The sequence below is a fragment of the Acinetobacter sp. genome (assembly GCF_041911495.1).
In the GTDB taxonomy this organism is placed as follows: domain Bacteria; phylum Pseudomonadota; class Gammaproteobacteria; order Pseudomonadales; family Moraxellaceae; genus Acinetobacter.
The window spans coordinates 1-46,422 of sequence record NZ_JAYROT010000029.1 but is presented as its reverse complement, the minus strand read 5'-3'; the positions used below and the strand labels follow the sequence as shown (position 1 = coordinate 46,422).

The following is a 46,422-nucleotide window of genomic DNA, read 5'->3' as shown; positions in this document are numbered from 1 at the left end:
GATTTTTTTATTTCAGCTTTTCAAGATTTTGAAATCCTAGCGCACCCAACGAATCACATATTCATCAACATGATCCTCATCAACTTCCGCTTCAGAGATACAACGATGCGCAACTGATTTCTTCGCTCGAATCACACTCTGACGATCACCTGTAAGCAAATAATGCCAACGTGGCAAATCCTTACCCTCATAAACACGGCGATATGCACAAGTAGATGGAAGCCATTTGATTTGCTGTAATAATTCAGGGGTAAGCTGAATACAATCAGGTACAAAATCACGTCGATTTGGATAATCGCTACACGCCCCTGTCGAACAGTTCAAAAGTTTGCACGATACCGACGTATAGGCAACCTCTCCTGTATCTTCATCTTCCAGTTTAATTAGACAACACTGTCCGCAACCATCACACAATGCCTCCCACTCTGTACGATTAAGCTGATCAATCGCATAGTGACGCCAAAACTCTGGACGGAGTACGACCGCGCTGTTTGATGAGCCTTGAGGAGTAATCGACATACGGGAGAATCATTTTAAGATTTGACGGCTAATTGTAACAGCTTGAAGCCTGAATTGATGAATATTGCGCAAGTGAAAACGATGTAAATGTCTTGTCTATTGTACATTTCTATACTTTTCATATCATTAAAAATCATAAAATATCAGAGAACACTTTTTATACGGTTTGTTTTCAGATGAACTACATTAGCCACCAAAGTTCAACAGATACAACCACATAATGACATTATAATGAACCTACAAAAGTTTTTATATAGGGAGTATTATTATGTTTCGCTGGGCAATTATTTTTGCAGTAGTCGCTTTGATTGCAAGTGTTTTAGGATTCGGTGGTGTTGCGGGTCTATCTAAAGATTTTGCAGTAATTTTCTTAGTGGTTGCAGTGATCTTGTTTATCGTTGGCTTTATCTCACGTGGTAAAGTTTAAAAAACGAAAACTTTAAACTATCCAACTTTAAGAATCAAACAATGAAAAGCAATCTTCGGATTGCTTTTTCTATGTTATATTCATAATAGACTTTCATGTTTTATCAACCTAAAAATTCAATACTCTAAACTGAATAAACTTCGATTTTAACTGTACTGCCGAAATGGATTGTGCAACAGTTGGAATTTTATGTCATTTGTTGTCCGTCCCTGTTCTTTACTACGAGCAATCATATACTCAAATACATTGCTTTGATTCTGTGCATAAGGTGCTAAATAGATTTTTTTCAAGTACTTCACCATATGTTGACCATAGTTGATATACAGACGTTTAGTAATTTCCGCTTCATATAAGATATTTTCATCATCCCACTGCGTCACATAGACAATACGACATTCTTGTTCTTCCTTAGTTTTGTTTCCCTTATCCTACAATAAAAAAGAGCCCCGAAGGACTCTTTTTTTTTAATGCATTATTTCAGAATAGCGCTTAGAACTGCTCTTCATTGAATGCTTGGCTTAAGGCTTGATCCACTTCAGAGAAGTCATTTACGAGCTCTTGTTCAGCGTCTTCAGCTTTTTGACGACGACGCTCCAAGTGATGCGCAAGACCTGTACCCGATGGAATCAAACGACCCACCACGACATTCTCTTTCAGACCACGTAGATCATCTTCTTTGCCTGTTACCGCAGCTTCAGTCAAGACACGAGTAGTTTCTTGGAACGATGCCGCAGAGATGAATGAGTCAGTAGACAACGATGCTTTGGTGATACCCATCAATTGACGTTCAAATTTCGCAGGGAATTTGTTTTGCGCCAATAGTGCTTGGTTTTCACCCACCACACGGATGTAATCGACTTGTTCGCCTTTGATAAAGCTCGAATCACCACCATCGGTAATTTCTACTTTACGGAGCATCTGACGGACGATCACTTCGATGTGCTTATCGTTGATTTTTACACCTTGTAAGCGGTAAACGTCTTGCACTTCATTCACGATGTAGTTGGTCAATGCCACTTCACCTTTCAGACGCAAGATGTCATGCGGGTTTTGTGGGCCATCAGACACCACTTCACCACGTTCTACACGCTCACCTTCGAACATGTTGATTTGACGCCATTTTGGAATCAATTCTTCATAAATCTCAGCACCATCATCAGGCGTGATCACCAAACGGTTTTTACCTTTGGTTTCTTTACCAAAGCTCACCACACCAGAGATTTCTGCAAGGATTGCATGCTCTTTTGGCTTACGTGCTTCGAACAAGTCAGCTACACGTGGTAGACCACCGGTAATATCACGTGTACGTGACGATTCTTGTGGTACACGACCAATTACATCACCGACACCGATGGTTTCGCCATCACGTACGGTCAAGATGGTATTTTGTGGCAAGAAGTAGAATTGCTCTTCGCCATCTACAGTATCCAAGACCACTGCAGGACGTAAGTCTTTGCCAGATGCAGGACGTGAAGTCACAGGTAGAATCTCTACTGTGCTCATACCTGTTGCATCATCAGTCTTAGAGGTTGCTGTAACACCATCAGCGATTTGGCTGAAACGTGCTTTACCCGCAACTTCGGTCACGAGTGGATGCGTATGCGGATCCCATGTTGCCACGATACCGCCAGCTTCTACTGCTTCACCATCTTTGATCAAGATCGACGCACCATAAGGCACTTTATAACGCTCACGCTCACGACCGATCTCATCAGCAATACCAATCTCACCAGAACGAGAAGTCGTGACCAAGTGACCTTTGGCATGTTGTACAGTCTTGATGTTGTGGAAACGTACCGTACCTTTGTTACGTACTTGCACGCTGTTGGCTGCCGAAGTTCGGCTCGCTGCACCACCGACGTGGAATGTACGCATTGTCAACTGTGTACCTGGCTCACCAATCGATTGCGCTGCCATAACACCGACAGACTCACCCGGATTGACGATATGACCACGTGCAAGATCACGACCATAACATTTCGCACAAACACCGAAGTCTGCTTCACAGGCAATCACTGAACGCACTTTCATTTCATCGACACCCGCTTCTTCTAAGCGTGCTGCCATTTGCTCATCAATGAATGTGTTACGTGGGAATTGCACTTCACCATCAACGATCACGTCTTCTGCAATCACACGACCAAGAACTCGGTCACGTAACGGCTCGATGACATCACCACCTTGAATCAGCGGAGTCATGACTAAGCCATCTAAAGTGCCACAATCTGGCTCAGTGATCACCAAGTCTTGCGCCACGTCAACCAAACGACGAGTCAAGTAACCTGAGTTCGCAGTTTTCAGTGCGGTATCCGCCAAACCTTTACGTGCACCGTGAGTTGAGATGAAGTACTGAAGTACCGTCAAACCTTCACGGAAGTTCGCTTTAATCGGCGTTTCAATGATCGAACCATCTGGTTTCGCCATCAAACCACGCATACCTGCAAGCTGACGTATCTGCGCCGCACTACCACGGGCACCTGAGTCAGACATCATGTAGATCGAGTTAAATGATTTTTGCTTCTCGTCTTCACCCTGTTTGTTTTTCACAGTGGTAAATGACAAGTTGTCCATCATCGCTTTAGCAACTTGATCGTTGGTACGTGCCCAAATATCGACCACTTTGTTATAGCGCTCACCCGCCGTTACAAAACCTTGTTCGAACTGTTGTTCGATTTCACGGACTTCTGCTTCTGCTTTGTCAATGATTTGGTCTTTAGTCGGTGGAATTACCATGTCTTCCATACCAACAGATACACCTGAGCGAGTCGCTTGACGGAAGCCCAAATACATCAATTGATCGGCGAAGATCACGGTATCTTTCAAACCGAGTTTACGGTAGCAAGAGTTAACCAGCTTGGATAAGTTTTTCTTGGTCATTTCCACGTTGATTTCAGCAAAGCTCAGACCCGCAGGTACGACTTCCCAAAGCAAGCAACGACCTGGTGTGGTATCGACAACCAAAGTTTCTTGATGACGTTCGCCTGATTCGCTGATCACCGTTTGATGCACACGAGCTTTGACACGAGCGTGCATAGCCACTTGACCAGTTGCAAGCGCACGGTTGACTTCGTGAGTATCTGCAAACACCATGCCTTCGCCTTTGGCATTCACTGCATCACGAGTGATGTAGTACAGACCTAAGACCACGTCCTGAGAAGGTACGATGATCGGCTCACCATTAGCTGGTGACAAGATGTTGTTGGTCGACATCATCAAAGCACGTGCTTCAAGCTGCGCTTCAAGTGTCAATGGAACGTGTACCGCCATTTGGTCACCGTCAAAGTCGGCGTTAAATGCGGTACAGACCAATGGATGTAGACGAATCGCTTTACCTTCGATCAATACAGGCTCGAACGCTTGTAGACCCAAACGGTGAAGTGTTGGCGCACGGTTCAGCATCACAGGATGCTGACGAATCACGTGTGCAAGTACATCCCAAACTTCTGGGGTTTCACGCTCAACCATTTTCTTCGCAGCTTTAATGGTTGTTGCTTGACCAGTAGACTGTAGTTTGGCAAAGATAAATGGTTTGAATAGCTCAAGTGCCATTTTCTTCGGTAGACCACATTGGTGCAAACGTAGTGTAGGACCGACAGTAATTACCGAACGACCAGAATAGTCAACACGCTTACCCAGCAAGTTTTGACGGAAACGACCTTGCTTACCTTTGATCATATCAGCCAAAGATTTCAATGGACGTTTGTTCGAACCAGTGATTGCACGACCACGACGACCGTTGTCGAGCAAGGCATCTACAGATTCTTGCAACATACGTTTTTCGTTACGCACAATGATGTCAGGTGCAGACAAATCAAGAAGCCGTTTCAAACGGTTGTTACGGTTGATCACACGACGATAAAGATCGTTCAAATCCGAAGTCGCAAAACGACCACCTTCAAGTGGAACCAACGGACGCAAATCTGGTGGCAGTACTGGTAATACATTCATTACCATCCACTCAGGCTTATTGTTTGAATCTTTGAACGCTTCCATCAATTTCAAGCGTTTAGACATTTTCTTAAGTTTAGTTTCAGAAGATGTCTGTGGAATTTCTTCACGTAAACGAGCAATTTCTGCTTCAAGATCAATATCTTTCAATAGATCTTGAATCGCTTCTGCACCCATTTTCGCCGCGAATTCATCACCACACTCTTCCAAAGCATTGTAATAATCTTCGTCAGTTAATAATTGGTACTTCTCAAGCGTAGTCATGCCTGGATCAGTCACGACATAAGATTCGAAATACAATACACGTTCGATATCACGTAGCGTCATATCAAGTAATAGACCGATACGGGACGGTAATGATTTTAAGAACCAAATATGTGCAACTGGTGATGCAAGGTCGATGTGACCCATACGCTCACGACGTACTTTTGCAGTGGTAACTTCAACACCACATTTTTCACAAATGACGCCTTTGTATTTCATCCGCTTATATTTACCACACAAGCATTCGTAATCTTTGACTGGTCCAAAGATTTTGGCACAGAACAAGCCGTCACGTTCAGGCTTAAACGTACGGTAGTTGATGGTTTCTGGCTTTTTCACTTCGCCATGCGACCATGATTTAATCACTTCAGGTGATGCTAAGCCAATACGGATACGATCAAACTCAAATGGTGTTTGACCATCGTTATCCGTTTTTTTACGCATGATATCGAGCAAGTCTTTCAATTTTTTTCTCCGTGTGTTGTGGAGATTTACACTTCACAACTGGGTCACAAATATTGTTTCTTAACTGAAAATCCTCCCTCAGTCCCTCCTTTAATAAAGGAGGGAAGCCCCAACAACTTATTTTCACGCTAGGGCTCCCCCTTTTTCAAAGGGGGTTGGGGGATTAATGGTTAATTAGTCACCATTTTTCAGTTCAATGTTGATACCTAAAGAACGGATCTCTTTGGTCAATACGTTGAATGACTCAGGCATACCTGGTTCCATATAATGGTTACCATCAACGATGTTCTTATAGATACGGGTACGACCTTCGACGTCATCTGACTTGACTGTCAACATCTCTTGAAGGGTATACGCAGCGCCATAAGCCTCAAGTGCCCAGACCTCCATCTCACCGAAACGCTGACCACCGAATTGTGCTTTACCACCAAGCGGTTGTTGCGTCACTAATGAGTAAGAACCAGTCGAACGTGCATGCATCTTGTCATCAACCAAGTGGTTAAGTTTGAGCATGTACATATAACCCACAGTCACTGGACGGTCAAACTTGTCACCTGTACGACCATCGAACAACTCAACCTGACCTGTACGTGAGTAGTTTGCAAGCTCAAGTAACTCTTTGATCTGACCTTCTTCTGCACCGTCAAATACAGGGGTTGCAAGTGGTACACCACCACGCAAGTTGCTTGCAAGTTTTAGCACTTCTTCATCAGTCAAGCTGTTGAGATCTTCTTGCGTACCGCCAACTTTGTTGTAAATCTTGTCTAAGAAGTCACGTAGATCAGCCATCGCACGTTGTTGCTTGATCATCTTGTCGATTTGTTCGCCCAAGCCTTTTGCAGCTAGACCCAAATGCGTTTCAAGAATCTGACCCACGTTCATACGTGATGGTACACCCAGTGGGTTTAACACCACATCTACAGGTACACCATTGGCATCGTGTGGCATGTCTTCTACTGGCAAGATGTTCGAAACAACACCTTTGTTACCATGACGACCCGCCATCTTATCACCCGGTTGGATACGACGTTTCACAGCCAAGTAGACTTTAACGACTTTGAGTACGCCATGCGTCAACTCATCACCTTGTGCGATTTTGCGTTTTTTCTCAGCGAATTTCTCATCAATCTCTTGGCTCTTCTCTTGTAAGAATGCCAAAATTTGATTCATACGCTCAGCAACATCTTCGTCATTGGCTTGAACTTCTTTCAAATCAACGAACTCAAGACCAGACAACACGTCCGCAGTCAGCTTATCGCCACGCTTCGTCGTACCACCACCGTTTGAAGTCTGACCATCAAGTAGACGGATCATACGCTCACGAGCAGCTTCTTCGAAGATTTTGAATTCTTCTTTCAAATCTTTGCGATAGGCATCAAGCTGTGCTTTTTCAATTGCGAGTGCACGTTCGTCTTTTTCTACGCCATCACGAGTAAAGACTTGTACATCAATAATTGTACCTTTAGTGCCTGACGGTACACGTAAAGAAGAATCTTTCACGTCTGCCGCTTTTTCACCAAAGATCGCACGAAGCAGTTTTTCTTCAGGAGTCAGCTGTGTTTCACCTTTTGGTGTCACTTTACCAACAAGAATATCACCCGCTGTCACTTCCGCACCGATGTAGACAATACCTGACTCATCTAGTTTAGAAAGTGCCGCTTCACCGACGTTTGGAATATCGGCAGTGATTTCCTCTGAACCCAACTTGGTATCACGTGCAACACATGACAATTCTTGGATGTGAATCGAAGTCAAACGGTCTTCTTGCACTACACGTTCTGATAATAAGATCGAGTCCTCGAAGTTATATCCATTCCACGTCATGAATGCGACACGCATGTTTTGACCAAGTGCCAACTCACCCATATCGGTTGATGGACCATCAGCTAAGATGTCGCCACGTGCAACTTCATCACCCAAATTCACAATAATGTTTTGGTTGATACAGGTGTTTTGGTTAGAACGGGTGTATTTAATCAAGTTGTAGATATCTACACCTGCTTCACCAGCAACCATTTCATCTTCGTTAACACGGATTACAATACGAGAAGCATCAACATAATCGATCTTACCGCCACGATTTGCGATCACACACACACCTGAGTCACGTGCAACGTGACGTTCCATGCCTGTACCCACAAGTGGTTTATCTGCACGAAGTGTCGGTACAGCCTGACGTTGCATGTTTGAACCCATCAATGCACGGTTGGCATCATCGTGTTCAAGGAATGGAATCAATGATGCCGCCACAGAAACAACCTGCTGTGGTGAAACGTCCATATGTGTCACTTTTTCAGGTGGCATACGCACGAATTCACCTTGATGACGGACAGATACCACTTCATCAGTAAATGCACCTTTAGCATCTACCGCAGAGTCCGCTTGTGCAATCACGGTACCAACTTCTTCGATCGCAGAAAGGTATTCGATCTCATCTGTCACTGCGCCATCAATGACTTTACGATATGGGGTTTCTAAGAAACCGAAATCATTCGTTTTGGCATATACAGACAGCGAGTTGATCAAACCAATGTTTGGACCTTCAGGCGTTTCAATTGGACATACCCGACCATAATGGGTTTGATGTACGTCACGTACCTCAAAGCCTGCACGTTCACGTGTCAAACCACCAGGTCCAAGTGCTGAAACACGACGTTTGTGCGTGATCTCAGACAATGGATTGTTTTGATCCATAAACTGTGACAATTGGCTTGAACCAAAGAATTCTTTGATCGCCGCAGCAACTGGCTTGGCATTGATCAAATCTTGTGGTGACAAGTTGTCTGTTTCAGCTTGAGAAAGACGCTCTTTCACTGCACGTTCAACACGTACCAAACCAACACGGAATTGGTTTTCTGTCATTTCACCCACAGAACGCACACGACGGTTACCCAAGTGGTCGATATCATCGACTTCACCTCTACCGTTACGAATCTCAACCAAAGTACGCAATACATCAATAATGTCATCATTTGACAACACACCTTCAACTTGGCGTGTTTTATGATCTGTACCAACTTCGTAAGGGCGACCCAAACGACGGTTGAATTTCATACGACCAACTGGTGACAAATCATAACGCTCTGGACTAAAGAACAAATTGCCAAATAAGTTTTCAGCAGCTTCTTTGGTCGGTGGCTCGCCTGGGCGCATTACCTTGTAAATTTCGACCAACGCTTCGTCACGACCACGTGTAATGTCAGCACGCAATGTATCAGCGATGTAAGAACCACGATCAATATCGTTGGTAAATAGGATGTTAAACTGCTTCACACCCGCTTCAGCGATTTTTATTAAGATATCGTGAGAAATCACTGTATTTGCAGGAAGCACTTCACCATCTTTTAAGCTAATGTCTTCCGCTGTAATGCGTTCGTACAGATATTCATCAGGCACAGCAAGCTTAGACAAGTTTGCAGCTTCCATCTGACGCACGTGACGTGCATTGATACGTTTGCCTTGCTCAACAATGACTTTGCCATCTTCGCCAGCGATATCAAACTGTGCCATCTCACCACGTAAGCGGTCTGGAACAAGATCAATTTGATAGCTCGAGGCATCAACATAAACAGGAACTTTTTCAAAGAACAAACCAAGAATTTGCTCAGTTGAATATTCTAAAGCACGTAGAATCACAGACGCCAACAACTTACGGCGACGGTCGATACGTACATAAACTAAATCTTTTGCATCAAACTCAAAGTCCAACCATGAACCACGGTAAGGAATAATACGTGCTGAGTAGAGCACTTTACCGCTAGAGTGGGTTTTACCCTTATCATGATCAAAGAATACGCCTGGTGAACGATGCAACTGAGATACGATCACACGCTCAGTACCATTAATGACGAATGTACCGTTATCTGTCATTAGAGGCATTTCACCCATATAGACTTCTTGTTCACGTACATCTTTGATCGCTTTGGTATCACGATCACGCAAAATCAAACGAATTTTGACGCGCATCGGTGCAGCATAAGTCGAACCACGCAAAATACATTCACGTACGTCAAACTCAGGCTTACCCAAACTATATTCGACAAACTCTAAAGCCGCATTCCCTGAATAACTTTCAATAGGGAACACGGAACGAAATGCGGCTTGCAAGCCAATATCATCACGGTTCTTCGGTGTTTTGCCATCTTGCAAGAACGTTCGATACGAGTCCACCTGAATAGCGAGCAAGTAAGGAACATCCATGATGTTCGGCAAATTACCAAAGTTTTTGCGGATCCGTTTCTTTTCGGTATAAGAGTATGCCATCTGGATTCCTCGGACATTAAACTCATCTCGTCTGCAGTACGAGATGGAGCAGAAGTTATCAACAGGTCAAGGCTGACCGTCGCTTTTCAACGCTGCAAAAAAACCAAAAGCGACAATAAAATGTTTAGCAATATCCTCTACGATCTTTCAAACTACTGAAAAATAAATAGAAAAACATTGCTAAACATTCAATCACATCACATTATCGACGCAAAAATGAGACTTCATCAAAAAGCGAGCCGATTATTGTAACGCAAAAAGGCTGATGACCCAAGAGTCATCAGCCGTTTTTTGGAGCTGATTTAAAAAAAACCAACTCCCCAAGCCATTACTTAAGTTTAACTTCAGCACCAGCTTCTTCAAGTTTCTTCTTAAGCTCTTCAGCTTCTTCTTTAGAAACGCCTTCTTTAACTGCTGAAGGAGCGCCTTCAACAAGATCTTTCGCTTCTTTAAGACCAAGACCAGTCGCTTCACGAACTGCTTTAATTACAGCTACTTTGTTCGCGCCAAAGCTAGCCAATTCAACAGTGAATTCTGTTTGCTCTTCAGCAGCAGCAGCGCCACCAGCACCAGGTGCAGCAGCAACAGCAACAGCTGCAGCAGATACATTGAATTTCTCTTCGAAAGCAGAGATCAATTCAACAAGTTCAAGTACAGTTTTTTCAGCAACTGCATTCAAGATTTCTTCGTTTGTTAAAGCCATGAGAATAACTCCAAATGGATATTAAATGGTGTAAATGATTGATTAAATTTAAGCTTATGCAGCTTCTTGCTCGTTTTTCTCTTTGAGCGCCGTCATTAGGCGACCCAATTTCGAAATTGGAGCTTGAAGAACAGATGCAAGCATAGTAAGCGCTTTCTCTTGGTTCGGAAGATTTGCGATTACGCTTACTTCAGCACCTTGATAAACCTTGCCATCAAATGCAGCAGCTTTGAGTTCAAATGCCTTGTTTGATTTTGCAAATTCTTCGAACAAGCGCGCAGCTGCACCCATGTCGTCTTCAGAAGTTGAAAAACCAAGAATTGTTGGACCAACTAGGTTGTCATTCAAAATATCGAATGGCGTACCTTCGAATGAACGCTTTGCCAAAGTGTTACGAACAATTCGAGTCGTTACACCAAGCTTACGAGCTTCAACACGCAACTGTGTCAATTGCTCTACATTCAAACCTTGATAGTCTGCAACAACGGCAGAGAACGCTTTAGAAGCAACTTCGTTCACTTCTGCTACGATCTGTTTTTTGTCTTCGATAAGAAGAGCCATTGTAAAACCTCCTAAGGTGACTTATGCACTTATACAAGTGCACTCCCAATTTGTAAGTCTTGCGACCTACACGCGGAGGAGGACATCAATCACACCACCGCGTCTACTCAGGCTGGAAGATTAAGAAGCAAAGTGTGAGCACTTCACCTCGCCCGAGGTCTTTGACGCTGACAGGCTTACACCCATCAATTCAAAGTTTGCCTGCTAACTCCCCCTACATCCCCCTTTAACAAGGGGGACTTACGCCCCTCTTTATCAAAGAGGAGCTGGGGGAGGTTTCAGGGCTTTAAAATTCTTTTATCTAAAGTAACTTAGCTTAAAACTTAGTTAGAAACGTTGTTTACATCAATGATCAAACCAGGGCCCATAGTTGAGCTCAAAGTGATCTTTTTGATGTATACGCCTTTAGAAGTCGCAGGTTTCGCTTTCTTCAAGTCAGCAACCAATGCTTCAAGGTTTTGGCGTACAGCAGTTTCTTCGAAACCAACTTGACCAATCGCAGCGTGGATAATACCCGCTTTGTCTACACGGTAACGTGCTTGACCAGCTTTAGCATTTTTCACAGCACCAGCAACGTCAGGGGTTACAGTACCGACTTTCGGGTTTGGCATTAAGCCACGTGGACCTAAGATCGTACCCAATTTACCAACAACACGCATTGCGTCAGGTGCAGCAATCACCACATCAAAGTCAAGGTTGCCCGCTTGGATTGATTCTGCAAGATCATCAAAACCAACGATATCAGCACCTTCAGCTTTTGCAGCTTCAGCAGCAGCACCTTGTGCAAACACTGCAACACGTACAGTTTTACCAGTACCTGCAGGAAGAGTTGTTGCACCACGAACCACTTGATCCGATTTACGTGGATCAACACCAAGGTTTACCGCAACATCCAAAGACTCTTTGAATTTTGCAGCAGGAAGACTGTTAAGTACTTTTACTGCTTCTTCCAAAGTGTAGACTTTGTTTGCTTCAACAGCTGCAGCAATGGCTTTTTGACGTTTAGTTAACTTTGCCATGTCTTATAGCTCCACTTCCAAGCCCATAGAACGTGCAGAACCAGCAATGGTACGCACACGGGCGTCTAAATCAGCACCAGTTAAATCTGGCTCTTTAGTCGTAGCGATCTCTTCTAACTGAGCACGAGTCAACTTACCAACTTTAGTTTTGTTTGGTACAGATGAACCCTTTTGGATACCCGCAGCTTTCTTCAAAAGAATAGAAGCTGGTGGTGTTTTCATGATGAATGTGAACGACTTATCGTTGTACACAGTGATCACAACAGGAATCGGAAGACCTGGTTCAACTTTTTGTGTCGCAGCATTGAATTCTTTACAGAATGCCATGATGTTCACACCACGTTGACCAAGTGCAGGACCGATCGGTGGAGATGGATTTGCTTTACCAGCTGGAACTTGCAGCTTGATATAGCCGTCAATCTTCTTAGCCATGTTCAATTACCTCTTGGGTACAAACGCCGCCAGGCTCCCCAAATTGCATGTATCTGCCACAAAAAAAACACGACAAATACAAAATAACAAAGCCCGAATCATTCAAAAGAACTTATCGGGCAACGATACAGCAGAAAAAACTAGTTGGCTTTTTCTACTTGACGAAACTCTAATTCAACTTGAGTTGGGCGATTAAAGACATTAATCGTCAAGGTCAAGCGAGATTTTTCGTATTGAATTTCCTCAACCACACCTTTGAAGTCTGTAAATGGACCATCGGTCACCAACAATTCTTCACCTGGTTCAAACATGGTCTTCGGACGAGGTGCCTCACCTGTATTATTAATTCGAGCCAAAATCGCATCCGCTTCTTTTTGCGTGATCGGCGCTGGCTTCTCAGGTGTACCACCAATAAAACCCAAAACTTTTGGACATTCTTTGACGATATGCCAAGTATCGTCATTCATATCCATTTCAACTAATACGTAACCCGGGAAAAATTTACGCTCCGATTTGCGTTTTTTCCCATCCTTCATTTCCACTACTTCTTCAGTAGGAACAAGGACTTCACCAAAGCTATCGGCAACTGTGCTACGTGCAATACGTTCATTCAACGAACGCATGACTTGTTTTTCATAGCCAGAATAGGCATGAACGATATACCAACGTTTCATAGCAACTTATCCGATAAATAACTTAATCAACATACCCAATACATAGTCGAAACACCACAATACGATCGAAGTTACAATAACAACAACTAACACTTGCCATGAAGTGGTGATGGTTTCTTGCTTTGTTGGCCATGTCACACGTCGAAGCTCGATGCGTGAATCTTTTAATAGGCGAACAAAACCCTTGCCTTGGTGGGTGGCGTATATTAAACCGATTGCCGCAATAATACAAGCAGCAATCACACCAATGCGAACCCACACATCACTTGCAGTTGCCCAATATTGTGGCAAGTATTGATTTGCCAAACTCGCACCAATCAATAAAGCCAAAGCAATGATCCACAAAATCACATCAAAAGGTGAACCATTCTTGACTAATTCCGCAGGGTTATTACGCTGAGGGATCGGCGCACCGTTAGACGCGTCATTCGATTTATCATTCGACATTTTTTTACTCGTCGTAAATTTCGCGACTAATTATATAGAACAATTCCTCCTGCATAAAGCAGGAATTCCAATTTCATAGACTTAATCTAATCGTCGCTAGTGTAGCGCTATTCAATATTAACCCGCAACTGTCTTAATAATTTTGAATGTGACCATCACATCTTCAGAATTATTTTTTTGAGAAAATCACATGCCCGATCAACCACTACTCAGCTGTTTTCATGGAGATATGCTGAGCCTGACGTGGTGACAGCTCCACATCTTCAACACCTTCCGTTTGTAAAATCTTCACAGGGATGAAGCGGATTTGAAGCTTCGTTGGCAATCCTCGATTATCTTTACTCATTTCTTGATTCAGCATTGCCAATTGTTTTTGTGTCGGCTCATGATCGCCACGAATCACCACTCGTACTAAGGTATAGTCTTCTTTCTGATCAAAAACCACCGCATTGATAATATTGTTGTCGTCATTCAGATTATTTTTGACAATTTGGCTAATCGACGTTTCATAGAGCTGTAGACGAACACGTTGCGTCAAATTAAAACTTAAATACACCGCAAGTATGACTAAAACCAATAAACTCCAGATATTCCGTTTAATGAATTCCAAGACATTGCTTTGAAGCTCCTCTTCCGAACCACGACGAAACCCTGCAATCCACAATACTAATGACGAGCTAATCTGAATCGCCACCATGTTGGTCACTGCCAATAAAAACGCATTACCTGAATTTGCCCATTGAAAATGCGCAAATAAAATCCCACTGGCAACAAGTGGCGGTACTAAAGCAGTCGCCACAGCCACGCCAACCACCGCAACAGAAAGTCGAGGTGATACCGATGCAAACGCACCTGCCGCACCGCCTGCAAGCGCAATCATCAAGTCGATCATCGTCGGTTGTGTTCGAGAGAGAATCTCCGAAGTCATCGGCATATCATGATGAATAAAACCAATCACCACACCAATCGCAAAGATCATCGCAACGCCTATGAGTAGTGTACCCATCGCAGTGCGAAACAATATCCATCGACTATCAATAAATGACAATGCCACACCTGAAATCGGTCCGAGCATCATTGCCACCAACATCGCACCAATCACTACCGCTGCCGAATCTGCAAGCAGACCATACGCAGCTATCACTGCGGCGAGTGCATTCATAATGAAAAAAGTTTTGGTCGGCAGAGCATCTGCTTGGATATTTAGACGGACTTGTTTGTGGTCAATCTTTTTGGCATTTTCACGTTTGGCTTGTTTGTAGCGCAGTTTTTCTTTGAGGACTTCGTATTTTTCCTGCTCGGGATGATCTTCATCAACGACGATGGTTGGGGAGTCTTTTTCGTTTTCTGTTGCCATGCGGAATACCAAAAAAATTTCATTTATCTAGGCTATTTATACATCATTTACTCAAGATTTGAATAATAGAGTGTTGTTAATCACCGCTTAGAATTGATCGCCCCTATCACCCCACATTTTCGCTATAATATCTCATCTTTTGATCCACCTACTTTTGGATACGCATGAAAATCATTTTTGCAGGCACACCTGATTTTGCTGCCGCAGCCCTAGCCGCTTTACTCAAGACTGATCATGAGATCGTTGCGGTCTATACTCAGCCCGACCGCCCTGCGGGACGTGGGCAAAAGCTCACCGCTTCTCCTGTGAAAATTTTGGCACTTGAGCACAACTTGCCAGTACGTCAGCCTTTGCATTTTAAAAGTAGCGAAGACGCAGGGATTGAAGCACAACAAGAACTTGCCGAATTAAATGCCGATGTGATGGTGGTGGCTGCGTATGGTTTGATTTTACCGCAAGTGGTTTTAGATACGCCGAGATATGGATGTTTAAATATTCACGCATCATTACTCCCACGTTGGCGTGGTGCTGCACCGATTCAGCGTGCAATTTTGGCAGGTGATGCGTCGACGGGTGTGACCATTATGCAGATGGCAAAAGGCTTGGATACAGGTGATATGCTGTATAAAGTCAGCACAGAGATTACCGCAAAGAATACCTCGGCAAATTTGCATGATCGCTTGGCGATACTCGGTGCTGAGGCGATTTGTGAAGTATTATCCGATATTTCGACCTTAGAGAGCTATCAAGCCAAACGTGAAGTGCAAGATGAAGCCTTGACCAACTATGCGCACAAGATCGTCAAAAGCGAAGCAAAAATCGACTGGGCGCAAGCCGCACAAATTATCGACCGTCAAATTCGTGCCTTTAATCCGTGGCCAGTGTGCTTCTGTCAAACAGATGCCAATAATCCGCCTTTAAGAGTATGGTCGGCTGCACTGACGAATCAATCGCACAGCAAGACCTATGGTGAAATTCTCAGCATGGATAAACACGGCATCGACGTGGCTTGTGGTGCAGGTACAGTGTTGCGTTTAACCAGTCTACAATGGGCAGGTGGCAAGGCGTTAAATAGCGTGCAAATCCTGCAAACTCAAAAACTTAACATTGGACAAGTCCTCTCATGAATCAGCGTCCAAGACCAAATTTTTATGAAACCTATGCAAAACCGCAAACCCAAACGAAACAGCAAGATAAGCCTCAAGATGTCGTAAAAAATAGCAGTGTAAAAACTGGCAGTCGCTTAAATCTACGTGCACAACTGATTCGACTTTTATCCCAAGTACAGCAAGGTCGTTCACTATCCGAGATTCAAGAAAAATATTTTGAATTGGTCGATGAGAAAGATCGTGGCTTGATGCATGAGCTGAGCTTTGGGGTGCTTCGTCATTGGTATGCACTAAAAAGCATTAGTCTACCAATGCTGAATAAACCACTGAGTGATCCACAGCTTGAAGTGGCGATTTATTTGGGATTGTATCAACTGTTTTATACACGCATCGCAGATCATGCTGCGATTTCTGAAACCGTTGAAGCGGTTAAACAGCTTGGCTTTGAATCAGCAAGTAGCGTGATCAATGCCATCTTGCGCCGTGCCACTCGGGAGCGTGAACAGCTCAGTACCGAGCTAGAGCAAGCACACGGCTTACCAAGTTGGTTGTATAAGCGATTACACAAAGATTGGGCGGAGCAACTGCCTGAGCTTGCGCAGTCTTTACGTCAACCTGCGCCTTTATTTCTACGCGTGAATCACCGTCAGATTGGTCGGGATGCCTATCTAAAACAACTGCAACTTGCAGGAATTGAGGTGAGTGCAAGCCATATTTCAGACGTAGGTATTCGCCTTGAGCAAAGCGTCAGTATTCCCGCTTTACCAAGCTATGACAAAGGTTGGTTTTCGGTACAAGATGAACACGCACAGCTTTGCGTTTCGCTGTTACCAAATCTGAATGGCAAAGTCGTAGTCGATGCCTGCGCTGCGCCTGGTGGCAAGACCGCACATCTTTTGGAAAAATATCGTCCTCAGCAGTTGATCGCACTGGATAATGTTGAAAGCCGTCTACTACGTGTGCATGAAAATCTCAATCGCTTACAGCTTATTTCATCCGAGTGTGATGAACAGGTCAACGTCGTCTGTGCCGATGCAACAGCATGGCAAATTAATGAATCATCGGATGCTACCGAAGCTGATTGCATTATTATTGATGCACCGTGTACAGCGATTGGTGTATTGCGTCGTCATCCTGATATTCGCCTACTTCGTCAATCTACAGATATTGCGCAAACTACTGCACTACAGGCTGAAATTTTAGAAAATATGTGGCGACAGCTCAAAGTCGGCGGGCAAATGCTCTATATCACGTGTTCGATCTTAAAAGCGGAAAATGAAGTGCAAATGCAAAATTTCTTCGCTCAACACGCAGATGCAAAACATATCGAAATCAAAGCCGATTGGGGCACTGCCCAGCAATATGGGCGTCAACTTTTACCACAACAAGGTGGTGGCGACGGTTTCTATTATTGCTTAATTGAAAAAGTGGCTTAATCGAAAAAAATATTTCGGCTTAAGATGAGTAGAAACTATCTAATTCGTACGGACGTCAGTCGCATTGTTCGAGGTCAGGACAATTTTAGTAAAATGACGTTTTTCGAGGGATTGGATAAATTTCAGTATCTGACCGAGTTTGCGACTGACAAGTGGTTTTGCCTACTTTTCCCGAAAGAAAAGTAGGTCGAACCGAAGGTTAATCCCGATATATGCACATACACTACAAGACTTTTCCATAATATACACAACACACATCGAACTCAGCTTACATAAACTTAAATAGAACAAGACTAATCGCCAACATCGACATGCCTGTGACCAAGCCATATACCGTTTCATGTCCTTTGGAATAACGCTTCGCCGCAGGAAGTAGCTCATCGAGTGCCAAGAACACCATCACCCCTGCAATCAAGCCAAAGACTGTACCGAAAACGACTGGATTCATAAATGGCGCAAGAATGCTATAACCAATCAACGCACCCAGTGGCTCAGCAAGCCCCGATATAAAACTGGCAAGCAACGCCATAGATTTGCTTTTCGTTGCCGCATAGACAGGTACAGCGATGGCGATGCCTTCAGGAATATTATGTATCGCAATCGCAGCAGCAAGTGGCACGCCAAGTGTGGCATTTTCCAAAGTCGCAAAGAACGTCGCTAAACCTTCAGGAAAGTTATGCGCTGTGATGGCAAATAAAGTCAGCAAACCTGTACGGTATAGCCCTGTATCATTTTCAGCACTTAAATGCGCACTGTCTAAAGCATCATGCGGATTAGGAATAAACCGATCTAACAAAATGACCATTAGAATCCCTGCAAGAAAAGCAAAAGTACCAAAAGCAAAGCCAATTTGCTCATCATACGATTGCGAAAATGAATCAACAGATTTGGTGAGAATCTCGGTCAGCGAGACATAGACCATCGCCCCGCCAGCAAACGCTAGACCAAATGAAAGCAACCGAGGACTCGGCTGTTTGAAGAATAATACCAATGCGCCGCCAACGACGGTCGCCAAACTTGCCAACACCGTGACAAGAAAGGCGATCAATACATTGGAATTGAAAAAATCTGACATTATGAGTGACTGACCGACCCTAAGATCGGCTTATTCTAACCTAAATCATCAACAAGTGATAAGCGTTATCATTTAAAACTTTGATTAGAAATTTTCATGAAGCTTATCGCTTCGTCGTTTGACTTTTCATGATCAATTTTAAAAATTGTTTATCAACTAGTCTTCAGGATCAGGATGTTTGGACAAATGCACCATTGCCATCGCCAATCCACCCCACAATACGACAATTGAAATAATCATCATGATCAAAGCACTTGTAGTCATCGCTATTCTCCATTTTGATTATTGACGATCTTTTAATCGGCTCAGTACATGTGCGCCAAATGCAAATAACAGCACCACGCCCCAGCCAAAGACCAATTGCATCATCATCGGATAATCACCATATCCTGTGGTGATAAGTGCAATCACAGATAAAACAAATGCAACCAATAGCGTCAACGGTGTTACTACCGTCAACATAAAGCGCCAGCCTTTACCCAGTTGAATACTTGAGATCGCATTGATATGTTGCTCAAGCTCAGGCAATTTCGAACGCTTAAACCAAGTGATCATCACGATCGACAGCAATGCGCCAAAGACGATACCAATATTATTGGCAAAGTGATCAATAATATCGACAAACTTGATGGCACTATGTGTTGAGAACAACAGAATCGACACCACTGCAGAACCACCTGCAATGATCGTCACAGACTTCTGACGTGACCAACCGAGCTTATCTTGGAACGCACTGATCGGCACTTGCAAGATACTTACCATTGAGGTGATCCCTGCGACAACCAGTGATGTAAAGAACAAGAAACCGAATAAATCCGCACCTGCGCCAAGACTTGAAATCAACTTTGGAAAGGCAATAAATGCCAAGCCGATACCGCCACTGACCACTTCTTTAAACTCTACACCCGCACTCTGCGCCATAAAGCCAAGTGCAGCGAAGACACCGATCCCCGCAAGTAACTCAAACGATGAATTGGCAAGCCCGACCACAACGCCTGAACCTGTCACATTTGATTTTGGTTTTAAGTACGACGCATAGGTCAACATGATCCCGAAACCAACAGAAAGCGAGAAGAAGATGTGCCCATATGCTGCAAGCCATACTTTATAGTTTGCCATCGCCGCCCAGTTTGGTGTGAATAACGCATCCAAACCAATCGTTGCACCTGGCAAACGTAAGGCTTGAATCACCAAAATCGTAAATAAAACAATCAATAATGGAATGAAAATTTTATTAGCAACTTCTACACCTTTTTTGATGCCACCATACAGAATGAACATCGTTACAGCCCATACCACGAGCAAACCAAAAAAGAGGTGCGGTACAAATCCAAATGCTAAGCCTTCGCCAGTTTGCAGATAAGTATTGAAGAAGAACGCTTCGGTATCTTCACCCCACTTCTGCCCCCATGACAAGAAAATATAACTCCCTGCCCAAGACAATACGCTGGCATAGTACACACCAATCACCAGTGTCACCATGACCTGCCACCAACCAACTGATTCCATCGGTTTTGCAACACGTTTATACGCTGTTGGCGGAGCGCCACGATACTTATGCCCAATGGCATAGTCTAAAAATAAAAGCGGTAAACCCGCTGTGAAGAGTGCAATTAAATATGGAATAAGAAAGGCACCACCGCCATTCTCATAAGTTACATATGGAAAGCGCCAAATATTACCCAATCCAACCGCAGATCCGATGGCAGCTAAAATAAAACCAGATCGGGCAGACCAATTTTCACGCTGATTTTCACGTTGTTTGGTCACAGAAATCCCCTTATATCTCCGATGCTTCATCTGTAGCATACTGTAAAAAATGCCGCAGATTATCATAATTGCGACATTTTTTTTAATATCAGGGACATGATTGCTGATTAAGTTTTATTCAACAATCTTTTTTTTAATTTAATTTCAATAATCTAGCACCAAATATTTTTTCAAATGATTCACCGTAGCTTATCGGTGGATTCGTTCAAATCGTGCTCTATCCGCCCGTTCTTTCGCTTCAATCAAGCGCTTACGACGGTCGTCCGCTTTGTCATGTGCTTGTTGACGTTGCTTTTCTAGACGTTCTTTGCGCTCACGATCTTGTCTTGCTTTATCTCGAGCTTTGCGTTCACGTTCTGCTCGCTGACGCTGTTCTTGATAACGCTTTTTCTCTGCTTGCGCTTTGCGCTGTGCTTCAAGACGATCTCGGCGTTCACGCTCTAAGCGAGCTTTATCTTGTCTTGCACGTTCTTCACGAGCCTGTTGTTCCCGACGCTTCCGCTCCCATTCAGCACGTTGACGTTGTTGTTCATAATGTTTTTTACGATCACGCTCTCTTTCAAGACGTTGTTGACGTTCTCGATATTCAATCTGACGCTGACGAGCACGATCTATTTCGTACTGACGTTGGCGCTCATATTCTCTACGGTTATCATAACGTCCATCAGGGTAGCGATCTGGATATCCATATACTCCGCCTGACCGTGGATAGCGTTCATAATCAGTTGGTGCAACCACACAACCTACAGCTGAGATTGCAGTGACCAATGATACCAAAACGATCTTATACATGGCCATTTCTCCTATTTATTATCCATCAATCGCTCAAACTTCAACTTGACAATCCAAGTTTTCAAGTTATTGTGTTGACTATATCTCGAGCTTAAAGCGCAATATGCGATGCCCTGTATAGAATCGACGTGCCTTGTGCAACGAGATTTACCGAACTGTGCAACTATGGATAAACAGTGTAGAGCACAGCTATTTTATGACAAGAAAAACAGCAATATGGAGTAATTATGAGTAAGCTATTTGATCTGCAAAAGCTCATGCTAAAAACGCAAGGACACAGTGCCAAAGCCATTGACCGTGCACCTAAACCCGTTCAACGCAGACTTGCCCGTATGCTTGGTTATCATTATCCATTTGCAGCACTTCATCCGTTTTATCAATGTATTTTAGCGGTACAGCACAAACAAGGGCATTCGGGTTTTGTCAAAGCGGATTATCGAAAAAGTCGAAAACTTTTTCTCGATCAAATGACTGCGTTTCAAAGCAACCCAACCAAAATCGCCTAGGTCAAAGATTTACATTTACCACTTGATTCGGGCATGACACCAGCTCGACATTATCACCCCAACCCAAAACAAACTCTGCCGATGATCGTGTTCTATCATGGCGGTGGTTTTGTGGTTGGCGGATTAAATACGCATGATGAAGCTTGCCGATTGCTGGCAAAACACGCCAATGTTCAAGTCCTTAGCATCGACTATCCGAGAGCACCTGAGCATTCTGCACAGCAGATGATCAAATGCTGTGTTGAGGCACTAGAGTGGGCTTTTGAACATCAAAAAGAACTGAACATTGCACCAAATCGCATTGCCATTGCAGGCGATAGCGCAGGTGGAAATATTACTGCAGTTGTTGCACAAGTGTCTAAAAATCAAAGCTTTGCACCACAATCACAGCTTCTCATCTATCCTGCGGTTGACTTTAAAAGCCGTTATTCTTCATTTTATAAATATAAAGAAGGTTTGGTACTGACTGGTGAGGATATTGATCATGTCACTGCATTTTATCCTGAACGTCATGAAGTCGAACTTGACGACCCAATTATTTCACCGCTATTTGGCAAACTGGAAGGTCTAGCACCTGCATACGTGATGACAGCTGAGTTTGATGTGTTACATGACGAAGGCGAACTGTATTCACAAAAACTCAAACATGCAGGGGTAAAAACCCATTTTGTGAATATCGCAGATCAGCCGCACGGCTTTATCAATATGACGACGATTCATCAAGCTGCCAAACAGCATTGGATCAATACCGCAAAATCATTCCGTCAATTTTGGAATACTTTATAACTTTGAAATGGCCTTTAAAGCGAGCTTGAGTGTTTCACGTGGAACGTAATATCAAAATACCAAGTCGTAAAAAAAATGGATGCTAAGGCATCCATTTTTAATACATCTTAGTTTACAAGTAGAATTGCAACATCTTGAGTTTAAACTATAAAAATCAAAAATGCGCTTCTAAGCCGATATAAGGTCCATCAAAATCAAACTTAGTATCGAAGCCATCTTGATCATCAAGCTCGATATTCAAGATACGATAGCCGACTTTTGCGCCAAGATCGATTAATAGATTTTCAACAAAGTTATATTTAATTTCTGCTGATGCATCAGTGATTTGCGTATCATCATAGTTGGTTGCAAGCACCTCAGCCTTTGCACTCAATCCTGTAAATGGTAATTTTCCACCTGCTGATGCATAGATCATCGGCGCAGTTTCGCTGATTTCAACTTTGTCCGCACCCACCGTGCTGTTGAATGTCACATCTCCATCAAGTTGTTTGGCTGCTACACCCACATCAACACTGACGATATTGTCTAAAATCTCATAGTACAAAATGAAATCGGTTGAATCCAAATCAATATTATACGGCGCATTACCTGCAAGGTTCTGTTTTTCGGTATCGACGTCAATCCCTGTATAGCGGATTTTTCCGTTTGGAATCAGTGGCACTGGATGCTCAAAAGCCAAAGAGACTTGCGCCTGACCTTTGTCATCTAAGTCCAGACTATTTGCACTTCTTAGACTTGTGCCTTCAGGTGTTTTGTTGTATTCACCTTGCAGATTCCAATAGTCCACACTGCCATACACGCCAAGCATGTCTGCTTGTGCAGTTGTAGTGAGTAGCGCCAAGCCACTAAGTGATCCTGAGATCATCAATGCTGTGCTGAGTTGTTTCCAACTTTTCATAGATTGTTCCTAATTTACTCTATGTCATTAGTTTAACTGAATTTGAAGCTAAAACTAAAACGATAGATTTTACTTCAATTTCTGATTAACTTGTTCTGATGCTTTTGACTTGATTAACTTGTTTTGATTAATTGGGTTGTTTGATGACCAATAAACGTGGCTCTTGCATATCTGCAATAGCGGATTGAATGCCTTCACGTCCAAGCCCAGAGTCTTTGACACCACCATAGGGCATATTGTCGACACGGAAAGTCGGCACATCATTAATGATCACACCGCCTACATGAAGCTCATCCCATGCCTGCATCATTTTATTTAAATTTTGTGTATAAACACCAGCTTGTAGACCAAATCGGCTTGAATTGATTTTTTCAATGCCCGCTGTGAAATCTGAATATGACTCCAAAATCATCACTGGTCCAAACGCTTCGTCTTTATAAATCTGACAGTCCGGACTCACCCCTTCTAATCACGACGGCTCAAACAACACACCATCTAAAGAACCACCTAAAAGCAATGTCGCACCTTTATCTGTGGCTTCATCCAACCATTGTTTTAAGCGCTCTGCTTCTTTGTGCTTAATCATTGGCCCAACGATGGTGTCATCTTGCATTGGATCTTGTGCTTTGATATTGCGAAGCTTTTCAACCAGTTTATTTTTTAGTACTGCATAAATATCTTGATGAATTAACACACGTTGCACACTGATACAAATCTGCCCTGCATGTGCATAACCACCAGTGATCAGACGATCAATCAACGCATCATCAATAACCGTATCAGGTTCAATCATCACCGCTGCATTGCCACCCAGTTCAAGTGTGACTTTTTTACGTCCTGCACGTGCTTTCATGTCCCAACCGACTTGATCCGAACCTGTGAAGCTGAGCAGTTTTAAGCGATCATCGGTGACCAGCTGATCTGCGGCATCACGAGTACTTGGCAAGATCGAAAACGCGCCTTCAGGTAAATCCGTTTGTGCCAAAATCTCACCAATGATCAATGCGCTAATCGGCGTTAGACTCGCAGGTTTAAGCACAAATGGACAACCTGCTACGATCGCAGGCGCAATTTTGTGTGCAGTCAAATTCAAAGGAAAATTAAACGGACTAATCAAGGCAATCGCACCAATCGGTACATGTTGCACCATACCTCGATAGTGTGCCGAAGCAGGTGTCACTGCCAATGGCATGACATCACCTTGAGCCAGTTGTGTGGTGGCATCTGCGGCTAATTGAAAGGTATTAATCAGACGTTCAACTTCGCCTTGAGCGGCTTTTCGTGGTTTGCCACCTTCAAGAATCAAAACTTCTGTCAGCTCTTCACGACGTTTTTTAAACTGTTCAACACAATGTAAAAGAATCGCTTGTTTTTGAAATGGCTTCAATTTTGCCATTGCCGACTCGGCTTGAACAGCGGCAACGATGGCTTGCTCTACGATACGCTCATCGGCAAGACTGACTTTGGCAAAGACTTGCTGAGCATATTTATCATCGACGTCCAAAAGCTGTTGTGTTTCAACGGCTTTATTGGCGAGGTACAATGGATATTGTGCAATCGTGTTCATTTAAGCTTCTCTGCTATGCAATGCGGAATCATCAATAAAATAGCTGATTTAGTGCCATTCTTCCGTTGCAAAGCGTAAAGCTCAGAACGGAGTGCATTGATACTAACCTATCCGATACATTACACAGCGCAGCACGTCTATTTAGACTATTTCAAGACGAGCTATTTTAAAACTGAAGGCAAGTCTTTTAAGGTGTAATTAACCACTTTGACTTGGTCTTTCATTCGTTGCAACATCTGATACGGCTGTTGCTCGACAAAGGTATTGACAAAACTGGTTGGAATCGCACCCGCAGGATCAGCAAAACCTGATGTAGTCACTTTGACTTGTTTGGCACTCAGCTTGGTCACGATCCAGTCGCCTTCATAATCCGATATACGTATCACATTATTTTTGATCGGTACACGTGGGTCATTGATCGCTTTATTGTTGATAATAATGCGTCCATAACTGTCTTTGCGATAGTTGCCTTGAATCACAACATCACGATCATTGAGAGGAAATGGAAAGTCCATTCGGCAATAAATAATAAACTCACCCGCCTTATCATCACGTTCAATCACTTGAATATCAGACATATATGGCACCCACTTTTTGCCACGCTCAACATCCAAGATCAAACCTGTCGCATTCTCTAGAGTCGTGTCTAAGACAGTTTCCGCACGATATTCGAGCATTGGATTATCTTTGCTTTAATATGTCCAAACTTTAATACCTTGCTTGTTTATACCGAGTCGTTCTTTGCTTTTGGCATGGGTGGCTGTGCTGAGCAACATACTACTGATAAACAGCAACATGAGAATTGCATTGAGGTGTTTTAACATATCCTTGGGATCCAATCTTGTCCAATACTGTCGTTATACGTTCATTTTTGTTTTCAGGGTTGTCGCCCTATATCGCCCATGTTTCTCAACACTATTACTGAGGCGGTTTAAACATCCCTTAGCAGTGTAGATAAACCGCCTTGCTTTGTCCGCTACATTTCTGTTAAAGCTGTGCAGAAATGTATGACAAAAGGTGTCTTTGTAACCACCTATTGATGTCTTATTTCAAATCCAATACATCAAGCATGTCGTAGCGTGTCGCAGACTTGCCAATCACCCATGCCGCTGCACGAACAGCACCGCCAGCGAAGTTCATCCGACTGGTTGCCATGTGTTTGATTTCCAAGCGTTCACCTTCCCCAATGAACATCACATTATGTTCACCAACAATATCACCACCACGAATGGTTTCAAAGCCAATCGTTTGGCGATCACGTACACCTGTAATACCTTCACGGCCATACACTGCAACTTCTTTGAGATCACGTCCAAGTGCGCCTGCAACAGCTTCACCCATCATCAGCGCTGTACCAGATGGCGCATCAACTTTGTGACGGTGATGGGCTTCGACCACTTCGACATCCACCGTATCACCAAAGGCTTTTGCCGCAAGCTCTAGGAGTTTGATCGATACATTGACACCAACTGAGTAGTTGGCTGCATACACCACAGGAATAGATTTCGCTGTTTCATCAAGCAAGGCTTTTTGCGCATCATTAAAACCAGTCGTCCCAATGACCATCGCCACATTCGCTTTCTGACATGCTTGCAAATGCTGCTCTGTCGCCGCAGGCACGGTAAAGTCAATCACTACATCGCATTGTGGTAAGGCTTCTTCGATACTGCCAACCACTTTGACACCGAGCGCACCCACACCTGCCAACTCACCCGCATCCGTCCCGACCAAGCTACTTTCAGGGCGCTCAACTGCTGCTGCGAGTTGATAGCCAGCTTGTTGAACCGCTTGAATTAAGGTACGTCCCATGCGACCACCTGCACCGAGAATGCCTATACGTGGTGAATTTGCCATAACTGCCTCGAATCAAAATCTAGCGATAAAAAATTGTGCTTTACTATAACAAAACTTTGCCATGCTGAAAGGTGAAATCCTATACATCACTGCATTTTTATGTTGAATTTCAGCATTCTTCACAAACTCCGTGTGAAACTTGCATAAAAAATGCCTGCAAGATGCAAGCATTTTAAGATAGATACCGCTGAGCTTAGTCAAACAAGTCCGAAACTTTGTCAAAGAAACCTTTCTTTTTCTTCGTATCGTTTTGTAAGTTGTTTTCGCCCAAAGTCTGTTGAAATTCACGGAGCAATTCACGTTGCTTTTCATTGAGATTGGTTGGCGTTTCTACCACAACACGACAAAGCAAGTCACCCACCATTGTGCTACGTACAGGTTTAACACCTTTACCACGTAGACGGAACATTTTGCCTGTTTGCGTTCCTTCTGGAATTTTTAAACTCACACGACTATCGAGTGTTGGGATTTCCAAATCACGTCCAAGTGCTGCATCAGCAATACTGACTGGCACATCCATATAGAGGTCTGCACCATCACGTTGGAAGATTTCATGCTCACGCACCACTACTTCCACGTACAAGTCACCTGACTGACCATCACGCATCGCTTCGCCTTTACCTGTGAGGCGTACACGATCGCCATTATCCACACCCGCAGGAATAGTCACTTCCAAAGTCTGTTGACGATCTTGGATACCGCTACCATGACAGGTATTACATGGATTTTTAATGGTTTTACCTACGCCACGACAGGTACTACAGGTCTGCTGTACCGCAAAGAAACCTTGTTGCATGCGCACTTGACCTGCACCATGACAGGTTTTACACGTTTCTACATCATTTGGATTCTTGGCACCCTTACCATCGCAAGTATTACAAGGTGCAGGCGCTGAGAAAGTAATGGTCTTCTTGACGCCTTTGATCGCTTCTTCAAGGCTGAGTTCCATCACATAGCGTAGATCTGAGCCACGACGTTGGCGTTGCTGACCACGACTGCCACCACCAAATGCACCACCAAAAATATCACCAAATTGGCTAAAAATATCTTCAGCACTAAAACCACCACCACCGAAGCCACCACCGCCACCAAAACCACCTTCAAAAGCGCTGTGACCCATACGGTCATACATGCTACGCTTTTCACGATCAGAAATAATCTCGTAAGCTTCTGTCGCTTCTTTAAATTTTTCTTCTGCTTCAGCATTATCAGGGTTGCGGTCTGGGTGGTATTTCATCGCCAGTTTGCGGTAGGCTTTTTTTACTTCGTCATCGCTGGCGGTTTTAGCAACACCTAAAACCTCATAATAGTCACGCTTTGCCATGAACAGCTGTACTCCTCACGTGTTATTCTGAAAAGCAATATCTAAAAAGTTTGATAAAGCTGATACGGAAAAAATAATTACAATTTCGAATGCGCTAATCATTGGGGCGATTGATTTTTTTACAAGTGGTTTTGCGAATTTTTTTGAGGAATGACACAAAGAGAGGAGCATCAATGGATTATTTTTTTATAACATCACAGTAAGATCAATATACCGATTTACGTTGAAAAAATTTAATAAAGCCCTTCAACCAAGAGTTCAGTAGATATAGCCACGCTACAATGGAAAAGATCACACCTGCAATGGTGCAAGCCGTGACCCACGTATGCTGATCCCAAACAAAGAAATACAAAGGAATAAACCAAAGCGTCGCAAATACTGCAATGCAAATAAAAATCAGCAAAGTTCTCACGATCCAAAGCGCATGTGCATTGAGCCAAACTTCAATATCATCGACATGTGTCAAACGCGCTGCCAACCAATAACTCAATAAAATAGGCACCAAAGTAAACAGGCTCAGAAACATCATCACATAAGCGAGAAGTATTTGCTTTTGCTGTCGTTTTTGCTGTTCCTGACCCATCTCTACCTCAATATGCGAGCGTTATTTCTAGTCCATACCACGTTGTATAGAATGCTCTACAAGGTCTGTAGCAACATTAAACGAGCGTTAATGCAACCTTAACAGACCTAAATGTATTGCAAAAATACTACATATCGGCAAGAGAAGATAGTAGTTTTTGCATACTACGCCCTATTTTCGATATGTTCGTCTTTCTTGACTTTGAACCATGCTGCATAGACCGCAGGCAAGAAGAATAGTGTCAGCACAGTTGCCGCAATCAACCCACCCATAATCGCCACCGCCATTGGTCCAAAGAAGATACTTCTAGACAGTGGAATCATCGCCAACACTGCAGCCAGTGCGGTCAAGATAATCGGACGGAAGCGTCGCACGGTCGATTCGATAATCGCAGTCCACCGATCAGAACCTGTCGCAATATCTTGTTCGATTTGATCAATCAAAATCAATGAGTTACGCATGATCATACCTGATAACGCAATCGTCCCGAGCATCGCCACAAAACCAAATGGCTTGCCAAAGAGCAATAAGAATACTGTGACACCGATTATGCCTAATGGTGCGGTGAGCAACACAATGATCGAGCGAGAAATACTCTTCAGCTGTAGCATTAACAAGGTAAATACTACTGCCAAGAACAATGGCATGCCTGCATTTACAGACTTTTGACCACGTGCTGACTCTTCGACTGTACCACCGACTTCGATTAAGTAGCCATTTGGCACTTGCTGACGAAGCGCATCAACTTTCTCCGTCATTTCAGCAATGAAAGTGGCAGGTTGTTTTTCGGTACGCATATCTGCACGCACGGTGATGGTTGGCAAGCGATTACGATGCCAAATCAACCCATCTTCAAAGCGATATTCGATTTTGGCAATCTGCGCCAGTGGCACACTACCACCATTGTTGGTTGGTACGGCAAGGCTTGCCAATGCGCCGACATCAATACGCTCATCGGCTTCGCCACGCATACGGATTTCGATCAATTCACGTTTTTCACGATATTGGTCGATGACACTGCCTGTCAATGAGCTACTCAGGAAGTTTGCCAAGTTTTGGCTACTCACACCCATCTGACGTGCACGATCTTGATCGACATTGAGATAAATGATTTTACTTGGTTCACCCCAATCAAGGTGTACATTGGTGACATCTGCTTGTTCACCTAAAGTTGATGCAAGCTGTTGTGCCCATTTGCGCACTTCACCGACATCTTCGCCCGAGACACGATATTGAATTGGATATCCGACTGGTGGACCATTCTCAAGCAAAGACACACGTGTACGCACTTGCGGTAGTATTTCACGCAATTTCTGATCTAGATTTTGACGAATTTCATTGCGCTCTTCCAAGGTCGATGCAAGGACTACAAACTGTGCAAAGCTGGCTTGTGGCAGCTGTTGATCAAGTGGTAGATAAAAACGTGGCGAGCCTGTACCGACATAGGCCACATAGTTATCAATACCGTCTTGAGTCTTTAAGAATTGCTCAACTTTTTGTACCGCTTGCTCAGTCGCTTTGAGTGACGCACCTTCTTCAAGCTTGAGATCAATCAAAATCTCTGCTCGGTTAGATGGCGGGAAGAACTGCTGTGGTACGGTTTTAAACAATGCCAATGAACCAACAAAGACTAATATCGTCGCCACAATCACGGTTTTACGATACTCAACGCAAGCATTGACCATCTCACGAAAGCGTTGGTAAAACTTAGTTTGGTATGGGTCGTGATGCTCATTATGCTGATCATGATGTGAAGGGGCCTGCGGTGCAGGTTGTTTACGAAGCTTTGCCCATAGACGTTGATACCACGGCGCTTGCTGACGCATATTCTGAAAATCAGGCAATAGTTTTGCACCGAGATAAGGCACAAATATGACCGCTGCCACCCAAGACACCACCAAAGCAATAGTCACCACTTGGAAGATCGAACGTGTGTATTCGCCAGTCCCTGATTGCGCAGTCGCTATCGGTAAGAAGCCTGCTGCAGTGATGAGTGTCCCTGTCAACATTGGAAATGCTGTACTCGTCCACGCATAGCCTGCTGCTTTGAGCCGACTATAGCCCTGCTCCATTTTGATCGCCATCATTTCCACAGCGATAATGGCATCATCGACGAGAAGCCCGAGTGCGAGAATGAGTGCACCGAGAGAGATTTTATGCAATCCCACATCGAACATATTCATACCTGCAAAGGTCATCGCCAAGACCAGCGGAATGGAAAATGCCACCACCAAACCAGTACGAAAGCCTAGAGAGAAGAAACTCACAAGCAAAACGATAATCACTGCCTCAGCAAGAACTTTCATAAACTCATTGACACTACGCTTAACCGCAACAGGTTGATCTGATACTTTGCTCAAGCTCATTCCGACTGGCAAAGTGTCTTGTAAGCGAGCAAATTCCGCTTCGAGATTTTCACCGAGAGCAAGAATATCACCGCCTTTGCGCATCGAAACCGCAATGCCAATACCGTTCTCACCCATGAAACGCATACGAGGTTGCGCAGGTTCGCTAAAACCACGATAGACTTCTGCCACATCACCGAGCTTAATCGTACGATCACCGACCAAAAGTGGCATTTCACGTAGTTCATCAATTGAATTTAACTCACCGCTAACACGAAGCTGAATACGATCACTATTTGTTTCAAAATAACCTGTTGAATTAATACTGTTTTGTGCATTTAAAACTTGTTGAATCTGAGTGACAGGAATCCCCAAATTGACCGCTTTGGTATTGGAAATTTCTACCCAAACTTTTTCATCTTGCAAACCAACCAGTTCAACTTTCCCAACATCCGCCACACGTTGTAACTGAAGTTGTAAGCGATCTGCATATTCTTTTAAGACGCCATAATTATAGTCTGCACCAGTCAGCACATAGATATTGCCGTAGGTATCTCCGAACTCATCATTAAAAAATGGTCCTTGTACACCTTGAGGCAATTCGTGTTTCATATCGCCGATCTTTTTGCGTACGTCGTACCATACATCGGGGATCTGCGCCGAACGCATTGAATCTTTGGCAACAAAGGTCACCATAGATTCGCCCGGTCGAGAATACGCCGTGATACGGTCATATTTGCCAGTTTCCATCAGCGTTTTTTCGATGCGGTCTGTGACCTGTAGGGACACTTCTTCAGCCGTTGCACCCGGCCAATAGGTCTGCACCACCATCACCTTAAAGGTAAACGGTGGGTCTTCACTTTGCGATAGATTGGAATAAGAAATAAAACCTAAAACCGCCAAAAGCACCATAAAATAGAGCACTAAGCCTTTATTTTTCAGTGCCCACTCTGAAAGATTAAATGACATGATTTAACCCTCCGATGTGGTTTTTTGAGTCGAAGCTGATGCTTTCTGAATTGGGCTGGTTTGTGTCTGATTATTGCTTTGCTGTATTGTTTTGTCTTCAAGAGAAACTGGTCTGTTATTGACATCAACTAGACGTACTTTTTGTTTCTCACGGAGCAAATGCACCCCACCAACCACGACCCATTGATCAGGCTGTAGACCCGCCATGACTCGAACACGATCATGCTTATATTCGCCCAGTTGCACCCACGTCCGCTTTAAAGTTTGATTGGGGTTGATCACCCACACATACGGCTTTTCATCAATCGCAGAAACACTCGATAACGGAATACTCAGCTGAGCATCTGTTGCAGTTTGGAAATAGACACGTGCACTTTGTCCAAGCTGTATCGCTTGGCTTCGATCTCGTAGTGCAACTTTAACTTGGAAAGTACGACTTTGATCCGCAGCAGGAGAAATCTCACGCACATACGCATCATAACGCTGATCAGGCGCAGACCAGAGGCTCACCGTTGCCGATTGACCGACACGCAAATCACGCACCGCATTTTCTGCAACACCGATCACCACTTCACGCTCGCCATCTAACGCAAGCTGATACGCCGTCTGACCCGCAGCAATCACTTGACCGACTTCGATCTCACGACTGGTAATTACGCCGTTTTTGTTGGCACGAAGTTGATTGTACTGACTTTGGTTTTGTGCCATGGCATAGTTGGATTGCGCTTGTTTTAAGCTCGACTGTGCAGATTTATATTGATTTTCAACGCTGTCATACTGCGAACGGCTCACCGCATTTGCAGGCAGTAATTGTCCAAATCGTTTGAGCTCCGCTTGTGCATTTGCCAATGTAGATTGTGCCTGTTCTAACTGTGCCCGAGCAGCATTCAACTCAAGATTGGCATCTTTGACATCTAAGCGAGCGAGCACTTGCCCGACACTCACACGATCGCCAATATCCACCGATCTTTCAACAATTTGTCCCCCGACACGGAATGCAAGATTGGTTTGTTGACGTGCTTGGACTTCGCCTGCATAACTGTGTAGCTGTTGGCTACTGGTTTTTGGCTGAGTCACCATGACGATTTTAAGCTGTTCAGGTGCTTGCTCTTGTTTATTGCACCCAACCATAACCAAGCTAAGCAATATTGCAATACTGATCGTTGTCCAAGCCCCGAAATGCTGTCGTTTTTTCATGTTTTGCACTCTTTTTTCTGCGTCAATACACGCTTGCGATTCCATACGAGCGATGCGTTATCTTCATGCTTCGCAATTTCTATGCTTATGAGTATAATAATTGTTGCTATTGTAAGCTAGACATTTTTTAATGTCTGTATAGTCAATCTCTGTTCTTGGAAATATCGCCCTATGCAACCCCAAGTTGGTCGTCCCAAAGATCTTAAAAAGCGCCAAGCCATATTAGAAGCTGCAACGCAAAGCTTCTTAAGTTGTGGTTATGATGGCACTAGCATGGATAGCATTGCCAAAGTCGCAGGCGTGTCTAAGCTCACGGTCTATAATCATTTTCAAGATAAGGCGCAATTATTTAGTGCGGCAATCGCAATGGTTTGCGATCAACGATTGCCAAAACATTATTATCAGCTTGATCCAAACAAATCTGTCGAAGCGCATTTAACTGATTTAGCAGTGGCTTTTTTAAACATGGTTTACAGTGAAGAGGCAATCAAACTGCATCAACTGATGACCAGTCTAGCGAGCCAAGCCCCTGAATTGGTGAGCTTATTTTATAATGCAGGACCACAACAAACTCGTACGAACTTACTCTCGTTATTTCAGCAATTTCAACAACATCAATTGATCGACATGGATGATGAATCAGTTGCCATTGACTTATTTTGCAGTCTAATGACCGATGTGCATCATGATCGGGTTATTTGGGGCATTGATCCTGTACCTGATCTTGCGCAAATCAAAGCAAAAATTAAAAAGCAATTAAGCATCTTTTTTAAAATTTATCCTGTGCGTTAAATTTCAGCTCTTAACCTCCCACCGAACATTGCACGCTTTTTGCTTTGCTCTTAATCATGAGCGGAAGCTTCGCTTTAATGCCATGTCATACACTTTTCATACAATCTATATCAGACTTTAGCAGGACAGATTTGTGGCAAGATCACCAAAGCGAGTAGACTAAGCCAAGTAAATTAAACAAAGTAGGCTAGTAAGCATATTGAAGCAAAGCGTTTATTGAGATTTTACCCAAATTTTGAGGAGCTAAAGAGATCATGAGTCAATCCGAAATCGATGTTGAACTACGAGATGATGTGCGTTTACTGGGAAATTATTTAGGTGACACATTAAAGCAACACGTCGGACAGACACTCTACGATCAAGTCGAACACATTCGTAAATATGCCAAAGGCGCACGAGATGGTGATGCACAAGCTCAGCAAGAGCTTGAAGATTTTTTACAACATTTAAGTGATGAAGATGCGCTTCCGCTGAGCCGTGCTTTTACCCATTTTCTGAACTTTGCCAATATTGCTGAGCAGTATCATGGTGTGCGTCAGCGTCGTCGTAATCAATTCGATTTAGATGGCGATACGCTGAATCAAAGTAATGTCTTACAACAACTTTTTAAACTCACTCAATCTGAAAATATTGATACGCAAACACTGTTTGACAGCATCTGTAATTTGCATATTGAACTGGTGTTGACGGCACATCCAACTGAAGTGAGCCGACGCACGCTGATTCAAAAATATGATGATATTAGCCGTTGCCTTGCAGAACTCGATCAACGCAAACTCACGCCAATTGAGCAATCACAGCTCGAATCCGAGTTACAACAAGAAATCACCGCCGCATGGCAGACCGATGAAATTCGTCAGAAGCGCCCTACACCTGTCGATGAAGCAAAATGGGGATTTACCACCATTGAACAAACCCTTTGGACGGCTGTACCAAAATTCATCCGTGAACTTGATCAGTTGGTATTGACGCACTGTGGAGAGCGTTTACCTTTAGATAGTGCGCCGATTCGCTTTGCTTCATGGATGGGTGGCGATCGTGATGGCAATCCGAATGTCACGCACAGAGTGACCGAAGAAGTGCTATTACTTTCACGTTGGAAAGCAGCGGATTTATTTTTAAAAGATATTGAAAATCTGCGGTGGGCGCTCTCCATGCAACAATGCACGGAGGAATTCGCAGAGAAAGTAAATCACCATGTTGAGCCGTATCGTGAGCGTTTACGTGATCTACGAGATCGCTTGCAACTCACTTTGAAATGGTTAGACGCACGATTACATGGACAAAGCAATTTAGATGACACAGGCGTTTTGCAGTCTACATCTGAGTTGCTTGAGCCTTTACACGACTGCTATCAATCGCTTGTAGAGAGTAAAATGCAAAATATTGCTAATGGCTTTCTACTTGATGTGATTCGTCGTGCCAATTGTTTTGGCATTGAACTGTTAAAGTTAGACATTCGCCAGGAATCCACTCGTCATCGTCAAGCTGTGAGTGCGATTACAGCATTTCTTGGTTTAGGTGAATTTTCTACATGGAGCGAACAAGCCAAACAAACTTGGTTGATTCAGGAACTTGCCAATAAACGTCCATTACTTCCGCATCAGCTCGAAATCGGTAAAGATGATGCTTTAGCCAATGATGAAGTGCAGGAAGTCTTAGCTACTGTGAAGATGTTGGCACAACAACCGCATGAGTCACTTGGCGCATATATCATTTCGATGGCGGAATATCCAAGTGATGTACTGGCTGTGATGTTACTGCAAAAAGAAGCAGGCGTGACGAAACCGCTACGTGTCGTGCCACTGTTTGAAACCTTAGATGACCTTGATCGTGCAGCATCGACCATTGAGCAGTTGTTGAATATTCCGTGGTACAAACAGCGCATTCAAGGCAAACATGAAGTGATGATTGGCTATTCGGATTCTGCCAAAGATGCAGGCTTTATGTCGGCAAATTGGGCGCAATACCGTGCACAAGAACAGCTCACCGACGTTGCACAAAAGCACGGCATTCAATTGACCTTATTTCACGGTCGTGGTGGTTCAATTAGTCGTGGTGGTGCACCAACTCATCAAGCCCTCTATGCACAGCCACCAGGTTCGATCAAAGGTGCAATTCGTGTCACCGAACAGGGCGAAATGATCCGTTTTAAATTTGGTTTAGAGCCAATCGCCATTCAGAATTTAGAAATTTATTGTGCTGCTACACTCAAGGCGACCTTACTGCCACCGCCAAAGCCTGAGCCTGCTTGGCGAGATTTAATGCACACGATGACCGCAGAATCAGTGCAACTGTATCGTAAAACGGTGCGTGAACATCCTGATTTTGTCCGTTATTTACGTACTGTGACACCTGAATTAGAACTACAAATGTTGCCACTTGGCTCACGTCCTGCGAAGCGTAAAGTCGGTGGTGGCATTGAGTCTTTACGTGCGATTCCGTGGGTGTTTGCATGGACGCAAATTCGCTTGATGCTCCCTGCATGGCTTGGTACAGGTGCTGCGATTGAACATGCGCTTGATGCACAGCAAAAAGACACCTTACTCACCATGTTGGAAAAGTGGCCTTATTTCAATACTTTAATTGACATGTTGGAAATGGTCTTGGCAAAGGCTGATCCACGTATTGCACAATATTATGAGGCTCATCTTACCGATGATCCTGCGTTGATCGAACTAGGGCAAAGTCTACGTGATCGACTTGATAAAGCTGTAGAAACTTTATTACAGCTCAAATCTGAATCTGCACTGAAAGGTGATAAAGACAACTTTGATCAATCCATGCGTGTGCGCAAAACCTATTTATTGCCATTGCATCTCTTGCAAGCAGAGCTGATGAGCCGTCGTCGGCAATATCTTGAGCAAGGGCTAGAACAGACGCCAGTCGATCATGCGCTGATGGTAACGATTGCAGGGATTGCGGCAGGATTGCGCAATACAGGATAAGTTTAAAAATGCGCAACTATTGAACAATGAATGAATGGTATGCTAAAGTGCATTGCAAATGCAATGCACTTATAAAGTCGAGGTATTCTTTATGAAAATCGCATCGAAAACAGCAACTTTTCCCTCTTTACGAGTCGAGCCTCAATTGCGTGAAGACACCGAAAGTGTGTTACAGGAGAGTGAAAGCTTGTCGCAATTCATGGAGCATGCCATTCGACAACAAGTGGAATTACGTCAAGCAAATGCCGAGTTTTTAGCTCACGGATTGGCATCTCGCGATAAAGCACGACAAACAGGTGAGTATATTGATGCAGATCATGTGTTGGAAAAATTGCAACATCGGCTCAAACGACACAAAGCAAAGCATTCAACACAATGACTTCTTATCAAATACGTTTTACCAAAGAAGCTGAAAACGATTTATTACGCTTATATGATTTTCTCTTAGAAAATAGCGCAGATATACAACTTGCCGAACAGGCTTTGAACAATATTCAACAAGCCATTCGCTTATTAGAAATTTTTCCATTTTCTTGTCGCAAAGCCGATACAAATACGCTTTATATTCGAGAGTTGCTGATTCCTTTCGGTGAGTCGGGATATGTTGCACTCTTTGAAATTGAACCATACCAAATTGTCACGATTCTCGCAGTTCGTCATCAACGAGAATCGGATTACCATTAACACTTTAGTTATGCATTTTTTTATGATGCGTCTATTGCATAGATAGCACGCTTAGCAAATACGATAAAAAATCACAGATTGACTAATGCAAGCAGACGCCACAACTGCTAGCATTAGGCAAATTTATTATTTGAATGAACCGCAATGTATTTGCTCGATTTTATTTTGCATGTCGATCAACACTTGGTCGAATTCGTCACCAATTATGGCGTATGGATTTACGGCATTTTATTCTTGATCATCTTTGTCGAAACTGGCTTAGTCGTCATGCCATTTCTACCGGGTGATAGCTTGCTGTTTGCTGCGGGCGCGCTTGCTGCTACAGGGGCAATGGATCCATTTTTACTGACTTTTTTACTGTTTATCGCTGCGGTACTTGGCGATACACTGAATTATCATATTGGTAAATATATTGGTCCTCGTGTCTTCAACATCGAGTCACGTTGGATCAATAAAGTATACTTGTTGAAAACCCAAGCTTTCTTTGAAAAGCATGGCGGAAAAACGATTATTTTCGCTCGTTTTATTCCCTTTGCAAGGACTTTTGCACCTTTCGTTGCAGGGGTCAGCTCGATGAATTATAAATATTTTTTAAGCTATAACGTGATCGGTGCGATTTGTTGGGTGGCATCGTTTATTACTTTGGGTTATTTGTTTGGTAATATTCCTACGGTCAAAGACAATTTCACCTTTGTCATCTTCGGTATTATTTTCCTGAGTATTTTACCAGCGATCATCACCTTTATCCGTGAGCGAATGAAAAAGCAGGCTTAAGATAGGCGTTCCTCTCTTTTCAAAGGGGAGGCTAGGCGGGGATTTTCTTGGTCAACAATGGATGCACAGGATATTTCAGCTTATAGCCTGACTGCGTAAAACGATCGGCACGTAGTCGTTTGCCTGTTGTCTTTGCATCAGGATGAATTCTTAGCGGTTCAAGCAGATTTTCTGCACGGATTATATTGAATAATTCGTGCTGTAAAGTCGGACGTTGATCGGTCAAGATATAGCTTGATTCGACATTCTCTAAAGTCATTAAATACTGTAAAAAACCGACCAAATCCGTGCGATGAATCCGGTTCGTCCAATGATTTACGTGAAGCTGATGTGTTTCTAAAGCTTTCTTTTTCAAAAAAGGACTCTGTTCCCGATATAAGCCACTTGGGCGGATGATAGTCAGTTTTTCCTTCCAGTAAGCTGACCACAGTTGCTCTGCAGCAATCAAGGTCTGACCAATGGAATCATCTGTATTTGGAATACTTTCATCGTTAATCCATCGTCCTTGATCTTCACCATAGACTCGTGTCGATGAGATAAAGATGACTTTTTCAACAGGATGATGTTGCAATGCTTGAAATACTGGGCGAGCGGTATCAACAAAAATTCGTTGATAAGCATCCACACTACGCTCACTCGGCGAAACAATCACATAGACCCAATCAAAGCTTGGTTGATTGGATAGACCTAAATCTTGAAAATTTAAACTTTGAATGTCTTGCGCAAGATGTTGAATATTGCTGTGAGCAAATATTTTTGCTGTTCGGCTGACACAGGTAATGTGATGCTGAGCTTGATCTAGATGCTGATCTTTATTGTAAGCGTCTTGAGTAAGTTGCTCAGCCAATGCTTGACCAATCTGACCACAACCTAAAATTAAAATATTCACCGCAAATCACACCCTTGCAAATAACCATATGATGATTTATTTCTTATCCTAAACACTTTTTGCTATGCTTGGAAAGTTAAAACCACGCTAGAGTTAGGACAAGTCGTGACAAAACAAGTTCAAGCCAATACACAAGAAAATCCTTCACAGATCAATGCTTCTGTTGAACAGTCATCTGCGCCTGATTCTTCCATACCTAGCTACGTGCATTGGTTTCGTCATGCAGCACCCTACATCAACACGCATCGAAATAAAACCTTTGTCTTGATGTTTGCGGGTGAAGCACTCCAGTCTGATAATTTTCAACACATTATTCACGATATTGCGCTACTACATGCACTGGGCATTCGTTTGGTTTTAGTGCATGGCGCACGCCCGCAGATCAATCAACATCTCGCACAGCTCAAGCTCGACACACCGTTTTTAAAGCATCGTCGCATTACTACACGAGAAGCCTTGCCTGCGGTACTCAATGCGGTGGGCTCGATTCGTTTGCAGATTGAAGCCTTACTCTCTATGGGATTGGCAAATTCGCCAATGTATGGCGCACGCATTGATGTAGTGTCGGGAAATTTCGTCACCGCAAAACCTTTTGGCATCCACGAAGGTGTCGATTTTCAACTGACAGGTGAAGTACGTGCAATTGATAGCGATGCGATCAATCACAATCTACAACATGGTCAAATCGTTTTGCTAGGTCCAACAGGCTACTCAACTACAGGTGAAGTGTTTAATCTACGTGCAGAAGAAGTGGCGACACGTGCTGCGATTGATTTAAAAGCGGATAAACTCATTTTCCTCGGTGAGCAACGTGGCTTCCTCGATAGCGATCAATGCTTAGTTCGTGAACTCAATCCACACCAAGCACAACATTATTTAAGTCATTTTGATTCAGCAAATAAAGAACAATATTTACATTTATCAGGTGCTGTGCAAGCCTGCCGTGCAGGGGTCAATCGTTGTCATTTATTGTCTTATCATCAAAATGGTGCTTTGCTTGGCGAGTTATTTACTCGAGATGGTCTAGGGACATTGGTCACTGCCATGGGCTATGAAGCGGTGCGTCAGGCAACGATTAACGATGTCGGCGGATTATTGAATTTACTGCGTCCATTGGAACAACAAGGCATTTTAGTCTATCGCTCCCGTGAACGTCTTGAAGATGAGATTGAACATTTTGCCGTGATTGAACGTGACGGTATGATCCTTGCCTGCGCTGCGCTGTATCCGCTCGACAATGAAAGTGAAAATAAAACAGCAACTGGAATAACATCAGCGGAAATCGCTTGTGTCGCCGTGCATCCAGACTATCGCAAGTCCAATCGTGGCGTACAAGTGCTACAATTCCTTGAGCAACGTGCCAAAGCACAAGGCATTCAACACCTGTATTTGCTGACTACACATACAGGGCATTGGTTTATGGAGCAAGGCTTTGAAAAAGTTGAACTCAGCGAATTGCCGAGCGTGCGTCAAGCGATGTATAACTATCAACGTAATTCACAAGTGTATCGAAAACGCCTAATCAAAGCGTGAAACGACTGAATATGTAAGAAAAATGCGAAATCCATTATTTCTACATAGTTTTCACGTAAAACTAAAGCCAAATTCATCACTCGTCAGCAAGCATCGGTTATGATGCTGTTCATTAGAGATGTGCGTAAATAGATAGAAAAGAGATAGGTTGCTTCATGAAACAACTTGCTGGAATGATTTTGATTGTATTGCCCTTATTGGCGGTCAATGTGAGCCATGCTGCGCCACATGAAAAACATCAACATGATGAGGCATCAGAACAGATGCAACACGAACAATATCAGCAAGAAAAAGGAAAATCTAAAGAGAAAAAGCGTCACCGTGGTGATGGACGATTAAAAGCAGGTATGCCATTACCCGAAGAGTTTCGCAATGCAGAACGTGTTGATTTTAAAAATGGTCAAAACCTCTCTGAGCCATCACGCTATCAACAATGGGTCAAAGTCAAAGATCGTTATGTCTTGATGAATGTGCTCACCAATACCATTATCAAAGTCGAAAAAGAATAAACCACCTTAAATTTGGATTCTTTAAAGTGGTTTAAAAAGTTATTTCTGAAGCAACTCAAAAGCGCCTAAATATTACACTCAGAATTTGCAAGATTTTGCTTTTTGATAAATCTTGATATTTTCTAAATCAGTATCATGCTTTTTATGCATTGCAACAATTTGTTGCGCATCCATACCTTGCAATTGAATTTCTGCCTGCGAGTTAGATAAGTTATTACCAACATTCGCTAAAGTATTCGAATATTCAGAACCTCGACCTGTTTCTGCCATGACTTTACCAGCGAGAGACATCAGACCGCCTAGCATTTTCTTATTGCCATTTGCTGCCGCTTCTTGTTGCACTTGTGCATTCAAGTTGTCGTAGTTCTCTGCTTGACTAATCAAACTTTTCTTTTCGCGTTCGGCATTTGCTGCCGTCACTGCCAATGCAGCGCAATCCATACCACTCAATTGCCCAACACTTAATGGTGCGGTATGTGCAGTTTTTGATATTGGTTTGTGGTTTGTTTCTGTGCTTGCTGAGAAGTCGCCATGTTTGTAACATGATTGAGCGCAGAAGCTGTATCTTTGTTTTGAATTGCAGAAGCAACTTTCAGTGCATTATCTAAAAATCCTGCATGACTGAGACCTGCGCATAGACATGTCATAATTCCTAGGCTGAGTATTGATTTTTTCATGGTCGTCCCCTGTACTACCTTGGTTTGAATCGTATTATTAAAGTTTAATTACTTTATTATATTGTAATTATTAATAAATAACACCCCCTGTTTAGGGGATATCTATTTTTTATATTATATTTCATAAAAAACCACTGTAGATGCGTTATATTACGAAATGTTAATTATTCAAAAAGCGCATAAAACATACACTGAACAAGTGTAGCTAAGTAAATATTTCACTTTATCTGCTCATCCACTTTTCAATCTAAGCCAACTACAATATGATCAAACACGATTGTGATTAGTTTGCCCTTTTATGAAAGTTTTTTACTGTAATCATTGCAATTCGCAGATTATGTACACCAATAGCCTTTGTATCAATTGTAATAAGGTCGTTGGCTACTTACCTGCGAGTCAAGATATGGTGACCTTTGAACAAGCCGAACAAGGTTGGCTTGCATTGGATGGTTCAGAAAAATATTACCGCCCTTGTGCCAATTATCAAGAATACCATGTCTGCAACTGGATGATTGATGCTGATGACCCTGCACGATTTTGTAGCTCATGTCAGCTCACCTCAGTGATTCCCAATTTACAAGAAGAAAAAAATATCGAATATTGGTCAAAGCTCGAGATTTCCAAACGTCGCTTTTTATACATTACACAGCGTCTGGACATCTTCCCTCGCCCAAAACAACACCCTAATGATGCGCTAGGATTAAGTTTTCATTTCCTCGTTCCAACCGAAGATCATCCTGTGATGACAGGTCATGCCAATGGCGTGATTACACTCAATGCCTATGAAGCCGACCACCTGTATCGTGAGCAAACACGTATTACAATGGGGGAAAACTATCGGACTTTACTTGGACATTTTCGTCATGAAAGTGGGCATTATTATTTTGATGTATTGATCGCCAATACCGACTGGATTAATGAGTTTCGACAGATTTTTGGTGATGAGCGTCAAGATTATAGTCAAGCCTTGCAACATTATTATGAACACGGCGCACCGAAAGACTGGCAAGATCATTTCATTAGCACTTATGCCTCGAGCCATCCTTGGGAAGATTGGGCGGAAACATGGGCACATTATCTACATATGCTCAGCACTTTAGATACGGCATATCACATTGGCATGACCGTGGACAAGCGTCATAAAAATGGACCTGAACTCCGCTTTACCGAAGCACCCACTCATGCGCAAGACTTCGAACTCACATTGAATAACTGGTTTGCATTATCTTATGGTTTAAATTCACTCAATCAAAGTATGGGGCTTGAAGACGCTTATCCGTTTATTTTATCCAGTACCGTGTTGGATAAACTACGCTTTATTCACAAAGTCTTGCAACAAGTGAGTGCGCATAAACGAGAAGATGAGCGCTTCAACCAAATTCAGCGTTGTTAAGTTTTAAAAAATTCCTTTCACATAAAAAATCCTCCGCTTGGGAGGATCTTTTATTTTCTGAATATTACGGATGACTTATTACTACTAACTTGTTACTGCTAATTCGCATCAGGAGAATTATCAGCATGCTTTTTGGCATATTGAATCGACATATACGCCGTAATACTGAGCACCACAACAATAAAGCCGAGTGAAATCCATACAGGCATATGGAACACATCGAGCATCAACATCTTAAAGCCGATGAATAATAAGATAATTCCTAAACCATACGGTAGATAATGCATCTTCGCCGCCGCACCCGACAGCAAGAAGAACATCGCGCGTAAACCCAAAATCGCCATCAAGTTTGCACTTAGTACAATGAATGGGTCGGTTGTGACCGCAAAGATCGCAGGAATCGAATCCACCGCAAAGATCACATCAGAGAACTCGACCAAGATCAACACCACAAATAACGGCGTAATCCACAACTTGCCTTGCTCACGGACGAAGAACTTATTACCATGCAAAGACTGCGTGATCGGCACATGCTTACGCAACCATTTCAGCAATGCCATATTTTCTACATTGCTCTCCTCTTCTTGACCACGTAGGAATTTGATCCCTGTGTAGACAAGGAACGCACCAAAAATATAGAGAATCCACGAAAACTCTTGAACCAGCCATGCGCCAATCAAGATGAAAATGGTTCGTAAAACAATTGCACCAATCACACCGTATAACAGAATCTGACGTTGCAACGCAGGCGGAATTGCAAAAGCCGCAAAGATCATCAACCACACAAAGACGTTATCAATCGCTAAAGATTTTTCCAATAGATAACCTGTGATGTACTCCAAAGTCTTTTGGTTAGCAACTTCAACCCCAATGCTTTGTTGTAAATACAGCCACAACCCACCTGCGAATAACATCGCTACAGTGACCCATGCCGCACTCCACCAAGCCGCTTGCTTGATCGGAACAGCTTCACCTTGCTTTTGTTTAAATCCAAGAAAATCAATCAATAGCATCACGAAAACGATGCCAAAAAATACCAAATACAGCCAAATATTACCGACAGAATCCATAAACCACTCCTGCATCTGGCAATGTGGCGAAATTTTTTATCTATCGTATAGACACAAAAAAACCTCGACCAGTCGCCAGATGTTAAAAAACACCTGTACCAACATGATCAAGGTCTTGCCTACATCGCTTTAGATTTAACGGTGTAAATCATTTACGATGCTCAGATACCGACTTTTTGCAAAGTGTATTGACGATATCTGACACGAGAAGATCAAAATCTTAATGTTTCTTCTCGTTTGGAGGAGGCTACTCCCCTTGTCAAACTGTGTTCACTGAATTGATGATTATCAACTCAGCAAGAATGTGCGAATCATGCCACAAAATCATGCCACCGACAATAGCAAAAAAGAAAACGCAAGACTTAGTGATCATCAGTAGATGATGCCGAACTCTCATCATCTTCTTTATAAATAAATTTTGGCATTTCTAAACCAAAATAAATCGCCACTACACGTAAGCTAAAACCAAAAACTAAAGTCAGAATGACGGTAATTTCAAGACTTAAATGGATGTAATTCAAACACACCCAATAAAACACAACCGCTGCAAAGGAAATACTGGCATACAGCTCACGGCGGAAGACTAAAGGCACATCATTACACAAAATATCTCGCAGAATACCGCCTGACACACCAGTCAGCACGCCTGCAACGCCTGCAACGACGAAACCATGTCCCATCTCGATTGCCACCTGACTCCCAATAATAGTAAAACCAATCAAGCCAAGCGCATCAAGCAACAAGAACATATTGCGTAGATGCTTCATCCAATTGGCAATCAGAATCGTGAATAACGCTGCACACGTGGTCAAAATCAAATACTCTGGATGCTTCACCCAAGTCAATGGATAGTGCCCAAGCACCACGTCACGCACCGTACCACCACCAAGCGCAGTCACACAGGCAATCAGAATCACCCCAAACCAATCCATACTGCGTCGCCCAGCCGATAACGCACCTGTCATCGCCTCAGCGGTAATCGCAATAATATAAATAACCGTCAGTAGCATATTTGCATCAAAAGTGTGTAGCGTAAGATAGCGTTATTGTAGCGAAATTTCTCATCAATTCGACAAAAATGACGCGAAAGCCTACTCAGTAAAAGCAAACTCATTCCTACCATTTAGCGCATCAAGTATGGATAGCAACATTTCTTAAACTTTTTCTGTGAACCGCAAAGACAAGGCTGTTTCATGGTTGGCATGGCTACCGTCGGATCAATGAAGTACCACCTCTCGGTAATTTTTACAAAAGCAGAGCGCTCATGATGTGCATCACGAACCGATACAGATATTGCATTGGACGTCAAAAGATAGGCTTTGAATTCAACTTGTGCATGACTTTTCCCAAGTTTATCTTGATACGTAATGACCTCTAAACCATCCCATTTGGTCTGTTTACTCCATGTCAAGATTGCTTGCCGATCAAGTAAGTTTTGTTGCGATGGCACTGTAGTTTGAACAATATAATCAATCTCTTGCAACACATATGCACAATAGCGTGAGCGCATCAATTGTTCTGCATTCTGTGCCAATGCTTTGCCTTGATGTAGCACTTCACAGCACGCTGAATAGGAAAGGTTTGAACCACATGGACACTGCATCATCGTTGCTATATCTGCTCGTTTGTATTTTTTAACAATAAGAAAAAATAGTAGACATAAAAAAAGCTTGAATCAATGTTCAAGCTTTATATACAACTTTCAAAATCTGGAGCGGGAATCGAGACTCGAACTCGCGACCCCAACCTTGGCAAAAGTCACCCACTTTTTTATAATAAATTTCATTAAGTGACATTATCTGAAATCATTGTATATCAATACATTTAGGAAAAGCAAGCATTCAGAGATCATTTTAAATATCG

37 protein-coding genes and 4 pseudogenes are annotated in these 46,422 nt (G+C 43.1%); 12 read left to right on the top strand and 29 right to left on the bottom strand.

The genetic code is table 11. The features are described 5' to 3' along the window. Positions 1-36: 36 nt before the first annotated feature. Positions 37-519 carry a YcgN family cysteine cluster protein gene (locus tag ACE3PQ_RS03385; protein ID WP_374295222.1) on the bottom strand — a complete coding sequence of 161 codons (483 nt, stop codon included), beginning with the start codon at positions 517-519 and terminating at the stop codon, positions 37-39. A 268-nt stretch (positions 520-787) separates the two neighbouring features. On the opposite strand from ACE3PQ_RS03385, the gene ACE3PQ_RS03380 reads away from it, so the two are divergent. Next, positions 788-946, top strand: coding sequence for a DUF1328 domain-containing protein (locus ACE3PQ_RS03380; protein ID WP_092619960.1), 159 nt, complete (start codon positions 788-790; stop codon positions 944-946). 146 nt (positions 947-1,092) lie between these two features. Here ACE3PQ_RS03380 and ACE3PQ_RS03375 read toward each other — a convergent pair whose 3' ends face one another. From ACE3PQ_RS03375 to ACE3PQ_RS03330, 10 genes and pseudogenes are all read right to left on the bottom strand, one after another. Continuing rightward, the gene (locus tag ACE3PQ_RS03375; protein ID WP_374295221.1) at positions 1,093-1,326 is read right to left on the bottom strand and encodes a hypothetical protein; all 234 of its coding nucleotides are present in this window, start codon (positions 1,324-1,326) and stop codon (positions 1,093-1,095) included. A 229-nt stretch (positions 1,327-1,555) separates the two neighbouring features. Continuing rightward, positions 1,556-5,602: pseudogene (rpoC, locus tag ACE3PQ_RS03370) on the bottom strand (DNA-directed RNA polymerase subunit beta'); the annotation flags it as partial. 195 nt (positions 5,603-5,797) lie between these two features. After that, positions 5,798-9,886: a DNA-directed RNA polymerase subunit beta gene (gene rpoB, locus ACE3PQ_RS03365; RefSeq protein WP_374295219.1), complete on the bottom strand. Its 4,089-nt coding sequence runs from the start codon at positions 9,884-9,886 to the stop codon at positions 5,798-5,800. Between the two features lie 328 nt (positions 9,887-10,214). Further along, complete coding sequence (gene rplL / locus ACE3PQ_RS03360; RefSeq protein WP_241570369.1) at positions 10,215-10,589, bottom strand: 50S ribosomal protein L7/L12; 375 nt, start codon at positions 10,587-10,589, stop codon at positions 10,215-10,217. A gap of 54 nt (positions 10,590-10,643) precedes the next feature. Continuing rightward, positions 10,644-11,150: a 50S ribosomal protein L10 gene (gene rplJ / locus ACE3PQ_RS03355; RefSeq protein WP_298890329.1), complete on the bottom strand. Its 507-nt coding sequence runs from the start codon at positions 11,148-11,150 to the stop codon at positions 10,644-10,646. A gap of 323 nt (positions 11,151-11,473) precedes the next feature. Continuing rightward, positions 11,474-12,169 carry a 50S ribosomal protein L1 gene (rplA, locus tag ACE3PQ_RS03350; RefSeq protein WP_374295216.1) on the bottom strand — a complete coding sequence of 232 codons (696 nt, stop codon included), beginning with the start codon at positions 12,167-12,169 and terminating at the stop codon, positions 11,474-11,476. Positions 12,170-12,172: 3 nt separating this feature from the next. Next, on the bottom strand, positions 12,173-12,601 hold the full coding sequence (gene rplK / locus ACE3PQ_RS03345) for a 50S ribosomal protein L11 (RefSeq protein ID WP_001074682.1): 429 nt from the start codon (positions 12,599-12,601) through the stop codon (positions 12,173-12,175). A gap of 140 nt (positions 12,602-12,741) precedes the next feature. Next, positions 12,742-13,275, bottom strand: coding sequence for a transcription termination/antitermination protein NusG (gene nusG / locus ACE3PQ_RS03340; RefSeq protein WP_241570372.1), 534 nt, complete (start codon positions 13,273-13,275; stop codon positions 12,742-12,744). A gap of 6 nt (positions 13,276-13,281) precedes the next feature. Next, complete coding sequence (gene secE, locus ACE3PQ_RS03335) at positions 13,282-13,722, bottom strand: preprotein translocase subunit SecE (protein WP_374295213.1); 441 nt, start codon at positions 13,720-13,722, stop codon at positions 13,282-13,284. 205 nt (positions 13,723-13,927) lie between these two features. Continuing rightward, positions 13,928-15,079, bottom strand: a complete 1,152-nt coding sequence (locus tag ACE3PQ_RS03330; RefSeq protein ID WP_374295212.1) for a DUF389 domain-containing protein — start codon at positions 15,077-15,079, stop codon at positions 13,928-13,930. Between the two features lie 164 nt (positions 15,080-15,243). Between ACE3PQ_RS03330 and fmt the strand changes: the two genes are divergently transcribed. Then, complete coding sequence (gene fmt, locus ACE3PQ_RS03325; RefSeq protein ID WP_374295209.1) at positions 15,244-16,206, top strand: methionyl-tRNA formyltransferase; 963 nt, start codon at positions 15,244-15,246, stop codon at positions 16,204-16,206. Further along, positions 16,203-17,624 (top strand): 16S rRNA (cytosine(967)-C(5))-methyltransferase RsmB, encoded by a 1,422-nt coding sequence (gene rsmB, locus ACE3PQ_RS03320; protein ID WP_374295208.1) that lies wholly within the window; start codon positions 16,203-16,205, stop codon positions 17,622-17,624. The genes fmt and rsmB overlap by 4 nt, the downstream gene beginning before the upstream one ends. Positions 17,625-17,892: 268 nt before the next feature. On the opposite strand, the gene zupT is transcribed toward rsmB, so the two are convergent. The 4 genes from zupT to ACE3PQ_RS03300 all read right to left on the bottom strand — a co-directional run bounded on the left by zupT (position 17,893) and on the right by ACE3PQ_RS03300 (position 21,261). After that, a complete protein-coding gene (gene zupT, locus ACE3PQ_RS03315; RefSeq protein ID WP_374295207.1) occupies positions 17,893-18,699 on the bottom strand; it encodes a zinc transporter ZupT in 807 nt (268 codons plus the stop codon). A gap of 156 nt (positions 18,700-18,855) precedes the next feature. Continuing rightward, complete coding sequence (locus ACE3PQ_RS03310; RefSeq protein ID WP_298891930.1) at positions 18,856-18,963, bottom strand: methionine/alanine import family NSS transporter small subunit; 108 nt, start codon at positions 18,961-18,963, stop codon at positions 18,856-18,858. An 18-nt stretch (positions 18,964-18,981) separates the two neighbouring features. Beyond that, positions 18,982-20,469, bottom strand: a complete 1,488-nt coding sequence (locus ACE3PQ_RS03305) for a sodium-dependent transporter (RefSeq protein ID WP_374295205.1) — start codon at positions 20,467-20,469, stop codon at positions 18,982-18,984. Between the two features lie 189 nt (positions 20,470-20,658). Then, positions 20,659-21,261, bottom strand: coding sequence for a hypothetical protein (locus ACE3PQ_RS03300; RefSeq protein ID WP_374295204.1), 603 nt, complete (start codon positions 21,259-21,261; stop codon positions 20,659-20,661). A 227-nt stretch (positions 21,262-21,488) separates the two neighbouring features. On the opposite strand from ACE3PQ_RS03300, the pseudogene ACE3PQ_RS03295 reads away from it, so the two are divergent. Then, positions 21,489-22,553 (top strand): annotated as a pseudogene (locus ACE3PQ_RS03295) (alpha/beta hydrolase). A 154-nt stretch (positions 22,554-22,707) separates the two neighbouring features. Here the strand turns inward: ACE3PQ_RS03295 and ACE3PQ_RS03290 are convergent. The 8 genes and pseudogenes from ACE3PQ_RS03290 to ACE3PQ_RS03255 form a co-directional block, all read right to left on the bottom strand. Beyond that, positions 22,708-23,451 (bottom strand): TIGR04219 family outer membrane beta-barrel protein, encoded by a 744-nt coding sequence (locus ACE3PQ_RS03290; protein ID WP_374295202.1) that lies wholly within the window; start codon positions 23,449-23,451, stop codon positions 22,708-22,710. A gap of 127 nt (positions 23,452-23,578) precedes the next feature. After that, a pseudogene (locus ACE3PQ_RS03285) lies at positions 23,579-25,018 on the bottom strand (aldehyde dehydrogenase family protein). A 161-nt stretch (positions 25,019-25,179) separates the two neighbouring features. Continuing rightward, positions 25,180-25,842, bottom strand: a pseudogene (locus tag ACE3PQ_RS03280) (START domain-containing protein). A 220-nt stretch (positions 25,843-26,062) separates the two neighbouring features. Continuing rightward, entirely contained in the window at positions 26,063-26,872 is an 810-nt protein-coding gene (gene dapB / locus ACE3PQ_RS03275; RefSeq protein WP_374295201.1) for a 4-hydroxy-tetrahydrodipicolinate reductase, read from the bottom strand. 193 nt (positions 26,873-27,065) lie between these two features. After that, positions 27,066-28,196, bottom strand: coding sequence for a molecular chaperone DnaJ (gene dnaJ / locus ACE3PQ_RS03270; RefSeq protein ID WP_374295200.1), 1,131 nt, complete (start codon positions 28,194-28,196; stop codon positions 27,066-27,068). Positions 28,197-28,401: 205 nt separating this feature from the next. Continuing rightward, entirely contained in the window at positions 28,402-28,779 is a 378-nt protein-coding gene (locus ACE3PQ_RS03265; RefSeq protein ID WP_374295198.1) for a hypothetical protein, read from the bottom strand. Positions 28,780-28,943: 164 nt separating this feature from the next. After that, complete coding sequence (locus tag ACE3PQ_RS03260; protein WP_374295197.1) at positions 28,944-32,093, bottom strand: efflux RND transporter permease subunit; 3,150 nt, start codon at positions 32,091-32,093, stop codon at positions 28,944-28,946. A gap of 3 nt (positions 32,094-32,096) precedes the next feature. Then, on the bottom strand, positions 32,097-33,290 hold the full coding sequence (locus ACE3PQ_RS03255) for an efflux RND transporter periplasmic adaptor subunit (protein ID WP_374295196.1): 1,194 nt from the start codon (positions 33,288-33,290) through the stop codon (positions 32,097-32,099). Between the two features lie 171 nt (positions 33,291-33,461). Here ACE3PQ_RS03255 and ACE3PQ_RS03250 point away from each other — a divergent pair, with 171 nt between their 5' ends. The 5 genes from ACE3PQ_RS03250 to ACE3PQ_RS03230 all read left to right on the top strand — a co-directional run bounded on the left by ACE3PQ_RS03250 (position 33,462) and on the right by ACE3PQ_RS03230 (position 38,488). After that, a complete protein-coding gene (locus ACE3PQ_RS03250) occupies positions 33,462-34,082 on the top strand; it encodes a TetR/AcrR family transcriptional regulator (RefSeq protein ID WP_374295194.1) in 621 nt (206 codons plus the stop codon). 254 nt (positions 34,083-34,336) lie between these two features. After that, positions 34,337-37,030 carry a phosphoenolpyruvate carboxylase gene (gene ppc / locus ACE3PQ_RS03245; RefSeq protein ID WP_374295193.1) on the top strand — a complete coding sequence of 898 codons (2,694 nt, stop codon included), beginning with the start codon at positions 34,337-34,339 and terminating at the stop codon, positions 37,028-37,030. Positions 37,031-37,121: 91 nt separating this feature from the next. Continuing rightward, a complete protein-coding gene (locus tag ACE3PQ_RS03240; protein WP_374295191.1) occupies positions 37,122-37,409 on the top strand; it encodes a YlcI/YnfO family protein in 288 nt (95 codons plus the stop codon). Continuing rightward, entirely contained in the window at positions 37,406-37,714 is a 309-nt protein-coding gene (locus ACE3PQ_RS03235) for a type II toxin-antitoxin system RelE/ParE family toxin (RefSeq protein ID WP_374295189.1), read from the top strand. Before ACE3PQ_RS03240 ends, ACE3PQ_RS03235 begins: the two co-directional genes overlap by 4 nt. Before the next feature lie 144 nt (positions 37,715-37,858). Then, positions 37,859-38,488 (top strand): DedA family protein, encoded by a 630-nt coding sequence (locus ACE3PQ_RS03230; protein WP_374295187.1) that lies wholly within the window; start codon positions 37,859-37,861, stop codon positions 38,486-38,488. A 31-nt stretch (positions 38,489-38,519) separates the two neighbouring features. Here ACE3PQ_RS03230 and ACE3PQ_RS03225 read toward each other — a convergent pair whose 3' ends face one another. Continuing rightward, on the bottom strand, positions 38,520-39,377 hold the full coding sequence (locus tag ACE3PQ_RS03225; RefSeq protein WP_374295185.1) for an NAD-dependent epimerase/dehydratase family protein: 858 nt from the start codon (positions 39,375-39,377) through the stop codon (positions 38,520-38,522). 150 nt (positions 39,378-39,527) lie between these two features. On the opposite strand from ACE3PQ_RS03225, the gene argA reads away from it, so the two are divergent. Further along, complete coding sequence (argA, locus tag ACE3PQ_RS03220; protein WP_374295224.1) at positions 39,528-40,910, top strand: amino-acid N-acetyltransferase; 1,383 nt, start codon at positions 39,528-39,530, stop codon at positions 40,908-40,910. A gap of 155 nt (positions 40,911-41,065) precedes the next feature. After that, on the top strand, positions 41,066-41,419 hold the full coding sequence (locus ACE3PQ_RS03215; protein ID WP_374295183.1) for an RcnB family protein: 354 nt from the start codon (positions 41,066-41,068) through the stop codon (positions 41,417-41,419). 78 nt (positions 41,420-41,497) lie between these two features. Here ACE3PQ_RS03215 and ACE3PQ_RS03210 read toward each other — a convergent pair whose 3' ends face one another. Both ACE3PQ_RS03210 and ACE3PQ_RS03205 read right to left on the bottom strand, forming a co-directional pair. Beyond that, a complete protein-coding gene (locus ACE3PQ_RS03210) occupies positions 41,498-41,860 on the bottom strand; it encodes a hypothetical protein (protein ID WP_374295181.1) in 363 nt (120 codons plus the stop codon). Between the two features lie 20 nt (positions 41,861-41,880). Then, positions 41,881-42,096, bottom strand: a complete 216-nt coding sequence (locus tag ACE3PQ_RS03205) for a hypothetical protein (protein WP_374295179.1) — start codon at positions 42,094-42,096, stop codon at positions 41,881-41,883. Between the two features lie 298 nt (positions 42,097-42,394). On the opposite strand from ACE3PQ_RS03205, the gene ACE3PQ_RS03200 reads away from it, so the two are divergent. After that, a complete protein-coding gene (locus ACE3PQ_RS03200; RefSeq protein WP_374295177.1) occupies positions 42,395-43,489 on the top strand; it encodes a putative zinc-binding metallopeptidase in 1,095 nt (364 codons plus the stop codon). 98 nt (positions 43,490-43,587) lie between these two features. On the opposite strand, the gene ACE3PQ_RS03195 is transcribed toward ACE3PQ_RS03200, so the two are convergent. The 3 genes from ACE3PQ_RS03195 to ACE3PQ_RS03185 form a co-directional block, all read right to left on the bottom strand. Then, the gene (locus ACE3PQ_RS03195; RefSeq protein WP_374295175.1) at positions 43,588-44,559 is read right to left on the bottom strand and encodes a TerC family protein; all 972 of its coding nucleotides are present in this window, start codon (positions 44,557-44,559) and stop codon (positions 43,588-43,590) included. 362 nt (positions 44,560-44,921) lie between these two features. Further along, the gene (locus ACE3PQ_RS03190; RefSeq protein WP_374295173.1) at positions 44,922-45,569 is read right to left on the bottom strand and encodes a trimeric intracellular cation channel family protein; all 648 of its coding nucleotides are present in this window, start codon (positions 45,567-45,569) and stop codon (positions 44,922-44,924) included. 113 nt (positions 45,570-45,682) lie between these two features. Then, on the bottom strand, positions 45,683-46,165 hold the full coding sequence (locus ACE3PQ_RS03185; protein ID WP_374295171.1) for a YchJ family protein: 483 nt from the start codon (positions 46,163-46,165) through the stop codon (positions 45,683-45,685). Positions 46,166-46,422 lie beyond the last annotated feature (257 nt).

Bases quoted from the DNA above. Each gene is read 5' to 3' on its own strand.
- rplK (WP_001074682.1), bottom strand. From the start codon at position 12,601: ATGGCTAAGAAGATTGACGGCTATATCAAGCTGCAAGTTCCAGCTGGT.
- dapB (WP_374295201.1), bottom strand. From the start codon at position 26,872: ATGGCAAATTCACCACGTATAGGCATTCTCGGTGCAGGTGGTCGCATG.
- ACE3PQ_RS03250 (WP_374295194.1), top strand. From the start codon at position 33,462: ATGCAACCCCAAGTTGGTCGTCCCAAAGATCTTAAAAAGCGCCAAGCC.
- rplL (WP_241570369.1), bottom strand. From the start codon at position 10,589: ATGGCTTTAACAAACGAAGAAATCTTGAATGCAGTTGCTGAAAAAACT.
- secE (WP_374295213.1), bottom strand. From the start codon at position 13,722: ATGTCGAATGATAAATCGAATGACGCGTCTAACGGTGCGCCGATCCCT.
- rsmB (WP_374295208.1), top strand. From the start codon at position 16,203: ATGAATCAGCGTCCAAGACCAAATTTTTATGAAACCTATGCAAAACCG.
- ACE3PQ_RS03330 (WP_374295212.1), bottom strand. From the start codon at position 15,079: ATGGCAACAGAAAACGAAAAAGACTCCCCAACCATCGTCGTTGATGAA.
- rpoB (WP_374295219.1), bottom strand. From the start codon at position 9,886: ATGGCATACTCTTATACCGAAAAGAAACGGATCCGCAAAAACTTTGGT.
- dnaJ (WP_374295200.1), bottom strand. From the start codon at position 28,196: ATGGCAAAGCGTGACTATTATGAGGTTTTAGGTGTTGCTAAAACCGCC.
- ACE3PQ_RS03185 (WP_374295171.1), bottom strand. From the start codon at position 46,165: ATGATGCAGTGTCCATGTGGTTCAAACCTTTCCTATTCAGCGTGCTGT.
- ACE3PQ_RS03215 (WP_374295183.1), top strand. From the start codon at position 41,066: ATGAAACAACTTGCTGGAATGATTTTGATTGTATTGCCCTTATTGGCG.
- zupT (WP_374295207.1), bottom strand. From the start codon at position 18,699: ATGTCAGATTTTTTCAATTCCAATGTATTGATCGCCTTTCTTGTCACG.
- ACE3PQ_RS03290 (WP_374295202.1), bottom strand. From the start codon at position 23,451: ATGAAAAGTTGGAAACAACTCAGCACAGCATTGATGATCTCAGGATCA.
- ACE3PQ_RS03230 (WP_374295187.1), top strand. From the start codon at position 37,859: ATGTATTTGCTCGATTTTATTTTGCATGTCGATCAACACTTGGTCGAA.
- ACE3PQ_RS03195 (WP_374295175.1), bottom strand. From the start codon at position 44,559: ATGGATTCTGTCGGTAATATTTGGCTGTATTTGGTATTTTTTGGCATC.
- ACE3PQ_RS03210 (WP_374295181.1), bottom strand. From the start codon at position 41,860: ATGGATTGCGCTGCATTGGCAGTGACGGCAGCAAATGCCGAACGCGAA.
- ACE3PQ_RS03385 (WP_374295222.1), bottom strand. From the start codon at position 519: ATGTCGATTACTCCTCAAGGCTCATCAAACAGCGCGGTCGTACTCCGT.
- rplJ (WP_298890329.1), bottom strand. From the start codon at position 11,150: ATGGCTCTTCTTATCGAAGACAAAAAACAGATCGTAGCAGAAGTGAAC.
- ACE3PQ_RS03260 (WP_374295197.1), bottom strand. From the start codon at position 32,093: ATGTCATTTAATCTTTCAGAGTGGGCACTGAAAAATAAAGGCTTAGTG.
- ppc (WP_374295193.1), top strand. From the start codon at position 34,337: ATGAGTCAATCCGAAATCGATGTTGAACTACGAGATGATGTGCGTTTA.
- rplA (WP_374295216.1), bottom strand. From the start codon at position 12,169: ATGGCAAAGTTAACTAAACGTCAAAAAGCCATTGCTGCAGCTGTTGAA.
- ACE3PQ_RS03205 (WP_374295179.1), bottom strand. From the start codon at position 42,096: ATGAAAAAATCAATACTCAGCCTAGGAATTATGACATGTCTATGCGCA.
- fmt (WP_374295209.1), top strand. From the start codon at position 15,244: ATGAAAATCATTTTTGCAGGCACACCTGATTTTGCTGCCGCAGCCCTA.
- ACE3PQ_RS03380 (WP_092619960.1), top strand. From the start codon at position 788: ATGTTTCGCTGGGCAATTATTTTTGCAGTAGTCGCTTTGATTGCAAGT.
- nusG (WP_241570372.1), bottom strand. From the start codon at position 13,275: ATGAAACGTTGGTATATCGTTCATGCCTATTCTGGCTATGAAAAACAA.
- ACE3PQ_RS03200 (WP_374295177.1), top strand. From the start codon at position 42,395: ATGAAAGTTTTTTACTGTAATCATTGCAATTCGCAGATTATGTACACC.
- ACE3PQ_RS03240 (WP_374295191.1), top strand. From the start codon at position 37,122: ATGAAAATCGCATCGAAAACAGCAACTTTTCCCTCTTTACGAGTCGAG.
- ACE3PQ_RS03255 (WP_374295196.1), bottom strand. From the start codon at position 33,290: ATGAAAAAACGACAGCATTTCGGGGCTTGGACAACGATCAGTATTGCA.
- ACE3PQ_RS03310 (WP_298891930.1), bottom strand. From the start codon at position 18,963: ATGACTACAAGTGCTTTGATCATGATGATTATTTCAATTGTCGTATTG.
- ACE3PQ_RS03265 (WP_374295198.1), bottom strand. From the start codon at position 28,779: ATGGGTCAGGAACAGCAAAAACGACAGCAAAAGCAAATACTTCTCGCT.
- ACE3PQ_RS03300 (WP_374295204.1), bottom strand. From the start codon at position 21,261: ATGTATAAGATCGTTTTGGTATCATTGGTCACTGCAATCTCAGCTGTA.
- ACE3PQ_RS03190 (WP_374295173.1), bottom strand. From the start codon at position 45,569: ATGCTACTGACGGTTATTTATATTATTGCGATTACCGCTGAGGCGATG.
- ACE3PQ_RS03235 (WP_374295189.1), top strand. From the start codon at position 37,406: ATGACTTCTTATCAAATACGTTTTACCAAAGAAGCTGAAAACGATTTA.